This window comes from Petroclostridium xylanilyticum, assembly GCF_002252565.1.
GTDB classification, from domain to species: Bacteria; Bacillota; Clostridia; order SK-Y3; family SK-Y3; genus Petroclostridium; species Petroclostridium xylanilyticum.
Window position 1 is genome coordinate 173,014 of the sequence record NZ_NPML01000004.1, and the last position, 57,671, is coordinate 230,684.

General features: G+C 34.8%; 58 protein-coding genes (2 of these 58 only partly in view). 56 read left to right on the top strand and 2 right to left on the bottom strand.

Annotated features, from left to right (window positions below; genetic code table 11):
• Positions 1-728, bottom strand: the 5' portion of a protein-coding gene (locus tag CIB29_RS02785) for a DUF2225 domain-containing protein (protein ID WP_094546547.1). It extends 160 nt beyond the left edge of the window; 728 of the gene's 888 nt are visible here — the first part of the coding sequence; the start codon lies at positions 726-728; the stop codon falls past the left edge of the window.
• A gap of 561 nt (positions 729-1,289) precedes the next feature.
• Here CIB29_RS02785 and CIB29_RS02790 point away from each other — a divergent pair.
• The 3 genes from CIB29_RS02790 (at position 1,290) to CIB29_RS02800 (ending at position 3,945) form a co-directional block, all read left to right on the top strand.
• A complete protein-coding gene (locus CIB29_RS02790) occupies positions 1,290-2,453 on the top strand; it encodes a cysteine desulfurase family protein (protein ID WP_094546549.1) in 1,164 nt (387 codons plus the stop codon).
• 4 nt (positions 2,454-2,457) lie between these two features.
• Positions 2,458-3,636: a tRNA uracil 4-sulfurtransferase ThiI gene (gene thiI / locus CIB29_RS02795; RefSeq protein WP_094546551.1), complete on the top strand. Its 1,179-nt coding sequence runs from the start codon at positions 2,458-2,460 to the stop codon at positions 3,634-3,636.
• A 108-nt stretch (positions 3,637-3,744) separates the two neighbouring features.
• Entirely contained in the window at positions 3,745-3,945 is a 201-nt protein-coding gene (locus tag CIB29_RS02800) for a PspC domain-containing protein (protein WP_094546553.1), read from the top strand.
• 172 nt (positions 3,946-4,117) lie between these two features.
• On the opposite strand, the gene CIB29_RS02805 is transcribed toward CIB29_RS02800, so the two are convergent.
• Positions 4,118-5,068 (bottom strand): L-lactate dehydrogenase, encoded by a 951-nt coding sequence (locus CIB29_RS02805; protein ID WP_094546555.1) that lies wholly within the window; start codon positions 5,066-5,068, stop codon positions 4,118-4,120.
• A gap of 164 nt (positions 5,069-5,232) precedes the next feature.
• On the opposite strand from CIB29_RS02805, the gene CIB29_RS02810 reads away from it, so the two are divergent.
• The 53 genes from CIB29_RS02810 to CIB29_RS03070 all read left to right on the top strand — a co-directional run.
• The gene (locus CIB29_RS02810) at positions 5,233-6,477 is read left to right on the top strand and encodes a competence/damage-inducible protein A (RefSeq protein ID WP_094546557.1); all 1,245 of its coding nucleotides are present in this window, start codon (positions 5,233-5,235) and stop codon (positions 6,475-6,477) included.
• A 168-nt stretch (positions 6,478-6,645) separates the two neighbouring features.
• Positions 6,646-7,680 (top strand): recombinase RecA, encoded by a 1,035-nt coding sequence (recA, locus tag CIB29_RS02815; protein WP_094546559.1) that lies wholly within the window; start codon positions 6,646-6,648, stop codon positions 7,678-7,680.
• A gap of 178 nt (positions 7,681-7,858) precedes the next feature.
• Positions 7,859-8,476, top strand: a complete 618-nt coding sequence (locus CIB29_RS02820) for an IS607 family transposase (protein WP_094546561.1) — start codon at positions 7,859-7,861, stop codon at positions 8,474-8,476.
• Complete coding sequence (locus tag CIB29_RS02825) at positions 8,460-9,674, top strand: RNA-guided endonuclease InsQ/TnpB family protein (protein WP_094546563.1); 1,215 nt, start codon at positions 8,460-8,462, stop codon at positions 9,672-9,674. The genes CIB29_RS02820 and CIB29_RS02825 overlap by 17 nt, the downstream gene beginning before the upstream one ends.
• 292 nt (positions 9,675-9,966) lie before the next feature.
• Complete coding sequence (locus tag CIB29_RS02830) at positions 9,967-10,482, top strand: regulatory protein RecX (protein ID WP_198543720.1); 516 nt, start codon at positions 9,967-9,969, stop codon at positions 10,480-10,482.
• A gap of 16 nt (positions 10,483-10,498) precedes the next feature.
• Positions 10,499-11,845, top strand: a complete 1,347-nt coding sequence (rimO, locus tag CIB29_RS02835) for a 30S ribosomal protein S12 methylthiotransferase RimO (RefSeq protein WP_094546701.1) — start codon at positions 10,499-10,501, stop codon at positions 11,843-11,845.
• Positions 11,829-12,368, top strand: a complete 540-nt coding sequence (pgsA, locus tag CIB29_RS02840) for a CDP-diacylglycerol--glycerol-3-phosphate 3-phosphatidyltransferase (RefSeq protein ID WP_094546567.1) — start codon at positions 11,829-11,831, stop codon at positions 12,366-12,368. The genes rimO and pgsA overlap by 17 nt, the downstream gene beginning before the upstream one ends.
• A 257-nt stretch (positions 12,369-12,625) precedes the next feature.
• On the top strand, positions 12,626-13,201 hold the full coding sequence (fapR, locus tag CIB29_RS02845) for a transcription factor FapR (RefSeq protein WP_094546569.1): 576 nt from the start codon (positions 12,626-12,628) through the stop codon (positions 13,199-13,201).
• Between the two features lie 4 nt (positions 13,202-13,205).
• Positions 13,206-14,222, top strand: coding sequence for a phosphate acyltransferase PlsX (gene plsX / locus CIB29_RS02850; RefSeq protein ID WP_094546571.1), 1,017 nt, complete (start codon positions 13,206-13,208; stop codon positions 14,220-14,222).
• Positions 14,215-15,204 carry a beta-ketoacyl-ACP synthase III gene (locus CIB29_RS02855; protein WP_094546703.1) on the top strand — a complete coding sequence of 330 codons (990 nt, stop codon included), beginning with the start codon at positions 14,215-14,217 and terminating at the stop codon, positions 15,202-15,204. Before plsX ends, CIB29_RS02855 begins: the two co-directional genes overlap by 8 nt.
• Before the next feature lie 9 nt (positions 15,205-15,213).
• A complete protein-coding gene (gene fabK, locus CIB29_RS02860) occupies positions 15,214-16,167 on the top strand; it encodes an enoyl-[acyl-carrier-protein] reductase FabK (RefSeq protein ID WP_094546573.1) in 954 nt (317 codons plus the stop codon).
• Between the two features lies 1 nt (position 16,168).
• A complete protein-coding gene (gene fabD / locus CIB29_RS02865; RefSeq protein ID WP_094546574.1) occupies positions 16,169-17,110 on the top strand; it encodes an ACP S-malonyltransferase in 942 nt (313 codons plus the stop codon).
• A complete protein-coding gene (gene fabG, locus CIB29_RS02870) occupies positions 17,107-17,850 on the top strand; it encodes a 3-oxoacyl-[acyl-carrier-protein] reductase (protein WP_094546576.1) in 744 nt (247 codons plus the stop codon). Before fabD ends, fabG begins: the two co-directional genes overlap by 4 nt.
• Positions 17,851-17,914: 64 nt before the next feature.
• A complete protein-coding gene (acpP, locus tag CIB29_RS02875; RefSeq protein ID WP_094546578.1) occupies positions 17,915-18,142 on the top strand; it encodes an acyl carrier protein in 228 nt (75 codons plus the stop codon).
• A 173-nt stretch (positions 18,143-18,315) separates the two neighbouring features.
• Positions 18,316-19,551, top strand: a complete 1,236-nt coding sequence (gene fabF / locus CIB29_RS02880; RefSeq protein ID WP_094546580.1) for a beta-ketoacyl-ACP synthase II — start codon at positions 18,316-18,318, stop codon at positions 19,549-19,551.
• 145 nt (positions 19,552-19,696) lie between these two features.
• A complete protein-coding gene (gene rnc / locus CIB29_RS02885) occupies positions 19,697-20,413 on the top strand; it encodes a ribonuclease III (RefSeq protein WP_094546582.1) in 717 nt (238 codons plus the stop codon).
• 10 nt (positions 20,414-20,423) lie between these two features.
• Positions 20,424-21,524 (top strand): elongator complex protein 3, encoded by a 1,101-nt coding sequence (locus tag CIB29_RS02890; protein WP_094546583.1) that lies wholly within the window; start codon positions 20,424-20,426, stop codon positions 21,522-21,524.
• A 68-nt stretch (positions 21,525-21,592) separates the two neighbouring features.
• Positions 21,593-21,853 carry a stage V sporulation protein S gene (locus CIB29_RS02895; RefSeq protein ID WP_094546585.1) on the top strand — a complete coding sequence of 87 codons (261 nt, stop codon included), beginning with the start codon at positions 21,593-21,595 and terminating at the stop codon, positions 21,851-21,853.
• Positions 21,854-21,966: 113 nt separating this feature from the next.
• On the top strand, positions 21,967-25,533 hold the full coding sequence (gene smc, locus CIB29_RS02900; RefSeq protein WP_157910189.1) for a chromosome segregation protein SMC: 3,567 nt from the start codon (positions 21,967-21,969) through the stop codon (positions 25,531-25,533).
• A 33-nt stretch (positions 25,534-25,566) separates the two neighbouring features.
• Positions 25,567-26,478 carry a signal recognition particle-docking protein FtsY gene (gene ftsY, locus CIB29_RS02905; protein WP_094546705.1) on the top strand — a complete coding sequence of 304 codons (912 nt, stop codon included), beginning with the start codon at positions 25,567-25,569 and terminating at the stop codon, positions 26,476-26,478.
• Positions 26,479-26,487: 9 nt separating this feature from the next.
• Complete coding sequence (locus tag CIB29_RS02910) at positions 26,488-29,187, top strand: UPF0182 family membrane protein (RefSeq protein ID WP_094546589.1); 2,700 nt, start codon at positions 26,488-26,490, stop codon at positions 29,185-29,187.
• Between the two features lie 91 nt (positions 29,188-29,278).
• Positions 29,279-29,647 (top strand): YlxM family DNA-binding protein, encoded by a 369-nt coding sequence (gene ylxM, locus CIB29_RS02915; protein WP_094546591.1) that lies wholly within the window; start codon positions 29,279-29,281, stop codon positions 29,645-29,647.
• A gap of 24 nt (positions 29,648-29,671) precedes the next feature.
• Positions 29,672-31,009: a signal recognition particle protein gene (gene ffh, locus CIB29_RS02920; protein WP_094546593.1), complete on the top strand. Its 1,338-nt coding sequence runs from the start codon at positions 29,672-29,674 to the stop codon at positions 31,007-31,009.
• A 75-nt stretch (positions 31,010-31,084) separates the two neighbouring features.
• Positions 31,085-31,357 carry a 30S ribosomal protein S16 gene (gene rpsP / locus CIB29_RS02925; RefSeq protein ID WP_094546595.1) on the top strand — a complete coding sequence of 91 codons (273 nt, stop codon included), beginning with the start codon at positions 31,085-31,087 and terminating at the stop codon, positions 31,355-31,357.
• Positions 31,358-31,378: 21 nt separating this feature from the next.
• A complete protein-coding gene (locus tag CIB29_RS02930; protein ID WP_094546597.1) occupies positions 31,379-31,609 on the top strand; it encodes a KH domain-containing protein in 231 nt (76 codons plus the stop codon).
• Between the two features lie 85 nt (positions 31,610-31,694).
• Positions 31,695-32,207, top strand: a complete 513-nt coding sequence (gene rimM, locus CIB29_RS02935) for a ribosome maturation factor RimM (protein WP_094546707.1) — start codon at positions 31,695-31,697, stop codon at positions 32,205-32,207.
• The gene (trmD, locus tag CIB29_RS02940) at positions 32,207-32,938 is read left to right on the top strand and encodes a tRNA (guanosine(37)-N1)-methyltransferase TrmD (protein WP_094546599.1); all 732 of its coding nucleotides are present in this window, start codon (positions 32,207-32,209) and stop codon (positions 32,936-32,938) included. Before rimM ends, trmD begins: the two co-directional genes overlap by 1 nt.
• 108 nt (positions 32,939-33,046) lie before the next feature.
• The gene (rplS, locus tag CIB29_RS02945) at positions 33,047-33,391 is read left to right on the top strand and encodes a 50S ribosomal protein L19 (RefSeq protein WP_094546601.1); all 345 of its coding nucleotides are present in this window, start codon (positions 33,047-33,049) and stop codon (positions 33,389-33,391) included.
• 297 nt (positions 33,392-33,688) lie between these two features.
• Positions 33,689-34,300 carry a signal peptidase I gene (lepB, locus tag CIB29_RS02950; protein WP_423241283.1) on the top strand — a complete coding sequence of 204 codons (612 nt, stop codon included), beginning with the start codon at positions 33,689-33,691 and terminating at the stop codon, positions 34,298-34,300.
• Between the two features lie 84 nt (positions 34,301-34,384).
• Positions 34,385-35,242: a ribosome biogenesis GTPase YlqF gene (gene ylqF, locus CIB29_RS02955; RefSeq protein WP_094546603.1), complete on the top strand. Its 858-nt coding sequence runs from the start codon at positions 34,385-34,387 to the stop codon at positions 35,240-35,242.
• A gap of 156 nt (positions 35,243-35,398) precedes the next feature.
• Positions 35,399-36,163 carry a ribonuclease HII gene (locus CIB29_RS02960; RefSeq protein ID WP_242965035.1) on the top strand — a complete coding sequence of 255 codons (765 nt, stop codon included), beginning with the start codon at positions 35,399-35,401 and terminating at the stop codon, positions 36,161-36,163.
• An 11-nt stretch (positions 36,164-36,174) separates the two neighbouring features.
• Positions 36,175-37,593 carry a hypothetical protein gene (locus CIB29_RS02965; protein WP_094546606.1) on the top strand — a complete coding sequence of 473 codons (1,419 nt, stop codon included), beginning with the start codon at positions 36,175-36,177 and terminating at the stop codon, positions 37,591-37,593.
• Positions 37,594-37,596: 3 nt separating this feature from the next.
• The gene (locus CIB29_RS02970) at positions 37,597-37,893 is read left to right on the top strand and encodes an EscU/YscU/HrcU family type III secretion system export apparatus switch protein (protein WP_094546608.1); all 297 of its coding nucleotides are present in this window, start codon (positions 37,597-37,599) and stop codon (positions 37,891-37,893) included.
• A complete protein-coding gene (locus CIB29_RS02975) occupies positions 37,880-38,251 on the top strand; it encodes a YraN family protein (RefSeq protein WP_094546610.1) in 372 nt (123 codons plus the stop codon). The genes CIB29_RS02970 and CIB29_RS02975 overlap by 14 nt, the downstream gene beginning before the upstream one ends.
• A 137-nt stretch (positions 38,252-38,388) precedes the next feature.
• Complete coding sequence (locus tag CIB29_RS02980) at positions 38,389-39,333, top strand: dipeptidase (RefSeq protein WP_341444360.1); 945 nt, start codon at positions 38,389-38,391, stop codon at positions 39,331-39,333.
• 135 nt (positions 39,334-39,468) lie between these two features.
• On the top strand, positions 39,469-40,668 hold the full coding sequence (locus CIB29_RS02985; protein WP_094546612.1) for a pyridoxal phosphate-dependent aminotransferase: 1,200 nt from the start codon (positions 39,469-39,471) through the stop codon (positions 40,666-40,668).
• Positions 40,669-40,781: 113 nt separating this feature from the next.
• Entirely contained in the window at positions 40,782-42,212 is a 1,431-nt protein-coding gene (gene purB / locus CIB29_RS02990) for an adenylosuccinate lyase (protein ID WP_094546613.1), read from the top strand.
• A gap of 150 nt (positions 42,213-42,362) precedes the next feature.
• The gene (gene proC, locus CIB29_RS02995; protein WP_242965036.1) at positions 42,363-43,187 is read left to right on the top strand and encodes a pyrroline-5-carboxylate reductase; all 825 of its coding nucleotides are present in this window, start codon (positions 42,363-42,365) and stop codon (positions 43,185-43,187) included.
• A 31-nt stretch (positions 43,188-43,218) separates the two neighbouring features.
• Positions 43,219-44,286 carry a DUF3866 family protein gene (locus CIB29_RS03000; protein ID WP_094546615.1) on the top strand — a complete coding sequence of 356 codons (1,068 nt, stop codon included), beginning with the start codon at positions 43,219-43,221 and terminating at the stop codon, positions 44,284-44,286.
• Positions 44,287-44,430: 144 nt separating this feature from the next.
• Positions 44,431-45,048: a stage II sporulation protein M gene (spoIIM, locus tag CIB29_RS03005; protein ID WP_157910190.1), complete on the top strand. Its 618-nt coding sequence runs from the start codon at positions 44,431-44,433 to the stop codon at positions 45,046-45,048.
• 238 nt (positions 45,049-45,286) lie between these two features.
• Positions 45,287-46,171, top strand: a complete 885-nt coding sequence (gene xerD, locus CIB29_RS03010; RefSeq protein WP_094546618.1) for a site-specific tyrosine recombinase XerD — start codon at positions 45,287-45,289, stop codon at positions 46,169-46,171.
• A gap of 129 nt (positions 46,172-46,300) precedes the next feature.
• Positions 46,301-47,626: a pyrimidine-nucleoside phosphorylase gene (locus CIB29_RS03015; RefSeq protein WP_094546620.1), complete on the top strand. Its 1,326-nt coding sequence runs from the start codon at positions 46,301-46,303 to the stop codon at positions 47,624-47,626.
• 160 nt (positions 47,627-47,786) lie between these two features.
• Positions 47,787-48,944 carry a D-alanyl-D-alanine carboxypeptidase family protein gene (locus CIB29_RS03020; protein WP_242965037.1) on the top strand — a complete coding sequence of 386 codons (1,158 nt, stop codon included), beginning with the start codon at positions 47,787-47,789 and terminating at the stop codon, positions 48,942-48,944.
• 126 nt (positions 48,945-49,070) lie between these two features.
• Positions 49,071-50,375 (top strand): diaminopimelate decarboxylase, encoded by a 1,305-nt coding sequence (lysA, locus tag CIB29_RS03025; protein WP_094546623.1) that lies wholly within the window; start codon positions 49,071-49,073, stop codon positions 50,373-50,375.
• A 324-nt stretch (positions 50,376-50,699) separates the two neighbouring features.
• Positions 50,700-51,350, top strand: coding sequence for a site-2 protease family protein (locus CIB29_RS03030; protein ID WP_198543722.1), 651 nt, complete (start codon positions 50,700-50,702; stop codon positions 51,348-51,350).
• Between the two features lie 63 nt (positions 51,351-51,413).
• A complete protein-coding gene (locus tag CIB29_RS03035) occupies positions 51,414-52,157 on the top strand; it encodes a segregation and condensation protein A (protein WP_094546627.1) in 744 nt (247 codons plus the stop codon).
• Between the two features lie 5 nt (positions 52,158-52,162).
• Positions 52,163-52,702, top strand: a complete 540-nt coding sequence (gene scpB / locus CIB29_RS03040) for an SMC-Scp complex subunit ScpB (protein ID WP_094546629.1) — start codon at positions 52,163-52,165, stop codon at positions 52,700-52,702.
• Positions 52,703-52,795: 93 nt separating this feature from the next.
• Positions 52,796-53,461 (top strand): DUF2953 domain-containing protein, encoded by a 666-nt coding sequence (locus CIB29_RS03045; RefSeq protein WP_094546631.1) that lies wholly within the window; start codon positions 52,796-52,798, stop codon positions 53,459-53,461.
• Between the two features lie 321 nt (positions 53,462-53,782).
• A complete protein-coding gene (ytfJ, locus tag CIB29_RS03050) occupies positions 53,783-54,244 on the top strand; it encodes a GerW family sporulation protein (protein ID WP_094546633.1) in 462 nt (153 codons plus the stop codon).
• Positions 54,245-54,332: 88 nt separating this feature from the next.
• The gene (locus tag CIB29_RS03055; protein WP_094546635.1) at positions 54,333-55,496 is read left to right on the top strand and encodes a D-alanyl-D-alanine carboxypeptidase family protein; all 1,164 of its coding nucleotides are present in this window, start codon (positions 54,333-54,335) and stop codon (positions 55,494-55,496) included.
• Between the two features lie 68 nt (positions 55,497-55,564).
• Entirely contained in the window at positions 55,565-56,293 is a 729-nt protein-coding gene (locus tag CIB29_RS03060) for a pseudouridine synthase (protein ID WP_242965038.1), read from the top strand.
• A gap of 163 nt (positions 56,294-56,456) precedes the next feature.
• A complete protein-coding gene (speE, locus tag CIB29_RS03065) occupies positions 56,457-57,284 on the top strand; it encodes a polyamine aminopropyltransferase (protein ID WP_094546636.1) in 828 nt (275 codons plus the stop codon).
• A 345-nt stretch (positions 57,285-57,629) separates the two neighbouring features.
• Positions 57,630-57,671, top strand: the beginning of a protein-coding gene (locus CIB29_RS03070) for an acyl-CoA carboxylase subunit beta (RefSeq protein WP_094546638.1). Its footprint extends 1,509 nt past the window's final position; the window shows 42 of its 1,551 coding nt (coding positions 1-42); its start codon is at positions 57,630-57,632; its stop codon lies beyond the right edge, outside the window.

The window sequence follows — 57,671 nt, forward strand, 5'->3', positions numbered from 1 at the left end:
GTTCGGTTACAAAGCACCCTACTATACCATAATAAAGCGTTGGAATTATCATCTAATCTTCTGTACAATTCCCCTATAAGATAAGTTAGACTAGCTTCATCCATTCCCGCTATAGGGAAACGTTCTTTTTCAAAAGCATCTATAAATCCCTGGAGCGCCTGGTAAAGGAATTTTTTTTCATTTTCTAAATCTTTTTTCAATCTGTTTAACCAGCCAAGCTTAAGGCATATAAGTGCTCTTTCACTGGTTTTTGCATTTTTGACAATCGCATTAAGCAGCACAAGTTTATAGCGCTCAATAGCAACATCTACGTCATATACGGGACCATAATTTTTTGGCTTCCATTTGGAACATATTTTTTCACGTATCGCTTTAATTTGCTGGACAGAAACACTATGAAATTGAGAGGAAATAGCAGCATAGCCACATTGTATACATACCCATGCATCATAAAGCATTGGGTTTGGACCCTTATAATAAACCATAAAATCGCTATCCCGGGATAGTATCCTTACGCTTGATGATCTAACTGCACGTACAGAAATGTTTGAACCACAAACGGGACATTGTATTTTGCGGTCAAACAGATAATCTTCTTCATTCTTGTCCATGGCCTTCTTTTGTTCGGTCTTTTCATCTTCTTTTTTATATATTGAAATATCATCCAGGTTATCAAATCCGAGACTTTTTAGTCCTTCAAATAATTCACTGTCAAAATTTGTCCCCACTTTTTGTCCCCCTTTATCAAAATATATATAAGTATTACTAAGTACTTTACATTGTCTATTTTAGTTCAGAGTTCACAGTTCACGGTTCACAGGATTTTCTTGGCTAATTTCTGTGAACTGAGAACTGTGAACCGTGAACTGTGACCTTATTGACTTTATCTGCCATGTAAAAACATTATTTTACATTGGTTATCGATATATCGTCTGCAATTTTTCGAGCACAACATAGTAATATTATATCAGAACAACTGGTAGGACTAAAGTCTTACTTACTATTTTTTGATATTTTCAATTACTTTATATGTACAAAATATGATAACTTTACACTTTCAAAACTGGGTGCATTTAATTTAGTTGATGAATATTATGGAAAGAATGTTGCGAAAAGGCTTAGAGCCTGTTAACGCAACGGAGGAAAAGCCGCATCACCTAAAAAATATACACCTTCGAAACTTTATTTGGTTTGCAAAATTTATGTAATTAATATACAATAATAAAATGGAAAATTTAAACGTGTTTAGGGTAATAATATTATTATGATTTTCAATGAGGTGGTAGCTTATGCAAAAAGAAATTTATCTAGATAACAGTGCAACAACTAAACCTTACATAGAAGTGGTAGATGCAATGGTAGAGACGCTAACGGATAATTACGGGAATCCATCTTCGTTGCATATAAAGGGTATTAATGCAGAAAGGGCAATCAAGAAGTCCAGGGAAATCATTGCCAGAGCTTTAGACGTAAAGAGCAGTGAGCTTTTTTTTACTTCCGGCGGCACAGAATCCAATAATATAGCAATTAGAGGGATAGCTGCAGCAAATAAGAAGAGAGGCAACCATCTTATTACATCTGTCATAGAACATCCTTCAGTATTAAATACTTTTAAATATCTTGAAGAAGAAGGTTTCAGAGTATCGTATATACAAGTAGATAAAAACGGAATAATAGATTTAGGACAGTTGGAAAAAGCCATATGTAACGATACCATCCTGGTAAGTATAATGCATGTAAATAATGAAGTTGGAACTATCCAGCCTATTAAAGAAGTTAGGGACATATTGGATTTAAAACAATCAAAAGCTATATTCCATGTTGATGCAATACAATCTTTTGGAAAGATTTCATTTACACCAAAACAATTTGGAATCGACTTATTATCTGTTAGTGCACATAAGATTCATGGACCAAAAGGCGTGGGGGCACTATTTATAAAAAAAGGCGTATTAATAAAACCTATTGTCTATGGAGGAAATCAGGAACTTAATATGCGTTCAGGAACTGAAAACGTCCCTGGAATTATAGGATTTGGAAAGTCAGTTGAACTAACTTTTCAAAATCTAAATAATGCAATCTCAACCATGAATGAGCTCAAAGAAACTTTGAAGAAAAAGATAATAGAAAAAATAGATAAAATAATTATAAATGGACAAGTTGCCGGTAAAAATGCACCTCATATATTAAATGTTTCTTTTCCGGGAATTAGAGCAGAGGTTCTTCTTCATGCATTGGAAGATAAGGGGATATTTGTTTCTACCGGGTCAGCCTGTTCTTCAAACAAACCTTCTCCCAGTCACGTTTTAACTGCAATGGGTGTTGAACGTGAATGTATTGAAGGGGCAATAAGATTCAGTGTATCTGCATTTAATACTTTAGAAGATATAGAATATTGTGTAGAACAGTTAAGTACCATCATTCAACAGTTGAGAAAATATACACGGAGGTAAAAAAATGAACGAATTGGTATTAGTGAAATATGGAGAAATAATATTAAAGGGTTTAAATAGACCGCTATTTGAAGATAAACTTGTTAGAAATATTAAAGCAGTTTTACATGATCTTGGAAAGATTAAAATTACCCGGGCACAGGCTACTATTTATATTGAACCAGTTACTGATAATATTGAAATTTCAAAAATAATAGAGAGACTAAAAAAGGTTTTTGGAATTGTCTCTATAAGTCGTGTGGCAAAAGTAGAAAAAAACATAGATTCAATCAAGAAAAAAGCTGCTGAATACTTGCTGCCTGTATTAGCCAACCATAAGACTTTTAAAGTGGAAACGAAGCGGGCGGACAAACGGTTTCCTTTAAAATCTCCCGAAATCAGCAGGGAAGTAGGTGGATATATTTTAAGCCAGGTTACCCATCTAAAGGTGGATGTTAATAATCCTGACATAGTTGTGAATGTTGAGGTTAGGGATACCTCAGCATATGTATATACTGAGAAAATTTCCGGAGTAGGTGGTATGCCAATCGGTACTAACGGAAAAGCGACATTGCTCTTGTCCGGTGGTATTGACAGTCCAGTTGCAGGATGGATGATTGCCAAAAGAGGTGTTGAAATTGAAGCGGTCCATTTCTTCAGCTATCCCTATACCAGTGAGCGGGCTAAGGATAAGGTGATTGAACTCACGAAAATATTAGCTTCTTACTGTGGAAAGATCAAATTGCATATAGTACCTTTTACTGATATACAATTGAAAATCCATGAAAAGTGCCCTGATGAACAACTTACTCTAATAATGAGAAGATTTATGATGAAAATAGCTGAAAAAATTGCTTTAAAAAATAATTCTAATGCACTCATTACGGGAGAAAGCCTGGGACAGGTTGCCAGTCAAACCATACAAAGCCTTGGAGTAACAAATGCCGCAGTAGACTTACCGGTATTCCGTCCTTTGATTGGGATGGATAAGGACGAAATTGTCGCCATAGCAAGAAAAATCGAAACCTTTGAAATATCCATCTTACCCTATGAAGATTGCTGTACAGTTTTTGTTCCTAAACATCCAAAAACAAAACCTCAATTGAGTAAGCTGCTGGAATCGGAATCTCACCTTGATGTAGAAGGAATGGTCGATACGGCTGTAAATGAAACAGAAGTGTTGGAAATAGTTATTGAAAGGTAGAGGAATAGTTCATAGTAAGCTGTAAACTTTAAACGGATTATCATACTTTCCAGATTTATTTCCGTACAATCTTATAGAATATTTCAAAATCGCACTGGAGGCGTAAAAATGGAAAAGAAATTATATCTTTCTAATACCGATAAAAAATGGGCAGGAGTATGTGGTGGAATTGGCGAATATTTTGGGGTAGATTCGACCCTTATTAGGTTACTATGGGTAGTAGCTACTATTTTTTCTGTGGGTTTAGGCGGACTTATCGCCTATCTGGTTGCCTGGGCTATCATACCGCCTAAGCCTGACGGGATTTAGTATAAAAATAGCTTCTCTGAGCAATCAAGCATATTTTCATCATTATTTGTGCCGGGTGCGCCCGGCATGGGCGTTAGTATGAAAATCGTTCATGGTTCGCAGTTCTTGGTTAATGGGCATAAAAATATTCATTTTACTATGAACTACGAACCATGAACTTTTTATTCATATCTTAATCAATCGGTATTTGTTTTATAACATCTTTTAATGCTGATGCAGATTTTCTTAATAACTGTACTTCTTCATCAGCTAAAGGCACTTCTAAAATTCTATCAATACCTTTTTCATTAACAATTGTAGGCAAACTTAAACATACATCATTAATACCATACTGTCCGGTCATTAGACTGGATACGGTTAAGATTGAACGTTCATCCCTTAATATACATTCTACAATTCTTCTTACCGCCAGGGCAACAGCATAATAGGTTGCGCCTTTCTTTTCAATGATTTTGTATGCGGCATTTTTTACATTTTCATAGGTTTCCTGTTTAGAATATCCTTCACATTTTGCGCAATAATTGCAGAATTCTTCCATAGTCATTCCGGCAATATTTGTCAGACTCCAGGCTGCAACTTCTGTATCCCCATGTTCACCTAGTATATATGCATGAATATTTCTTGCATCAACTCCTGTATGCTGGCTAAGCAAAAATTTAAATCTTGATGTATCCAGAACTGTCCCAGAGCCAATTACTTTTTTTGGTGAAAGTCCGGAAATCCTTAAAGTTACATATGTAAGAATGTCTATGGGATTGGTTACAATTAGCAATATAGAATCCTCACAATACTTTATGATTTCAGGAACAATTGATTTGAAAATTTCAGTATTCTTTTTTACTAAATCGATCCGGGTTTCCCCAGGCTTTTGATTAGCTCCGGCAGTGATAATTACAATATCGGAGCCGTGGCAATCTTTAAAATCTCCAGCCGTAATCTGTACCGGGCGCACAAAAGGCATACCATGATTCATATCCATGACATCACCTTCGGCCTTGTCTTTGTTAATATCTACAATGACAATTTCCGATACCAGTCCGCTAAGCATCAATGTATACGCTGTTGTAGATCCTACAAATCCAGCACCAACTACTGATATTTTACCTGTAATCTTGTGAAGCATATGATAACCTCCTCGATATAATATAAAAACAGTTTTTCTTTATAAAAGTATACCCAGTACAATAAAGAATTAACAAAAATAGCATGATAAATTTAATAAATTGTGCTAAAATTATACAGTAGTACTCTTTATATTAGTCAAAAATATTGAAGGAGGCTGGTTTTATGAACGCGGAAATCATTGCTGTAGGAACTGAATTACTCTTGGGTCAAATATTAAATACTAATGCACAATTTTTATCCGTTGAGCTTTCAAATCTGGGAATTGATGTATATTTTCAAACGGTAGTAGGAGATAATCAGAAACGTTTGGAAGAAACACTGCAAACCGCACTAAAAAGGGCGGATATTGTTATTCTAACAGGCGGCCTTGGCCCTACCAAAGATGATTTAACAAAGGAAACAATTGCTCAGGTGCTAAATCTTCAGTTAAAACTTCATCAGGAAAGCTTGGATAAAATAAAAGAATTTTTTGCCAAAATGCACCGGGTGATGGCTTCCAATAATGAAAAGCAGGCTTTTCTGCCTGAGGGAAGTATAATACTGCCTAATAATAATGGAACAGCACCAGGATGTATCATCGAAAAAGACAATAACATCGTAATTATGCTTCCAGGACCACCTAAAGAAATGCAGCCCATGTTTAAGGAATACGTATACCCTTACTTACTCAAAAAATCACCATATACGATATATTCAAAGGTATTAAGAATATTTGGCATTGGAGAATCTTCTTTAGAGGAAAAATTGATTGATATTTTTGAAAATCAAAGTAATCCTACTATAGCTCCCTATGCAAAACAGGGTGAAGTAACTTTGAGAATCACTGCTAAATGTGAAAGCGAAGAGGTTGCAAAAGGTCTTATCGCGCCTGTTGAAGAACAAATAAGAAACCGGCTTGGGATAATGGTTTATGGGATAGAAGAAGAAAGTTTAGAAGAGGTAACTTGTAAACTTCTTATGGAGAAAAATTTAACCCTTGCAACTGCCGAATCGTGTACAGGAGGATTACTTGCTGAAAAAATTACAAGTACACCAGGTATATCCAAATGTTTTCATACAGGTGTAGTAACGTACAGTAATGAATCGAAAGTAAATCTATTAGGAGTATCACAGGATACTTTACAACAGTACGGAGCAGTTAGCTGCCAAACTGCGCTGGAAATGGCTAAAGGTATAAGGGAACGATCTAAAGCAGATATAGGAATTTCCATTACCGGTATTGCCGGTCCTGGGGGCGGAACCCCGCAAAAACCGGTAGGGCTTGTATATGTTGGAATGGCTACTCAACAAAAGTGCTGGTATAATGAACTGAGGCTTGTTGGGAATAGAGAAAGAATCAGAAACATAACCGTTATGAATGCTTTAGATATGTTAAGAAAATACCTTCTCACCGGTGAAACAAAGTAAGAATTTAAGGCTCTAAGCCTTTTCATAACGTTCTTTTCACAACATTCATCAACTAAAAAATATATACCCATATTTTACAAAATTAGTTGACCTTTACGTGTAAATAGGATATAATGAATAAGAACATTTGTTCTTGTGATATTAATTAATGATAAAGGCGGGAAAATGATGATAGAAAAGAAAAAAGCACTAGAAATGGCTCTTAGTCAAATTGAAAAGCAATTTGGTAAAGGAGCAATCATGAAATTGGGAGAAACCACTCATCTGAATATTGAAGCTATATCTACCGGAGCCCTCAGCCTTGACATTGCTCTTGGCGTTGGCGGAGTTCCCAGGGGAAGGATTGTAGAAGTCTTTGGCCCCGAATCCTCAGGTAAAACTACTGTCGCTTTACATGTTATAGCTGAAGCACAAAAAGCCGGAGGGGAAGCAGCTTTTATAGATGCTGAACATGCCCTTGACCCTGTTTATGCTCAAAAGTTAGGTGTTGACATAGAAAATCTTATTGTAGCACAACCGGATACCGGAGAACAAGCGTTAGAAATTGCTGAAGCTCTTGTAAGAAGCGGTGCTATTGATGTTATTGTCATTGACTCTGTAGCTGCGTTGGTTCCAAAAGCTGAAATTGATGGGGAAATGGGAGATGCTCATGTAGGTCTGCAGGCAAGACTTATGTCTCAAGCGCTTAGAAAGCTTGCAGGAGTTATTAGCAAGTCAAAGACAACAGCTATTTTTATTAACCAATTAAGAGAAAAAGTTGGGGTAATGTTTGGTAATCCTGAGACTACTCCCGGTGGTAGGGCTCTTAAGTTCTATGCTTCTGTCCGCCTGGATGTTAGAAAGGTGGAAACCTTGAAACAAGGAAATGATATGATAGGAAACAGGACAAAAGTAAAAGTCGTAAAAAATAAAGTTGCTCCTCCCTTTAAAGAAGCAGAATTTGATATTATATATGGGCAGGGAATTTCCAGAGAAGGAAATATTCTGGATACTGGAGTAAATATTGATATCATTAATAAAAGTGGAGCTTGGTTTTCTTATGGTGATATCAGATTGGGGCAAGGAAGAGAAAATGCAAAGCAGTATTTAAAAGAAAACCCGGAAATAGCGCAAGAAATTGAAAATAAAATTCGTGAGAATTTCAACCTGGCATTTTTAAAAAGTCTGCCATCTCCCGATAATATTATTGAAGAAGCTGAATAACACATGTATAATAATGATAGCCTCTCTATAACGTAGGGAGGCTATCATTATTAAAGAAAATATTTAATCTTATGATGCTCTGGAGGTTGACAACAGTTAATAAAAAGTTATAAAAAGTCATAAATTAATGTTGACATTTATAATTTAGTATAGTCTAATACAATTAGAGGTGGTTAATGTGAAGTATTATACTATACATGAGTTTTCTAAATTAGTTGGAAAAACTCCTCAAACATTAAGAAACTGGGACAAAAAAGGATTACTTATTCCACATCATACAGGTGCTAATGGATATAGATATTATTCGCATGACCAATTAAAACAAGTATTAAATATTAAAGAAGATAAAAAATCAAAAGTTATTATAGGATATTGCCGAGTATCTTCGTATAAACAAAAAGACGATTTACAACGACAAGTTGAAAACATGAAATTATATTTAGACAAACAAAATAAAAATTATGAAATAATTGAAGATATAGGCAGTGGGATTAATTATACTAAAAAAGGATTAAGAACATTATTAAGAAAAATAGTCAACAATGAAGTTGAAAAAGTCGTTGTTCTTTATAAAGATAGATTGTTAAGATTTGGTTTTGAATTGGTGGAATATATATCTAATCTGTATGGATGTGAAATTGAAGTAATAGATAGTACAGAAAAAACTGAACAACAAGAACTTGTTGAAGATTTAGTGCAAATAATAACTGTATTTTCTTGTAAACTTCAAGGTAAAAGAGCAAACAAAGCACGTAAAATGATTGAGGAGTTGACCGAAGATGATAAAGACAATTAGAGTACAATTATTACCTAACAATAAACAAAAGACTTTATTAAAGAAATGTGCAGATGTAGCACGATGGGCTTATAATTGGGCTTTATCTAAGCAATTAGAAAATTTTAAAAACGGTGGCAAGTTTATAAACGATGAAGAGTTAAGAAAGGAACTAACACAACTAAAGAAAAATCCTGAATATAATTGGTTAAATGAAGTTTCAGCACAAATACCAAAACAAGCAATAAAGGATTTATGCATAGCTTATAAAAACTTTTTCAGAATAGAAAATAAACATTATTCTGAAAAAACTAAGAAAAAAGCATTAAGACAAGGTAGACAATTGACAGTTTATGATTTAGAAGGACATCCAAAATTTAAAAGCAAAAAAGATGTACAACAAGGGTTTTATCACAGAGAAGATTTAGGACATTTAAAATTTAAAGGTGATAAAGTAAAACTTGAAAAGATAGGATGGATTAAACTATCTGAAAATAGAATCGAATTACAAACAGCGGAAAAATTTTATAATCCAAGAATAAAATTTGATGGTTTTAATTGGTTTATAACCGTAAGTATTGATTATAAACCTACCAACAACCAAAAGTATTCAGATGGAATAGGCATTGACTTAGGAGTTAAAGATTTAGCAGTAATTAATGATGGTAGAAAAATACCTAATATTAATAAGAGTCAAGAAATAAGAAGATTAAATAAAAAATTAAAAAGACTCCAACGTAAATTATCAAGAAAATATGAAAAACAAAAAGAAGGAGGTGTAAACCGTTATAAGAAAACTAAAAACATTATTAAGTTGGAGTGCCTTATTCGTAAAGTCCATAAAAAAATAAAAGACATTCGTACAAATTATTTACATCAAGAAACTGCTAAACTGGTGAAAGCCAAGCCAGAGTTTGTGTGTATGGAAAATTTAAATATTAAAGGTATGGTTAAAAACCATAAATTAGCAAAATCCGTACAAGAACAAATGTTTAGCGAGTTTCGTAGAATAATGGAATATAAATGTAAATGGAATCATATTAGGTTTATAGTAGCAGACAGGTATTATCCATCAAGCAAGACATGTAGTGAATGTGGATATATTTTAGATAAGATGTCTTTATCAACAAGAAAATGGGTGTGTCCTGAATGTGGAATAATGCATGACAGAGATATAAATGCAGCTATAAATCTAATGAAATATGGAAAATCAGCATAATTCACTTAACGAATTATGTTGGTATGTACGGTGTCGTTACATCGGAATTTAAGCCTTTGGAGAGTCATACCAAACGCAAGTAGGATTCCGAAAGCGGACTCTATGAATAAGGAAAAGAACATAAAAGTTATAAATTTTATAACTTTTTATAAGTTTCTTATAACGGTTCAGGTAAATGATTATTACTTCAGCCGAGACACAAAAAAACAATTCAAATAGGATATCGGTGTATGTTGATGGAAAATATCATTTTAGTATTGATGAAGAGGATTGGTTTAGGTTAAACTTATATGTGGGAAAAGAAATCAGTGAAAAAGAAATAAAAGAGATAAATGAAACTCGCAGCTTTTCAAGGGCAAAAAAGATAGCAATTAAATTTAGTATATTTAAGAAACGTACTGAATTTGAAGTCAAAACCAAATTGAAACAGTCGGGATTTGATGGATCTACTATTGAAAAGGTAATACGTGAACTTAAGGTATTGCAATATATTGACGACACAACGTATACTGAAAAATATATTAAAGATGCACTAAATTTAAAAAAAATTGGTATTCATAGAATAAATGTTGAATTGCAAAGAAAGGGTGTTGATGAAGCCATCATCCAAAACCAGTTATCTAAATTGGAAGTTAATGAAACACAGAGATTAAAACCTCTTTTGCAAAAAAAATTAACTTCTGTTAAAACAATAGATGAAAAGTCTTTAAACAAAATAAAAAATTATTTTATAGGAAAAGGATATGATTTAAATGTTATCAATCAAAGTATAAAAGACATACTTAGTGCAACTGAAGAAAAAATTTAGGCAGAAAGAAGGGATGATGTTGAAATATAAGATTGGTGTTGTATCTCTCGGTTGTGCAAAAAATCTTGTTGATACGGAAGTAATGCTGGGATTATTGTCTAAAGAAGGGTTTGGCATTACCAACGATCCTGCAGCAGCCGATATATTAATCGTTAATACCTGTGGTTTTATAGAGTCTGCTAAACAGGAATCAATTGAAAATATCTTAGAGTTGGCAAGATATAAAGAAGTCGGTTCCTGTAAGTTATTAATTGTCACTGGATGTCTGGCAGAACGCTATAAAGATGAAGTCGTCAAAGAAATTCCTGAAGTGGATGCTGTAGTAGGGACAGGCAACTATCACGAAATTGCAGAAGTAATAGGTGAGGCATTTAAGGGCAGCAAAGTATTAAAATATGGAAATCCAGACTATACGCCTGAAGAAGGGTTACCCCGGTTCCAAAGTACTCCTTCCTACACTGCATATTTAAAGATATCCGATGGGTGTGATAACCATTGCACATATTGCATTATTCCAAAACTAAGAGGAAAGTATCGGAGTAGAACCATTGAAGATGTAGCAACTGAAGCCAGACAGCTTTCTGAGCAGGGGGTCAAAGAATTAATTATTATTGCACAGGATACTACCCGCTATGGGATGGATATATATGGTGAGCACAAGCTTCATGAGCTGTTAAATGAACTGTGCAGAATTGAGAATATAAAATGGCTCCGGTTGCATTACTGCTATCCGGAAGATATCACTGAAGAACTTATTGAGACAATTGCTGCACAGGAGAAGGTTTGCAATTACCTTGACATTCCTATTCAACACAGCAGTAATTATATCTTAAAAAAAATGGGAAGAAGAGGTACACGGGAAAAGTTAATTGATTTGCTGAGCAGGATTAGGAGCAGGATTCCTGATGTGGCAATAAGGACCTCTATTATCGTCGGTTTTCCCGGGGAATCAGAACAGCATTTTAAAGAACTTGAGGAATTTATTCAGGATATTAAATTCGATAGAATGGGAGTTTTTAAATATTCCCAGGAAGAAGATACACCGGCTGCCGAATTTGAAGGACAAGTCAGTGAAGAAGTCAAACAGCAAAGATATGAAAGGCTTATGTACTTGCAAAGCAAAATTTCAAAAGAAATTAACCAAAACAAAATTAACAAACTCTATGAAGTACTGGTAGAGGGATATGATGGTAAAACCAATTGCTATTATGGACGTACCTATGCCGATTCCATAGATATAGACGGTAAGGTATTTTTTAATAGTAAAACAACTTTAAAACCTGGTGATTTCGTGAAGGTTTTAGTAAAAAAAGCCGTTAATTATGACTTAATAGGGGAGATCTCAAATGAATCTTGCAAATAAAATAACGATGCTCAGGATATTTCTTGTTCCTATTTTTATGTTTTTTTTACTTACAAAGTTTCCTTACGGAGCTTATATTGCAGTAGGAATATTTATTATTGCTGCTGTTACCGATGGTCTGGATGGCTATGTTGCAAGAAAATGGAAGCTGGTCACCAATTTTGGCAAATTTGTTGACCCTCTTGCAGATAAGCTGCTTGTAACAGCAGCACTTATCTCTTTAGTAGAGTTAAATAAATTGTCTTCCTGGGTGGCAATGATCATTATTACCCGGGAGTTTGTCGTGACGAGCTTACGAGTTGTCGCCGTTTCGGAAGGTATCATCATTGCAGCCAGCATGTGGGGAAAAATTAAAACCGTTACCCAGATTATTGCGATTGTTGCTATACTCATCGATAATTTTTCATTCAGGTTGTTCGGGTTTTCCTTTGGGCAAATTACGATGCTTATTGCGGTGATATTTACTGTCTTTTCGGGTATAGATTATTTAGCTAAAAACTGGAAGGTTATTGATATAAATTAAGAATAAGATTGAGATTAAGACTAAGACTTAAGACATTTGTGGCGTTAAAAGCGCCACTATATTTATAATCTCAATCTAAATCTCATTTTGTATGTATATTTTATATAGTTTTTATTAAAAATACATCTTGTTGTAAAAAGATGTATTTTTTTAATTTTAATTATTGATATTTTTAAAAATTTGTATTATACTGATTATGATTAATAATTATAACCAGGTAATAATACTATATTATAAACCAATTTGAGGTGTGTTGGATGGGGAGAATATCTTCTAAGAAGGAGAGGCAGAATCATTTACTGGAACAGTTGCAAGAAGATCCTTTTTTAACTGATGAAGAGCTGGCGGAGATATTTAATGTTAGTGTACCTACGATACGCCTTGATAGATTGGAATTAGGAATACCTGAACTTAGAGAAAGAATTAAAAATGTGGCTGAAAACAGTTATAATAAGGTTAAATCAATACAGAGCAAAGAAATTGTAGGCGAACTGGTGGATATTAATCTTGGAAAAAGCGGAATATCCATATTTGAAACAGATGAGAGTATGGTGTTTGAAAAGACAAAAATTGTTCGTGGGCATTTTATATATTCGCTTGCAGAAACCTTGGCAATTGCAGTAATTGATGCACAAGTTGCATTAATAGGCGTAGCAAACATCAAATATAAAAGCCCGGTATACGCCGGAACCAAATTGATTGCGAAGGCGGAAGTAATTAGAATCCGTGAAAATAAATACATCGTTTGGGTAAAAATTAAAGAAAAACAAATTGAAGTGTTTAGGGGTAAATTTATTCTTGTTTCTCTGAATGGAGAAATCAAGAGGAGGTAAATGAATGAGGATAGCCATTGATGCAATGGGTGGAGACCATGCACCTAAAGAAGTTATTAAAGGAAGTATACAAGCCGTAAAGGACTTTGATATTAACATCGTTTTGATTGGGAAGGAAAGTATTATCAAAGAGGAATTGCAAGCTTATAAATTTCCTGTTGAAAAGGTACATATAAAAAATGCTGATGAAATTATTACGAATGAGGATACTCCCACAAAAGCCATAAAAAATAAAAAAGACTCCTCTTTGGTTGTAGGTTTAAAGATGTTAAAAACCGGGGAAGCAGATGCGTTTGTTTCTGCCGGTAACACAGGAGCATTGTTAACCGGGGCTCTGTTACTCGTTGGTAGAATAAAAGGAGTAGACAGACCAGCATTGACTCCCATACTCCCTACTGATAATGGATGTGCGCTACTTGTCGACGCAGGAGCAAATACTAGTTGTAAGCCAGAAAATTTTTTGCAGTTTGGTATAATGGGATCCGCTTATATGAAAAAAGTTCTGGGAATTGATACACCTAGAGTAGGGTTGGTAAATGTAGGAACAGAGGAAGGAAAAGGAAACGACTTAACTAAAACTGCCTATAATTTATTAAAAAATGCTCCTATAAACTTTCTAGGGAATATTGAAGCAAGAGAAATTCCCGGCGGTATTGCCGATGTTATCGTTTGTGACGGGTTTGTTGGAAATGTTATGTTAAAGTTAATGGAAGGTATGGGGCTGACATTCTATTCAAATATTAAGAAAATTTTTACCAAAAATATTTTGACTTACTTCTCTGCTTTGCTGGTAAAAAGCGGACTAAAAGAATTTAAGAAAAAAATGGATTACACTGAGTATGGAGGCGCACCATTGCTGGGAATCGACGGAGTCGTCATTAAAGCACACGGAAGTTCAAATGCCAAAGCTTTTTACTCTGCAATTAGACAGACGAAAAAGTTTGTGGAGACAGGGGTTATTGATGAAATAAAGCAATATATTTGTGTGACGGGAGAGGATAACTTTGATTCAAATGAATAAAAATGCAGGGATCGTAGGACTGGGAGTTTGTGTTCCTGAAAAGATACTTACAAATTTTGATCTGGAAAAAATGGTCGATACGTCAGATGAGTGGATAAAAACCAGGACAGGAATTGAACAAAGGCACATAGCAGATGAAAATACATTCACTTCTGACCTGGCATCAAAGGCTGCGATAAATGCGCTGGAAGACGCCGGCATAAAACCTGAAGAGGTGGAGTTGATCATTGTAGCGACGATTACGCCTGATATGTTCAGCCCTTCAACAGCATGTATTGTGCAGCATAAAATAGGTGCTGTTAATGCAGCAGCTTTTGATTTGAATGCCGCATGTTCCGGTTTTACCTATGGGCTTACTGTAGCAAGCCAGTTTATTACCAGCGGATATTATAAAAATGCACTGGTAATTGGTGCCGAGTGTCTATCAAAGATTACAGATTGGAAAGACAGAAATACATGTGTACTTTTTGGTGATGGTGCCGGTGCAGTAGTATTAAAGCCTGTAGATGAAGGACGGGGTATTTTGTCTACTCATCTTGGTGCTGACGGTTCCATAGGCAAACATCTTACCGTTCCAAGTCTGGCCCTTGAACCTCAGGAATTGGAAAAAAGAGACCCTGAAAACCCCAGGACAATTTGGATGAATGGGTCGGAGGTATTCAAATTTGCTGTAAAAATAATAGCCGATGCAACTTTAGCTGTTTTGGAAAAAATTAATTTGAATATTCATGATGTAGATGCAATTGTCCCGCATCAGGCAAATTTAAGAATTGTTGATGGAGCTGCAAAACGGTTAAAGTTTGATAATAATAAAATTTTTACTAACCTTCAAAAGTATGGTAATACTTCTGCTGCATCCATACCTATTGCATTATATGAAGCTGTGAAAAGCAGATTTATTAAAAATGATGACCTAATTGTGTTAGTAGGTTTTGGCGGAGGATTAACGTGGAGCTCGGCAGTGGTGAAGTGGTATAAGTAAAAAAGGAGGATGGCTATGAAAACGAGAATATGCGACATATTAGGAATACAATATCCTATTCTTCAAGGAGGGATGGCGTGGGTGTCCACTGCGGAATTAGCATCGGCGGTATCTAATGCGGGCGGGCTTGGTATTATTGCAGCCGGTAATGCTCCTGCAGACTGGGTGAGAAATCAGATTATAAAAGCCAAGGAGATGACGGATAAGCCTTTTGGTGTTAATGTAATGCTGCTTTCTCCCTTTGTAGAAGAGGTAATGGAAGTTATCTATAAGGAAAAGGTTCCTGTCATAACCACAGGAGCAGGAAATCCCGGTAAATATGTTGAAAAACTTAAATCGATTGGTACTAAAGTCATTCCGGTTATTCCTTCAGTAGCTCTTGCCAAAAGAATGGAAAAGGAAGGGGCAGATGCTGTAATAGCTGAGGGAACTGAATCAGGAGGCCATATTGGAGAATTAACCACAATGGTGTTGGTACCACAGGTAGCAGATGCTGTTGATATACCTGTAATTGCAGCGGGAGGTATTGCTGACAGCAGAGCTGTTGTTGCAGCTTTTGCCCTAGGTGCCGAAGGAGTACAGATAGGAACCCGTTTTATATGCTCCACAGAATGTGCAGTCCATGAAAATTATAAAAAAGCAGTGTTAGATGCCAAGGACAGGGATGCTGTTGTAACAGGACGTTCGACAGGACATCCTGTCAGATCTCTTAAAAACAAACTTACAAAAGAGTTTGACAAGCTGGAAGAAAGCAGAGCTTCCATAGAGGAGTTGGAAAACCTGGGGAGAGGAAAACTTCAAGCAGCCGTATGTAATGGGGATGTCGTTAATGGTTCTGTTATGGCAGGGCAAATTGCAGGGCTAATTGATGATATCAAACCATGTAAAGATATTATAGATGATTTAATCGGTAATACCTATGGTGTAATTGAAAGGATAAAATCTTTTTGTGGAGGGAATTAATATGGGTAAAGTTGCTTTCATTTTTCCCGGCCAAGGTTCCCAATCTGTAGGAATGGGAAAAGACCTTGTGGAAAACTTTGAAAAAGCAAATGAAATTTATGAAAAAGCATCCGGTGCACTGGGCTTTGATATTAAGGCCATGATTTTTGAAGGTGATGAAGAAACGTTAAAAATCACCGAAAATACCCAGCCGGCAATATTAACTACCAGCGTAGCATGTCTTGAAGTGTTAAAGGAAAAAGGAATAAAACCCGATGTAGTTGCAGGACTTAGTTTGGGTGAATATACTGCTCATGTAGCTGCGGGATCTATTGATTTTGCCGATGCCGTAAAGCTTGTACGAAAACGGGGGAAATTTATGCAGGAAGCTGTCCCGTTAGGTGTGGGTACAATGGCAGCCATTATGGGATTAGAAAGCGAAGATGTCATTGCATGCTGCGAACAGGCAAAAGATCAAGGAATTGTAGAGCCGGCAAATTTTAATTGCCCCGGACAAATTGTTATTGCCGGTGAAGTTAAAGCTGTCGAAAAGGCATGTGAAGTTGCGAAGGGAAAAGGAGCAAAAAGGGCAATGATTTTACCGGTTAGCGCTCCATTCCACTGCAGCATGCTTAAACCGGCAGGAGATAAGTTAGCTGAAGAATTAGAAAAAGTAGAAATTAAGGATTTGAATATTCCTCTTATTTCAAATGTAAATGCAGAATATGTAAAAAGTAAAGATGAAATAAAAGAATTACTCATAAAACAGGTTAGTACTTCTGTAAAATGGGAAGAAAGTATTAAAAAAATGCTGAAGGATGGAGTAGATACTTTTATTGAGGTGGGTCCCGGCAAAGTTCTTGGCGGCTTTGTAAAAAAAATAGATAAAACGGCAATAATACATAACGTTGAAGACTTAGCCTCGTTAGAAAAAACAATAAGTGAGATGGGGGTGCAAAAATGAGTCTGCAAGGGAAAACAGCAATTATTACTGGTGCAGGCCGAGGTATCGGCAAGGCAATTGCCATGAAATTAGCGCAAATGGGTGCAAATATTGTAATTAATGATATTCCGTCTTCTATAGATGCAGATAAAACTGCTGAAGAAATAAATAGCAATGGGGGAAATGCAATTGTATGCAAAGGAGATGTAAGAAATCCACAGGATGTTGAAGCAGTTGTCCAGCAAGCTGTAGAAAAATTCGGTTCAGTTGACATCTTGATTAATAACGCCGGTATTACCAGGGATACATTAATCATGAAGATGAGTGAAAAAGATTGGGATGATGTTTTAGATATTAATTTAAAGGGTGCATTCAATTGTATTAAAGCTGTAACAAGAATTATGATGAAACAACGCTCAGGTAAAATTGTAAATGTGGCTTCGGTAGTAGGTGTAATGGGAAATGCAGGCCAGGCAAACTATTCTGCTTCCAAAGCAGGCCTGATAGGATTAACAAAATCAACTGCCAAAGAACTGGCACCAAGAGGAATTAACTGTAATGCAATCGCACCGGGTTTTATTCAATCAGATATGACAGATAAATTATCTGAAACCGTAAAAGAAGAATATATGAAAAACATTCCGCTCAAAAGGTTTGGGACGCCGGATGATGTGGCAAATGTTGTTGCTTTTTTGGTTTCAGATGATGCAAATTATATTACAGGTCAAGTTTTACATATTGACGGTGGACTGGTAATGTAATATTATCTTTATATAGCCAATATTCACTTTACAAAATTTTCTACTTCGGAAGGAGGTGAATGCTGTGGTATTTGAAAAGGTAAGAGAGATCGTTGTTGATCAACTAGGAGTTGAAGAAGATGATGTAACAATGGAAGCTTCCTTCATTGACGATTTAGGCGCAGATTCATTGGATATCGTTGAACTTATAATGGCTCTTGAAGAAGAATTCGATTTGGAAATTCCAGATGAAGAAGCGGAAAAAATTTCAACTGTTGGTGATGTAGTAGAGTATATCAAAGCCAATAGCTAACAAAAAGTCCCGTCTATCGGGACTTTTTGTCTATATTCTTCCGTTTATCCAAAGAAAAGGTTTGCATTGGTGTTAATAATCAAAAAAGTTGATGACTTTTTGTTTTAATATATATTATTTATTAAGTTCTTAGCATATGAAATTTAAAGCTAAACAGATTGGGGGTAAATAAAGTGAAAAGAAGAGTAGTAGTAACGGGCGTAGGTGCTGTAACACCTATTGGACATGGGAAGATCAATTTTTGGAATGCAATTAAAGAAGGAAAATGCGGGATAGATTATGTAACACGTTTTGATGCAAGCGAATATACTTGTAAAATTGCTGCAGAGGTAAAAGATTTTGATGTTACCCAATATATAGATAAAAAAGAAGCAAAAAGAATGGATAGATATACCCACTATGCCATAGCAGCATGTATGATGGCCATTGAAGACGCCAAAATCAATATGAAAGAGTTAAATGGAGAGAGAGTAGGAGTAATTCTGGGGTCTGGTGTTGGGGGAATTGAGACTTTGGAAGATCAACATAATACAATGTTATCCAAAGGGCCTGGAAGAGTAAGTCCGTTTTTTATTCCAATGATGATTTCTAATATGGCAGCAGGGCACATCGCAATAATGACCGGAGCTAAAGGAGTAAATGAAACAATTGTATCAGCCTGCGCTTCAGGTACCAACGCTATTGGAGATGCCTTTAGAGCCATTCGTAATGGTGATGTGGACGTAGTAATCACAGGAGGTGCAGAGGCTCCTATCACTTCATTATCTTTTGCCGGTTTTTGTTCTATGAAAGCAATGTCTACAAGGAATGAAGATCCTAAATGCGCATGCAGTCCGTTTGATGCTGAAAGAGACGGGTTTGTAATGGGTGAGGGGGCAGGTATTCTTATACTCGAAGAATTGGAACATGCTAGAAGCAGAGGGGCAGAAATAATTGCAGAAGTTGTTGGATACGGCTCTACCGATGATGCATATCATATCACAGCTCCGGCGCCTAACGGAGAAGGCGGAGCCAGAGCTATGAAACTTGCTATTGAAGATGCAGGTATTGCACCTGATGAAGTAGATTATATCAATGCCCATGGAACCTCAACACCTTACAATGATAAATATGAAACTGCCGCAATCAAAACAGTGTTTGGAGAACATGCCTACAAATTAGCAGTAAGTTCTACAAAATCCATGACCGGGCATTTACTAGGGGCAGCCGGAGCTGTTGAAGCTATTATCAGTGCATTAGCTTTGAAAGATAATTATATTCCGGCCACTATAAACTACAAAAACCCAGATGCAGAATGTGACCTGGATTATGTAATAAACCAGGGAAGAAATAAAGAAATAAAGTATGCGCTTTCAAACTCTTTAGGATTCGGCGGGCATAACGCAACCATTTTGTTAAAGAAATATTGATTTAGTGGGTGGTGGGTAGTGAAACTCGCCACCCTTCTCTAAATTTTTAAAAATGTTAATCTAAAAAGTACCAATAGCTTTTGACGAGCAGTTAGGTATGTAGTTTTAACTGTTGGTCAAGGGTTGTTGAATAGTGGAGGAAATTATGAATGTTGATAAACAGCTAAGTGAAAATTTAGAGTTTTTTCAAAGAACAATTCACTATAGGTTTAAGAATATTAATACGTTAGTCATAGCTTTTACACATAGTTCTTATGCAAACGAAAATAGACACAGTGATATCATCAGCAATGAACGTCTTGAATTTCTGGGTGATGCTGTACTAAATATTATTATCAGCGATTACATCTATAGAAATTATCCTGACCTGCCTGAAGGTGAACTTACCAGGATAAGAGCCAGTGTTGTATGTGAACCCTCTTTAGCCCAATGTGCAAAAAAACTTAATATCGGCAAGTTCCTTCTGTTGGGAAAAGGTGAAGAAATGACAGGCGGCAGAGAAAGGATTTCAATTCTTTCAGATGCTTTTGAAGCTATTTTAGCTGCGATATTCTTAGATGGCGATTTAGAAGCAGCAAGACAATGGGCTTTAAGCCAATTGGAGCCTACTATCAAAGCAGCTGCTCAAGGAACTGTATTTAGAGATTATAAGACTCTTCTTCAAGAATATATCCAAAGAAATGGTGAAGAAAGAATTGAGTATGAAATAGTAAAAGAATGCGGTCCTGATCATAATAAAGAATTTTATGTAGAAGTAAGGCATAGCAATAAAGTAATTGGTACAGGAAGTGGCAAAAGTAAAAAAGAGGCCGAACAAAATGCAGCAAAATATGCCCTGGAACAGTTGCGTCTGACTATATAAGGAGTATATCATGTCTAAAAATCACTATATCATTCCCATTTTTGTACCGCATAAAGGATGTCCATTTGATTGTATTTTCTGCAATCAGAAAAAAATAACCGGAGTACAGGGCGATATATCTGCCAGTCAGGTTGTAAAAACAATTGAGGAATATATAAAAACAATCTCCAATAAAGATGCTGATATCGAAGTTGCTTTTTATGGCGGAAGCTTTACCGGAATCCCTATCCAACTTCAAAAAAAATTATTAGAAGCCGTACAACCCTTTAAAAATAGAAACATAATTCATCACATACGGCTTTCAACGTGTCCAGACTATATAGACATAAATATTTTAAAATTTTTAAAAGAATTTAATGTAACCATCATAGAGTTGGGTGTCCAATCGATGGATGACGAAGTATTAACTTTAAGTTGCCGGGGGCATAACCGTGAAGATGTTATTAAGGCAGCATCAATGATAAGGGAGTCTGGGTTTACTTTAGGATTACAAATGATGATTGGACTTCCGGGGGATACAGTAAAAAAAATGTATTATACTGCAAATGAAATTATCAAGTTAAAACCTGATATGGTTAGAATATACCCTGCCCTGGTTATAAAAGATACAGAGTTAGAATATTTATATAGAATGGATAGGTATAAACCTCTAGAATTAAAAGCTGCAGTCCAAATATGTAAAAAATTACTTATTCTATTTGAAACAAACAGCATTCAAGTCATCCGGATAGGATTACAAGCTACTGAAACCATCACACAAGGAAAAGATGTTATTGCAGGTCCTTTTCATCCGGCATTTAGAGAATTAGTTGAATCAGAAATAAAGCTAGATATGCTGGAGTGGGGGATAAGGCAGTTTTCAGAAATTCCACATGAACTTGAAATACACGTAAACCCTAAAGCTGTATCGGAAGTTGTAGCTGTAAAGAAAAAAAATATAAAGTATTTAAAAAACAAGTTTAAATTTTCTAAAATTACTATTATTCAGGATATGGAACTGAAGAGGGATGAAATGATAGTGAAACATGGTATAGAGAGTTGCAATATTTCTAAAAAAAATTTTTTTAACACTATTAAAAATAGAAGGAATTTTATTGCAAATATAGAATAATATTAATATTATTTATTTTGGATCTAAAAATTACATAGTCACTCAATCATTAAGGGAGGTTTTTCAAAGTGGAAGTACTAAAAGTGTCAGCTCAATCTCAACCTAAAGCTGTAGCGGGTGCACTGGCTGCCGTTTTAAGAGATCATAATGTCGCTGAAATCCAGGCTGTTGGTGCAGGAGCAGTAAATCAGGCAGTAAAAGCGATCGCAATCACCAGAGGTTTTGTAGCTCCTAATGGTATTGATTTGGTTTCAATTCCAGCTTTTTCCGAAGTAAACATCGATGGTGAAGAAAGAACTGCTATTAAATTCATTGTTGAAGCTCGATAAAAATACCTCCAGTGACGATGGAACAGCCATCGTCTTATTTATTTTATTCTTGTTGCTATTTTAGAATTTTATGTTAAAATGATAGTAGTTTAAAAATTACGGGGTGTTTTGATGTGTATCTTAAAACATTGGAAATCCAAGGGTTCAAATCTTTTCCGGATAAGGTGGTACTGGAATTTGGACATGGAATAACGTCTATTGTCGGTCCTAACGGCAGCGGAAAAAGTAATATTTCAGACGCAGTACGCTGGGTGTTAGGAGAACAAAGCGTTAAAATTTTACGGGGAAATAAAATGGAAGATGTAATTTTTGCAGGGACTGAACTAAGAAAGCCCGTTGGTTTTGCAGAAGTATCTTTAACACTTGATAACTCAAGTAAAATACTGCCCATAGATTTTAATGAAGTTACTGTTACCCGAAGAGTTTATCGTTCTGGTGAAAGTGAATATTACATCAATAAATCTGCCTGCCGTTTAAAAGATATTCATGAATTATTTATGGATACGGGTTTGGGAAAAGACGGATATTCTATTATAGGTCAAGGTAGAATAGATGAGATTCTCAGTGCAAAATCAGAAGATAGAAGACAGGTCTTTGAAGAAGCTGCAGGTATATCTAAATATAAGTTCAGGAAACAGGAAGCAGAAAAAAAATTGGAATTAACCCGTCAAAATTTATTACGGCTTAAAGATATTATTAATGAACTGGAATTGCAAATTGACCCGTTATGGGAACAGGCTGAAAAGGCAAAAAAGTTTTTAGAATTAAGGCAGGAGTTAAAGGTATTAGAGATAAATGTCTATTTAGATACTATTGAAAAATTGAAAAAAAGCTTAAATGAAATCAATAAAGATTATGATATAATATCTTCTCAATTAACAGACAATCAATCGGATTTAAAAAAATTAGAAAATCAATTAGAAGAACTTTATGCTCACGTTAAAGTGCAAGACAAAGAAATAGAAGAAATGCGAAATAACTTACATAACGCTCAGTCCGGTATTGAGAGATACCAAAATGAAATTAACATATTAAACAATAATATTGAAAATAATGAAATTAACATAAAAAAAATTGAATCGGATATGAAAAATATTAACAGTAAAATAACTAATTTAAAGCAAGAATTGGCGGATAAGGAATCATTACTGCAAAATTTGACCAACAGTCAAAAAGAAATGCAAAGTACTATTCAACATTTAGAAATGGAGAATCAGAAAATAATTCAATCCATTGAGATTGAAAATTTAACGATAGATTCTTTAAAAAGTGAAATAATTGAGAAAATGAATGAGATTTCTGAAATCAAAGCTAGGATAAATAGTCTTAAGGTTTTGGAAAACAATTTTATGGATCGAAAAAAGGCCATTAATAAAGAAGTGGTTGAAAAAACCGGGTATATTGAAAACTTAAGTGAGCTAATAAAAAAACTGGAAGCGGATTATGAATTGACAACCTCTGAAATTATTAATAAGAAAGAAACAATAAAGAAGTGCAATATTGAACTCGTAAACAGCCGGCAGCAGTACAGCAGCCTTATCAATAAATATAACCAATTGGTGTCATCAAGCAAAGAAAAAATATCCAAAAAGACATTGCTTGAAGAAATGGAAAGGGATTTTGAGGGATACAGCAAAAGTGTTAAACAGGTGCTGGTTGAATGGAAAAAAGGAAAGTTAAAAAATCTAAAAATTCACGGTGTTTTATCACAATTAATAAGCGTTCCCAGGCAATTTATTACGGCTATTGAAGTTGCTTTAGGTCCAGCAATGCAAAATATCGTAGTTGAAAATGAGCAGGATGCTAAAATGGCGATCCGGTTTTTAAAATCAAATCAGCTGGGGAGAGCGACTTTTTTACCTATCTCTTCTGTTGGAGGTAATGTCCTGGACGATAGGGGAGGAAAGATTTCAAGCTTTCCCGGCTATCTGGGTATTGCTTCACAAGTTGTTAGTTTTGATAGCAGGTATCAGGGAATTGTTAATAGTTTACTTGGAAGAGTCGTTATCGTTGATAATATTGATTCCGGCATTAGAATGGCCAGGGAATTTGGATATAAATTCAGAGTCGTAACAATTGAAGGAGAGGTTTTAAACCCGGGAGGTTCTTTAACCGGGGGCAGTGTAAATAAGATAAACAGCTTTTTGAGTCGTGCAAAGGAAATTGAGACATTAAACGAAGAAATTACGGATATTCAGCGTGTCATAACCGATATAAGCAAAGAAATGGATGAAAAGGCCGCTGCGATTAAACAACTTGAGGACTATATACAAGAAGTTGAAAAAAGCTTGAAGGAATTTGAATCCCGGCATATAACTCTGGAAGCTGATATAAAACATAATACCTCTTCACATCATAGCCTGCTGGAAAACATTAAAGCACTGCAAAAAGAAAATGAACAGTTAAATGAGCAGATTGATAATACAATGAATGAAATACTTAAGTTTTCGGATAATATAAAAGTACTTCAAGACGAAATAAGGCAAACCGAAACAATCATTACCCAAAAACAAGTTGACAATAAAGCTGAAATTGAAGCGAAAGAAAATTTAAATCAGGCTATATTGGATAAAAAGATTACTTTGGGTTCAATTAATAAAGATATAGATGTTACATATGAGCGAATAAAAGTGCTTCAGTATGAAATGGATGACTATGAGAATAATAAAAAAGAAAAAAAACTTGAATATACGGCTCTACATAAACAGAATGAAATTTTAAGGGGGCAAATAATAGATAAAAACAAAGAAATTGAGGGCCTGGAAAATTCCATAAAAACATTGCAAAATAGAATAGAACAGTTTTTAAAAGAAAGAAATAATGCTGAACAAAACATAAGTGCCTATCAATCAGCCATCAAGGCAAAACGGGAAAATATTTCCCTGCTTCAAGAGGAGTTCCATAGATTGGAAAACAAAAAAATGAGAACTGAAATAGAATTAGAGAATTATGTAAATAAACTTTGGGATGACTATGGACAAACCTTTACAACAGCACTGGAATATAGAAAAGACATTGGAAGTGTCAGTCAGGCGCAAAAGCAAATAAATACTTTAAAAAATGAAATTAAAGACCTTGGCAATGTGAATGTTAATGCTATTGAAGAATACAAACATGTAAAAGAGAGATATGAATTTTTAAGCAAGCAAAAGAATGACCTTGAAGAAGCGGAGGCCGGGCTGGTAAAAGTCATAAATGATATGCTTCACCTAATGAAAAAGCAGTTTTCTGACCAGTTTAAAGTAATCAATGAAAATTTTAATATAGTTTTCAGCCAGTTATTCGGGGGTGGCAGAGCAGAACTTAGACTTTCCGATCCGGATGATGTACTGGAGAGCGGCATAGAAATTGAAGTCCAACCTCCAGGTAAAAAATTACAAAATTTAATGCTCTTGTCCGGGGGCGAAAAAGCGTTTACTGCTATCGCATTGTTATTTGCTATTCTTAAGGTTAGGCCTACACCTTTCTGTATTTTAGATGAAATTGAAGCAGCCTTAGATGATGTAAATGTATATAGGTTTGCCCAGTATTTAAAGCAGTACAGCCAGCAGACGCAGTTTATTGTTGTAACGCATCGAAGAGGAACGATGGAGGTTGCCGACATATTATATGGCGTTACCATGCAAGAACGTGGGATATCAAAACTAATATCACTTCAAATGGATGAAGTAGCAAGCTAGAAACGGAGGATTATTATGGCAGAGGAAAAAAAGGTGGGTTTTTTTGCCCGATTAAAAGAAGGATTAACTAAGACACGTAATTCTATTACTGAGAAAGTTGACCAGGTTTTAAAAACATTTAAGAAAGTAGATGAAGAATTATTTGAAGAGTTAGAAGAAGCATTAATTACGGCAGATATCGGGGTTAATACCTCCATGGAGATCATTGATAAGCTGAGAAAGTTAACCAAGGAAAAAAAGATATCTGACAGTTCCGAGGTTAAAGGGTTGTTAAAGCAGATTATTGCCGAGATGCTATCATCAGAGGAAAGCCATTTAAATGTTTCAGGTAATCCGGCAGTAATTATGGTTATCGGAGTAAATGGAGTTGGTAAAACTACATCTATCGCAAAAATTGCTAACAAACTAAAAAATTCCGGTAAAAAAGTACTTCTTGCAGCGGGAGATACCTTCAGGGCAGCTGCAATAGATCAATTAGAAGTATGGGGAGACAGGATTGGGGTAGATGTAATTAAACACCAGGAAGGTGCAGACCCGGCAGCTGTAATATATGACGCCATTCAAGCAGCAAGGTCCAGAAAGATGGACGTAGTTATCTGCGATACTGCAGGAAGACTACATACAAAAAAGAATTTAATGGAAGAACTTAGAAAAGTTTTTAAAGTTATTGATAGAGAATTGCCTGATGCTGACAGGGAGGTGTTATTAGTACTGGATGCTACTACCGGACAAAATGCTGTTAACCAGGCGAAACTATTCAGCGAGGTAGCAGAAATTACCGGAATTGTCCTTACCAAACTGGACGGAACTGCAAAAGGCGGTATTGTTATTGCTATTAAATCTGAACAAAACATACCTGTCAAGTTAATTGGCGTAGGTGAAAAAATAGATGATTTACAGGAGTTTAATCCAACTGAATTTGTAGAGGCAATTTTTGCAGAGTGAGGTGATAGTATGATATACGATTATTACAAAGAACAAAACAAAAGAAACTATATACGCCGGCTGGTTGTTATACTTACACTTGTATCACTGTTTATGGTTTTAGGGTTGTTCTTTAGCATATTTACTGAATATATCCAGATTTATGAGATTGGCAAAAGATTTACCAGTGTATTTTGGATTAATTTTAACGTAAAATTAGTAGTACAGTTATCCAGTTTTTTGATTGTGTTTTTTATATTTTTTATATCTACAATCATTATAAGGGCGAATATGCTTGCCAGGGACCCTTCACATGAGATTTTAAAAAGAATTATGCCTATTTTGCTTCTGAGTTTTATTATTTCATTTGTGGCAAGCACCTTCATAAGGGATACTGTTTATAACCGTTTTTTATTATTTGCAAATGCACTGCCTTTTAATAAGACCGACCCCATTTTCAACCAGGATATAGGATACTATATATTTCAGAGACCTTTTTTAATTTCCTTGGTAGAAAGCATATTGGGAGTATGGATATTTCAAACTTTATATACTTTTATACTATATATTATTTTTTACAGCGGCATAGGTTTTAGGTCTACCAGTGATATAATTCATGAAAAGGGCATTGTACTGCATAACTTGATTAATATTATCGTCCTTTTCCTCATTAAAGCTTCTACCTATAGATTTGAATCGGAAAGTATCCTATATTCAACGATTGGTGAGGTAGTGGGAGCGGGATATACCGATATTAATGTATGGCTGAGATATTATAGAATTGCTCCCATTCTTTTAATCGCAATTGTTATTACAACAATTATCCTTTTATTCAGGGCAAAAATTAAATATTCTATTTTAACCATAGCAATTTTTCCCGTCGCCTGGATTATTGTACTTTTTATTGCTGGCATGGTTCAAACCTTGATTGTATCTCCCAATGAGGTTGCCGTTGAGCAGCCCTATTTAAAACACAATATTGATTATACAAGAGCTGCTTATAATCTCGAAAATATCATTGAAAAAGAATTTCCGCTAAAGAATGATTTAACCATGCAAGATATCGCTCAAAACAGAGTTACAATAGATAACATAAGAATTACTGATTTTCCTGCTACACTAACAGTATTAAATCAATTGCAGGGAATAAGAAACTATTATCGTTTTACTGATACGGATATTGCCACCTATAACATTAATGGTTCTCCAACGGCCGTATTTATTGGTGCCCGCGAACTATATAAAGAGAATCTGGATGAGTCTGCTAAAACCTATATAAATAAAAAATTCCGCTTTACACATGGATTCGGGGTGGTTATGAATCCCATCAATAAAATTACTGAACAGGGACATCCGGATTTTATAATAAAGAATATCCCTCCTAAATCTGCAGATGGTGTCCCTCAGGTAGCACAGCCCAGGATTTATTTCGGCGAACTGACCAACGATTATGTGATTGTAAATGCAAAAAACCAGAAAGAATTAGATTATTCAGAAGGTCAGGATGATGTAGAGTTTGTGTATGATGGGAAAGCAGGGATTAAATTAAATTTTATTAACAGGATGATTTTTTCTTTAAAATATGGCGATTTAAGAATGTTAGTCTCCGGTTATATTACTCCTGAGAGCAAAATATTATTGAATAGGAATATTCTAAAACGTGTCCAAAGAGTGGCCCCGTTTTTAGAATATGATGATGACCCATATATTGTTATTACAGAAGATGGAAAATTAAAGTGGATTATAGATATCTACACAACATCCAATTATTACCCTTATTCACAACCCATCGGAAACATCAATTACATACGTAATTCGGCAAAGGCTGTGGTAGATGCCTATGACGGTACTGTAGAATTTTATATTACCGACAGGTCTGACCCAATCATAAATGTATATAATAATATTTATCCGGACCTATTTAACAAAGATAAATTACCCGAAGACATGGCTCAACATATTCGATATCCTGAACAGCTGTTTAAAATTCAGGCACAAATATTTAGAAAATATCATATGACCAACCCGGTAGCATTTTATAATAAGGCTGACCTATGGGAAATTTCACAGGAAAAATATAGAGGGCAAAGCAAAAATGTAGATCCCTATTATAACTTAATGAAACTTCCGGATATCAGCACCAGGGAAGAACTGATTTTAATGATTCCATATACACTTGTTAAAAAGGAAAATATGGTTTCATGGTTAGCGGTAAGGTCGGAGGGAGATAGCTATGGTCAGATGGTGCTTTATAAATTCCCCAAAGGAATTAATGTCTATGGCACAATGCAAATAGAAAATAGAATTGATTCCAATCCTGACATTTCCCGTGAATTATCCTTATGGGACCAGGGGGGATCGTCGGTTATCCGGGGAAACCTGCTTGTTATACCTATAAATAATTCCCTGCTTTATGTGGAACCAATATACATTACAGCTGCTAATGAATCTTCTTTGCCTGAAGTAAAAAGAATTGTTGTGGCGTATGGCGACCAAATCGTTATGGAACCCACCCTGGAGAGGGCACTAAATGTATTGTTCGGCGGCGCACAGCCTGTTGTCCCAAGCAAAGGTGAAAGCGTAAAAGATATCATTGAGAAGGCATTAAAAACCTTTCAGGATGTGAAAGCTTATACGCGGGAAAATGACTGGGAGAATTTTGGCAAGGCCTTTAAGCAATTGGATGACATTATGGATATTTTACAAGAGAGAAAAACAGAAATTCAATAAAATGTTCTTGACAAAACTATTGAAATCGTTTAAAATTCTTGTGTAAAGGTTAAGACCTTTACACAAGAATTTTAATTTAAAGCGTGGTAAAATGAGTAAGAATTTAGAAATTAGTATGCTTTTTGATTTTTATAAAGAGCTTCTTACTGAAAAACAGGCTGATGTGATTGATTTGTATTATAACCAGGATTTATCTCTAGGTGAAATAAGTGAACATTTGAATATTACCCGGCAAGGTGTAAGGGACAGCATCAAAAGAGGTGAAAAACTTCTTTTTGAATTAGAAGAGAGATTAGGTTTAGTAGAACGATTCCTGCTTATACAAGATAAAATTCAACTAGTAAACAGCACGATACAAGAAATTGAATTGATAAATAACAAAAGATTATTTTCCAGTGAATTAAAAGATAGGATTAATACAATAAAAAACATATTGAATGATATCATTGAAAAAGTATAGTGTTCTTAGATTGGAGATGTTTGGATGGCTTTTGAAAGTTTGGCATCAAAATTACAGGAAACTTTTAAAAAGTTAAAAGGTAGAGGAAAACTTACAGAAAAAGATGTAAAAGAAGCCATGCGGGAAGTTAAGTTAGCTTTGCTTGAAGCTGATGTTAACTTTAAAGTTGTAAAGGATTTTGTCAATAAGGTTTCTGAAAGGGCAGTAGGTTCAGAAGTCTTAGAAAGCCTGACACCCGGACAGCATGTTATAAAAATTGTTAAAGATGAACTTACTGATTTAATGGGAAGTACCCAAAGCAAAATTGTTTTTGCCCCCAAACCGCCAACGGTATTGATGCTTGTAGGGCTTCAAGGTGCGGGTAAAACAACTACTTGCGGTAAACTGGCAGCAGTATTAAGAAAACAAGGGAAGAAGCCTTTATTGGTTGCAGGAGATATATATAGGGCAGCTGCTATTAAACAGCTGCAAGTTGTCGGTAATCAACTGGATATACCTGTTTTTACCATGGGAGATAAAAAAAGTCCTGTTGATATTGCTAAAGCAGCAATTCAATATGCCGGCTCAAATGGTAATGATCTGGTAATTATTGATACTGCCGGCAGACTCCATATCAATGAAGAATTGATGGAAGAACTGGTCAATATAAAACAAGCCATAAAACCGACTGAAATACTTTTAGTTGTTGATGCCATGACAGGACAGGATGCTGTTAATGTCGCCGAGAATTTCAACCAGAAATTGGGGATCGATGGAGTAATACTTACCAAGTTTGATGGTGATACCAGGGGTGGAGCTGCTCTGTCTGTCAGGGCAGTAACCGGCAAGCCCATCAAGTTTGTAGGAATGGGCGAAAAGTTAAGCGATTTGGAACCTTTTTACCCTGATAGGATAGCATCCAGGATCCTTGGAATGGGGGATATATTAAGTCTCATTGATAAAGCACAAGAGGCTTTTGACCAGAAGAAAGCACTTGAGTTGGAGAAGAAAATCCGGGCACAACAATTTACTTTTGATGATTTTTTAAACCAATTAGAGCAAATGAAAAATATGGGCCCTTTAGATCAAGTTTTGGGAATGATCCCTGGCATGAACCAAAAAATGTTAAAGAATGTTGAAATAGACGATAAGCAGTTAGCGCATGTTGAGGCTATTATAAAATCTATGACAAAAAAAGAAAGAGAAAATCCTTCAATTATAAATTCAAGCCGGAAAAAAAGGATTGCAAACGGTAGTGGAACAAAGATACAGGATGTCAATAATCTATTAAAGCAGTTCGAACAGATGCAGAAATTGATGAAACAATTTGGTGATCCTAAAAAACTGAAAAAAGGTAAAATGAGGTTCCCGTTTTTCGGGTAGCTATATCACTATATAAATAACATTAGATATATTATATACTATGAATTTCCTATACTGTGAAGGAGGTGAGAAACAATGGCAGTAAAAATAAGATTAAGAAGAATGGGTGCAAAAAAGGCTCCTTTTTATAGAGTAGTCGTTGCTGACTCTAGATATCCCAGAGACGGAAGATTTATTGAAGAAATAGGTACTTATAATCCTTTAACTAATCCTGCAGATGTAAATATTGATGTAGATAAAGCAGTAAAATGGTTAAAGAATGGTGCACAGCCTACTGATACTGTAAAATCCTTATTAAAAAACAATGGAATCATGGCAAAATTTGAAGAGGCTAAAAAGAATGCTTAAACCCTTTGGAGGTGTATTTAGTTGAAGGAATTATTAGAGACTATTGCAAAATCGTTGGTAGACCATCCATCAGACGTATTTGTTAATGAAGTAGAAGGAGAACAATCTATCATCCTGGAACTCAGGGTAGCCCAGGAAGATATGGGAAAAGTAATAGGAAAACAGGGTAGAATTGCTAAAGCGATTAGAACTGTAGTGAAAGCTGCTGCCACTAGAGAGAATAAAAGAGTAATAGTCGAGATTCTTCAATAAAAAAGTGGGGAGTGGGGAGTGAGGAATGGGAAGTAAATCTTTCTGGGTCCGAAGTTCTTCACTCCTGATTTTATGCGGAGGAAATATGAAGTGCGAACAGCTTGAAATAGGAAAAATAATTAATACTCATGGTATAAAAGGAGAGGTAAAGGTATTACCCTTGACAGATGACCCTACCCGCTATGAGGAATTGGATTGGGTTTATATAAAAAAAGATGATAAATTGGAAAAATTAATCATTGAAAATATCAAATATCAAAAAAATAATGTTATTATCAAGTTTGAAGGCATTAATTCAATGAATGATGCAGAAAAGCTGAAAAATCTGATGTTGATAATAGACCGGGATATGGCGGTAGAATTACCTGAAAATACTTATTTTATTTGTGATTTGATAGGAATGGAAGTTAAAACACATGAGGGAGAATTGCTTGGTAAAATACAGGATGTATTCCCTACCGGAAGTAATGATGTATATGTAATTAAGAATTCTTCAGGAAAAGAAATATTAATACCTGCGATTAAAGATGTTATACTAGAGGTAGATATTGATAATAATTTCATGATTGTTAAACCTCTTGAAGGGTTGATAGAATAATGCGGTTTGATGTACTTACGCTTTTTCCTGAAATGTTTGAAGCAGTTCTGGGAGAAAGTATAATAGGTCGTGCCAGAAGTAGAAACATTATTGAACTTAATTTTATAAACATCAGGGATTTTTCAGAAGATAAGCACCGTAGAGTAGATGATTACCCCTATGGCGGCGGAAGTGGAATGGTGATGCAGCCAATGCCGATATATAATGCTTATAAAAGTATTATTAAGGATTTATCTCATAAGCCAAAGGTTATATATCTCACTCCCCAGGGAAAGGTGTTTACGCAGTCATTTGCTAAGGAATTAGCAAATGAAAAACATTTAATTCTATTATGCGGGCATTATGAAGGGATAGATGAACGAATTATTGAAGAAATAGTAGATATTGAAATATCTATAGGTGATTTTGTATTAACCGGGGGAGAAATCCCGGCAATGGCTGTAATTGATGCAATATGCCGGTTAATTCCGGGAGTCTTGGGGCAGGAAGAATCCTTTAGAGATGAGTCGCATTTTTCAGGACTTCTTGAATATCCTCAATATACGAGACCGCCGGAATTTCTTGGTAAAAAAGTACCGGAGGTACTTTTGTCCGGTCATCATGCCAATATACAAAAGTGGCGCAGGGAACAATCAGTTATTAGAACTTATATGAAGAGACCTGATTTACTTGAAAAAGCACCATTAAGTGATGAAGATAGAAAACTACTTAATAACATAAAAAAGGATTAAAAAAGTATTGTATTCTTACTTGCAATATGATATACTAATTTAACGTGTAGAACGGACGGTCCGCTGTTGAGAATTTCGGCATGAACGTCTATGAAGGAAGGAGGGCTAATGATGGATATCATTAAGGCTTTACAGGCAGAACAGTTAAGAAATGATTTACCGGAACTTGTAATCGGTGATACTGTTAGAGTATATGTAAAAGTAAAAGAAGGAAATAGAGAAAGAATTCAGATGTTCGAAGGAACAATCATCCGTAAGAAACATGGTGGAATTCAAGAAACTTTTACCGTTAGACGTGTTTCCTATGGGGTAGGTGTAGAAAGAACTTTCCCTGTACATTCTCCTAAAATTGATAGAATAGAAATTGTACGTAAAGGTAAAGTTAGAAGAGCGAAGCTCTATTACTTACGCAAACGTGTTGGAAAATCAGCAAAAGTTAAAGAAAAAATATAGCAAAACAAAAAGGGACTATCAAGTCCCTTTTTGCTATTGAATAATTTTAAATGTTTAATATATTAACCCTGACTAGAAATAACGATATAGGGAATTTTAATAGTAAACAAAGTATATGATATTTACTATATAAGTATTACTAAGTACTTTACATTGTCTATTTTAGTTCACAGTTCACGGTTCACAGGATTTTCTTGGCTAATTTCTGTGAACTGTGAACCGTGAACAAAATAACAATAATGTAGCATACTTAGTGTTATTTATATAAGTTTAAAATTCAGCTACATGGAGGCAGATATGGATAAAGAATCCTTTGATATACAAGCCGATGAGAACAATGTTAACGATGAAGCACTGCACAGTTCAACTGCTAACCGGCAGTTCAACATAAAAAAAGAAATATTGGAATGGGTACAAGCCATTGTAATTGCACTAGTTATTGCACTGGTTATCCGGACTTTTGTATTTTCATTAATAAGAGTAGATGGACATTCGATGGTTCCTACTCTTCAACATAATGACCGGCTCATTGTAACCAAATTAATGTATAAACCTCAACAAGGAGACATCATTATTCTTAGACCGCCAATGCACAAAAATACGCCTTTTGTTAAAAGAATAATAGCATTGCCGGGACAGACCGTCGATATCGATTTTAAAAAACACAAAGTTTTGGTCGATGGTGTTGAACTGAAGGAACCTTATATTAATGAGCCTACAGTACAGCGGGGAGATGTAAAATTTCCTGTTGTTGTACCTGAGAATACAGTATTTGTTTTAGGGGATAATAGAAATAATAGCCGGGATAGCCGGTACAGTGATGTTGGAATGGTTCCATACAAGTCAATCATTGGGAAAGCTGTATTCAGGATATGGCCGTTAAATAATTTTGGGTCAATATATAGATGAATGGGAGGTTAGTATGAAAATATTTCGAACTTTAATGTATTTTCATCGTTTTTTGTGCCGAGATTATCTGGCGTGGTGGCTAATATGAACATACAATGGTATCCGGGACATATGGCAAAGACACGGCGAATGATTCAGGAAAATTTAAAGCTAGTGGATATGGTCATTGAACTTGTTGATTCTCGTTTACCATTAAGCAGCCGTAATCCGGACATAGATAATATTTTGGGCTCTAAGCCCAGACTGCTTATAATGAATAAATGTGACCTTGCGGACCCTGCAGTAAATGCTGCCTGGGTACAATGGTTTCATGATAATGGTATTAATATCCTTTTAGTAGACTCTATCACAGGAAAAGGGTTTAATGATATACATAATGTTTCAAGACAAATTCTAAAGGAAAAAATCGAAAAGGAAAAAAGCAAGGGAATCGTAAACAGGGCAATTAAACTAATGGTAGTAGGTATTCCTAATGTAGGAAAATCTTCATTTATCAATAAATTTGCCGGAAAGGCCAGTGCAAAAACAGGAGACAGGCCGGGAGTAACCAGAGGCAAACAATGGATTAGATTAAAAAATGGCTATGAATTATTGGACACACCAGGTATACTATGGCCTAAATTTGAAGACCCCGAAGTTGGAAAGAAACTGGCTTATACAGGAGCAATTAAGGATGAAATTATAGATATTGAAGAATTAACATGCAGCTTACTTGAATTTTTAAGAGACTACTACCCGGAAAAATTGAAAGCAAGATACAAGTTAGATAATATTGCAGAATTAAAAGGATTTGAATTGTTACAAAATATCGGTAAAAATAGGGGATGTATCGTAGCCGGGGGAGATGTGGATACTTTTCGTACTGCAGGAATTATTCTTGATGAATTCAGAGGTGCAAAAATTGGTAACATCTCTCTGGAAAAACCTGAAGGCCTATGTTAAAAATTTAAACCGTCTGAAACAAAAGCTGCTTAGAAAACTGAGCAGCTTTATTGCATCTTTAATTTTAAAAAATTGCAGGAATTTTCTTTATTAATATCGAATCAATAATATTAATCAAAAATTGGTGGAAGGAATATACACATGAACTATTCAAATATGAAAGCTAAAGAAATTAACACTTATCTTAATAATTTACCTATAGATGAATTAGAAAGGGAAATAAATATTTTAAAAAATGATATGCGCCCTTCGGTTATAAAGCTTGTTACTAAGTATAGCAAGACTTTAGACAGGCATTTCAAGGAAGTAGAACGCATTCATCAGCTTTCCCGGTATGAGAATGAACTTTATGAAAAGGGAATAAGATATATTGCCGGTGTAGATGAAGCCGGAAGAGGTCCGCTGGCAGGTCCGGTTTTTGCGGCAGCAGTAGTATTGCCACCAAATACTTACATTGAGGGTATTAATGATTCAAAAAAGTTGAGTGAACGCAAAAGGGAAGAGTTATATGAAATAATTATTAGCAAAGCCCTTGCCTATAATATTACAAGTGTTACGGAGAAAGAAATAGATGAAATAAATATTAGAAATGCAGCTCACAAAGCGATGCTTGAAGCAATTAATAGTCTTAAAGTTCGTCCTGATCACGCATTAATAGACGGTGATGAAATTAAGGGTATGTTTTTACCTTGTACTGCAATTGTAAAAGGCGATAGTTTAAGTATCTCTATTGCGGCAGCGTCTATCCTTGCCAAAGTAACAAGAGACCGGTATATTAAAAAATTTGACAGCATCTATCCTCAATATGGTTTTGGGAAACATAAAGGTTATGGAACAAAAGAACATATTCAAGCAATAAAAACTTATGGTTTATGTCCTATACACAGGAAAAGCTTTACATCAAAATTTGTAAGTATTTAGTGGTGATAAATATGAGAATTGATGGTTTTAAGGAATTTCAACAACTAAATATTTCAACCCTAAATCATTTAATAACCAGGTTAGACATTGGAGAAACGGTAAGGGTTCAAATCACAGGTGTATCGCCCAGGCTTTTAAGCTTGCGTCTGCCTGATGGAAGCAATATAAATGCTGCCGGCATGATCCCTATTGATGTAAATATAGGTGATTTTTTAGATTTAATCATAAAAGCAAAAACAGACTCTCAGATTTTTGTAGAAATTTTAAAAGAAACTCCAATTTCTAATGAAATTAAAACTGCAGACTTAAAAGATACCCTCATGTCTCTCAATATTTTTCCTGAACATAAAAATATTGAAATTGCCAAAGGAATAGTAAAAAACAATATACCTTTTACCAAAGAAAATTTCAATTCCATGCTAACTTTATTGAACAAATTCAGCCATATAGAACCGGATAAATTATTATTTTTATTTAGTAATAATATTCCTGTCAATGAAAAAAACATAGCAATGTTTAATAAATATATTGAACATAAACAGCTACTTGGCGGAAGCCTTGAAAAATTGACACAACAATTAACACAATTGGAAGATGCAACGACTCCAACCGGGCATGTTAATATAAAAGATCCTTTAACCGCAAGCAGTATAGATGATAAGAACGGGCTAAAGCACGAAAATAATGGTATTAAATTTGTAGAGGGCGACACAGCACAAATAAAAGGAGAACAAGTTGAAAATTTTACTAAGCCATACCTAAACAGTGAAAATGATCAACTACTATCAAACATAATTGATAATAAAGAAATAAATCATTTAAAAGAGCTTATTGCATCATTAATTAAAACGGTAGACAAATCTAAGGCTGACAACCTTCCGGAAGAAATTAATGCATCAAAAGTTATTAGAAAAACAATGGATGTTTTGGAAACTATTAAAACAAAAATAGCAGGCTTAAATGCAAGTGAGAAAAATGATATCCTGGATACCGTTAATGATATAGAGGAAAGCATTCATTTTCTCCATCAGTTGAACAAATTTACTGCTTTTGTTCAAATACCTGTAAATATCAATGATTATAACACTACAGCAGAATTATATGTATTTAAAGATACCCGGGGCAAAAAGAAAATTGATCCGTCCAACGCGACCATATTTCTTTCCCTTGCTACAGCGAATCTTGGACAGATAGAGGCATTCATTAGTATTATCAATAAAAATGTAGAATGCAACTTTCAAATGAAAGAAAAGGAAACCTTAAGCTTTATAAAAAATAATATTACCCCATTATACAGTCTTTTGGAAGGCCATGGCTATAAGCTAATTAAAGTAACCTACAAGGAAGTTACCGAAAAGACAAACATTATGAGTGCACAGCAATACGGTAAACAGGCAGGCAAGAGATATTCTTTTGATATAAGGGTGTAGGCTATGGATAAAGAAAAAGGAAAAATAAAAGAAGCAGCAGCCATAAAATATGAGCCGGGAGACCGTGCTCCAAAAATATTGGCTTTAGGCAAAGGTAAAGTGGCTGAAAATATTATTAAAACGGCAGAAGAAAATAAAATACCGGTTCATTATAACCCGGAAGTGGCACACATGTTAAATTTACTTCAAATTGGAGATGAAATTCCTCCAGAATTATATGAAGTGGTTGCCCAAATACTTATTTTTGTTAGTGATTTGGATAAACTTAAAGGAGAGATTCACAAGGTTGGAAAACTATAAGAAGGTCATTGGCAACTTTGGAGAAGAGCAAGCTGTAAAATTCTTACTGAAAAATAAATATGAGATTTTAGAAAGAAACTTCCGCTGTAAGTTTGGGGAAATAGATGTCATTGCAAAGGATGGAGAATATATTGTATTCATTGAGGTAAAAACCCGTAAGAATACCGAATACGGCATACCGGCAGAGGCCGTAAACTATTATAAACAGAAAAAAATTATTCAAGTTGCCCGATACTATCTTATGAATAAAAAGTATACTTCAGGCATACGCTTTGATGTGGTTGAAATCATAGCGAAAATACAAAATGATAAACCCGTAATGCAATCTATACGGGTAATCAAAAATGCATTTCAGTAATAATAGAGTGTATTTAATATTCTCCAAAAATAAAATAACCCTCAGAATTAAGGGGTGCATTTAATTTAGTTGATGAATATTATGGAAAGAACGTTGCGGAAAGGCTTAGAGCCTGTTAACGAAGCGGAGGAGATAATGTGAAAGACATCATTTTATTTGATGCCCATTGTGATACCATTACAAAAATCATGGAGAAGAAGCAGGGACTTTATAGAAATGACTGCCATTTAGACATTACCCGCATGAGAAAATTCAAGGGGTTTATTCAAATATTTGCCGCCTGGATTGATCCTAAATATTGTCCCCACAGCGCACTTAAGAGAAGTTTACAAATTATAGATGAATTCTTTTTTCAAATTGAACAGAATAAGGAGTACATATCCTTCGTAACAAATTATCAACAAATGATGGAGGCAATCGATAACAATAAAATAGCAGCTTTTCTTTCTATTGAGGGAGGCGAAGCGCTTCAAGGGGATCTTAGTGTTCTAAGAATGTTATATAAATTGGGAGTCCGAAGTATTTGTCTGACATGGAACGGGAGAAATGAGATAGCGGATGGTGTAGGTGAAGAGTGTACAAAAGGAGGGTTAACTGTCTTTGGTAGAGAAGTGATAAGAGAGATGAACAAACTGGGCATGCTGATTGATGTATCCCACCTTGCACCTGAAGGTTTTTGGAATGTGGTTTCTACCAGTGCTCAACCAATTATGGTGTCCCATTCTAATTCAAAAAAGATATGTAACCATAAAAGGAATCTAACAGATGAGCAATTTAAAGCTGTAATAAAAAGTAGAGGTGTTGTAGGAATCAATTTGTATTCAGATTTTCTTAATGAAAACGGCCAAGCTGGCGTCCATGATGTCGTAAGACATATTGAACATTTTATGAGCCTGGGGGGAGAAAATAATATTGGCTTAGGAACAGATTTTGATGGAATTGGCAAAACTCCATATGATATAAACGATGTGAGGGACCTTGAAAGTATATTTGATGCTCTTTTACAATTAAATTATAAACAAGAGCAGGTAGAAAAAATTGCAGGGAAAAATTTCATGAGATTAATTAGTGAAATCCTGTAATTTTGAATAAATTTAATAAAAAACTTGCATTTTTAGAGCATATATAATAATATAATACTGTGAATTAAAGCATTAAATGAATTTCAATTAATATAATAATTCAATAGTTAAAATTATATCAATGGAGGTATAAAAATGAGCTTATTTTTATCAAAAAAAGCTTTGTCAATCAGTCCGTCTTCCACCCTGGCAATCGATGCAAAATTTAAGAGTATGAAGGCTAAAGGAATAGATGTGGTTGGATTTGGCGCCGGAGAGCCTGATTTTGATACTCCTGCCCACATCAAGGAGGCTGCAATTAAAGCCATAAACGAAGGTTTTACCAAATACACTCCGGCCTCCGGTATGCCTCAGCTTAGAGAAGCGGTTTGCAGAAAATTTAAAAGAGATAACGGTTTGGATTATTCACCTGAACAAATTGTGGTTAGCAATGGTGCTAAACATTCGCTGGTGAATGCATTCATGGCAATTTGTGACCCTGGCGATGAAGTTATAATTCCCGCTCCTTTTTGGGTCAGCTATCCTGAAATGGTAAAGATGGCAGATGGGGTGCCTGTATTCCTCAATACTAGCGAAGAAAATAACTTTAAATTTACGGTTGAAGATTTAAAAAAAGCAATTACTGCAAAAACCAGGGCTCTGGTATTGAACAGCCCGAGCAACCCTACAGGAATGGTATATTCCAGGGAGGAATTAAAGGAAATTGCTGAAGTAGCTGTACAAAATAACATCTATATTATTTCTGATGAAATATACGAAAAGCTTATATATGATGGTATGGAGCATACAAGTATCGCCACATTTGGGGATGAAATCAAGGACCTTACAATTATCATTAATGGAGTGTCCAAAACTTATGCCATGACCGGATGGAGAATTGGTTATACTGCATCCAATGCAAAAATAGCAAAGGTTATGGGTAGCATTCAGAGCCATGCAACTTCAAACCCTAATTCAATAGCCCAGGTTGCTGCCATCGCAGCACTGGATGGTCCTCAGGACGATATTGAAGTGATGAGAAAAGCATTTATTGAACGAAGAGACTATATGGTGGACAGGATCAATTCTATCGAAGGATTATCATGTTCCAAGCCGCAGGGAGCTTTTTACGTCATGATGAATATTAAAAGTATACTAGGAAAAGAATTTTATGGAAGAGTTATAACAAATTCTGACGAATTTGCAGATGTTCTTTTGGAAAAAGCCAATGTAGCCTTAGTACCCGGGTCTGGTTTTGGCGCAGAAGAATATGTCCGATGGTCTTATGCAACATCCATGCAAAATATTGTTGAAGGGTTAAATAGAATTGAAAAATTTATAAAAAAAGAGTTATAATAGAAAAGTAATCAGTTAGGAGTGGGGAGAGTATTTTTATTCTTAACCCACTCTATTTTGATAGATAATATAAAATAACTTTTTCAAAAATTATAACTGAAAGGAAGATGATTTTGAAAAATACCTATGAAAGTCCTTTTAATTCCCGGTATGCCAGCAAAGAGATGCAAGAACTTTTTTCTCCCGATATGAAATTTAAAACATGGAGAAAACTCTGGATAGCTTTGGCAGAAGCAGAAAAAGAATTAGGACTTAATATAACGGATGAACAGATAGAAGAACTAAAAAAATTCCAGGATGATATCAATTATGATGTTGCTGCCAAACGCGAGGCTGAAGTCAGACATGATGTAATGGCCCACGTATTCGCTTACGGTGAGCAGTGTCCAAAAGCGAAACCTATTATACATCTTGGCGCTACATCCTGTTATGTAGGAGACAACACCGATATCATTATTATGACTGAAGCTTTAAAACTGGTGAAAAAGAAGATTATTAATGTCATGAACCTCCTTGCAAATTTTGCAATGGAATATAAGGATTTACCTACCCTTGCATTCACTCATTTTCAACCGGCCCAATTGACAACTGTCGGTAAGCGTGCATGTTTATGGCTTCAAGATTTAATGATGGACTTGGAGGACATTGATTTTCAACTTTCAAAAGCAAAATTATTGGGGTCAAAAGGTACCACCGGAACTCAAGCCAGCTTCCTGGAATTATTTGATGGGAATCATGAAAAAGTAAAGAAGCTTGATGAACTCATTGCCAGGAAAATGGGATATGATAGCGTCTTTCCGGTATCCGGACAAACTTACCCCAGAAAATTAGACAGCCAAATTCTTAGCGTACTTAGCGGTATTGCACAAAGTGCTTATAAATTCAGTAATGATATTAGACTGCTTCAACACCTGAAGGAAATAGAAGAGCCTTTTGAGAAAAATCAGATAGGCTCTTCGGCAATGGCTTATAAGAGAAATCCGATGAGAACTGAAAGAATCTGTGCTTTAGCAAGATATGTAATCATCGATGCCATGAATCCTGCCATTACAGCATCTACTCAATGGTTTGAAAGGACCCTGGATGATTCTGCAAACAAACGTATAAGTATTCCTGAAGCATTCCTTGCAGTGGATGCTATTTTGAATATTTACATTAATGTTGTTGACGGCTTGGTTGTCTATCCTAAAGTAATTGAACAACATATCAACAATGAACTGCCTTTTATGGCTACAGAGAATATTATGATGAATGCCGTGAAAAAGGGCGGCGACCGTCAAGAACTGCATGAAAGGATTAGGGTTCATTCCATGGAGGCTGCAAAGCAGGTAAAGGTTGAAGGTAAGGAAAACGATTTGATTGAAAGAATCGCAAAAGATGAAATGTTTAATCTTAATTTAGAAGAATTAAAAGAAATTCTAAATCCGCATAATTTTGTAGGAAGAGCTCCACAGCAGGTAAACGAGTTTATAAAGGAATATATAGAACCGGTATTAAAAGCAAATCATGATTTGCTTGGAGTGACGGTAGAATTAAAAGTTTAATAATCACTTTTATACACCGGATTTTTTTCGGTGTTTTCTTTTTTTTGTATGATATTGCTAAATCGTAGATAAAATAGTAATATAGTGGATAGTGGACTCTGGGTTGCTATTATCACCGGTCTTACTATAAAAATTAGGGGGGCTTTACGAATGGAATTAAGTAAAATGAAAATAGGATTTATTGGAGCCGGCAATATGGCCACCGCAATCATCAAGGGGTTGGTTAAGGCTGCAATCGTGGATAAAAAAAATGTACTTGTCAGCGATTTGAATTGTAATAAATTAAAGGCAATGGAAGATATGGGCATACAAGCTGCCAGTAACAATATTGCTCTTGTTGAAAACAGTGATATTATTATCCTTGCAGTAAAACCGAATATTTACAATGTTGTATTAAAAGAAATTTCGAGCATTGCAAATATAACAAATAAAATTTTTGTTTCAATCGCTGCAGGAATTTCAATAAAATACATCAAGAGCTTTTTTAAAGAGGATGTAAAAGTAATTAGGACCATGCCTAATACTCCTGCTTTAATAGGAGAAGGAATGACGGTAACTTGCTATGAACCACCGGTTACCGAATATGAATTTGCATTAGTAAACGAGATATTCAAAAGTATTGGTAAAGTTGAATCAATCAATGAAAATTATATGAATGAAGTAGTTGCAGTAAATGGCAGCAGTCCGGCTTATGTTTATATGATGATTGAAGCTATGGCAGATGCTGCCGTTATTAGAGGAATTCCAAGGGATATGGCATACAGGCTTGTTTCTCAATCTATCATGGGAGCAGCAAAAATGGTGCTGGAAACCGGCAAACACCCGGGAGAGTTAAAAGATGCAGTCTGTTCCCCTGGCGGTACAACTATTCAGGCAGTATATCAGCTGGAAAAAAGCGGATTCCGTTCTTCATTGATGGACGCAATGGAAAAATGTACCGAAAAGGCTATTGAGTTGAGCAAAAAATATATCTAAAAATATTTTAAATCTGGTTAGGGAGATTATATTGATTAGAAAAAGGTTGGCTATTGTCCGTGAAATACTGGATGTTGACAATGATATCACTGAACTGCTGGTTGAAGTGGAAAATGACTTTCAGAAAGCATTAAACTATAATAAGATTACTGGGAATGCCAAAGTTGGTGATAAAGTCTTACTGAATACAAATGCGGTTTATTTAAACCTTGGCACCGGAGGACATCATTTTGTAATTTGCAATTATAGCAATACCAATGGTGAGTTTACTACAGCCTCAGGGCATATCATTAAGCTGAGATATACTCCAATACAGTTGAAATGCTTAACTGTTGAGGAACCTCAAAGTCCTTATCATCAAATCATCCAGGGTAAGGATAATATAGAAGGAATGAAAGTTTTAATTGCACCTTTACACAGTATGCTATCTCCGGCTGTCCATGTTCTTAAACACTACCGCAAAGACTTAAAAATCTCTTATATCATGACGGACAGCGCATGTTTGCCTATTGCTTACAGCAAGACAGTTAAAGCGTTAAAGAACCAACAGTTGCTGGATTATACGATTACTTGCGGACAGGCATTCGGCGGAGATTTTGAGTCTGTAAATGTTTATACAGCACTTATAGCAGCCAGATATATATGCAAAAGTAATATGGCTGTTATTGCGCCCGGACCGGGGGTAGTTGGTACAGGTACCATGTTAGGATTTTCAGGTATTGAAGAAGGTCATATTATCGATGCAGTAAATACATTGAAAGGTGTTCCTATTATTATTCCAAGAATAAGCTTTGCTGACAGCAGAGAACGTCATAAGGGCATCAGCCATCATACTCTAACCATTTTAAGTAAAATATCGTATTCTTCTGCCTTTATAGGTATTCCGATTTTACAAGAAGAAAAAAGGAATATCATCACCAGGCAAATAATAGATAATGGTATAGATAAAAAGCACCGGATTAAGTATGTCAAGGAACAAACGCTGGATATCCTTGAACGAAGGAATGTTTCTGTCAAAACGATGGGAAAAGGAATAAACCAGGACCCTGATTTTTTTAAAGCGGTTGGTGCAGCAGCTACTCTTGCATTAAATATTTAAATTAATTTATTGTGCAAGACAAATATGATGGAAAGAACGTTGTACCTATTTTATTTAAAATTATGTAATTTTTCTCCTCCTCTACGCATAGAATTTCTATGAAAGCACTGGAGGGGATAGAGCTTGACGAGGACTCTGAATGATGTGATAAAAAACCACTTTATGAAAAATTTAATGTTATATATTATTACAATTTTATCATTTACAATTGGTATAGCTACAGGAGCTTTTACTGTTAATGCACTGAGTAATTCACAGGTAGAAGAACTCTTTTCATATATCCAGGAATTTTTTTATATTGTTAATACACAGAACGTTAATGCTTCAGAGCTGTTTAAACTGTCCATTTTCAACAATATTAAAACATTAGCATTGTTGTGGATACTGGGTATTACTGTAATTGGAATTCCCCTTATTTTAATTATAATAGGTATAAAAGGGTTCATGATAGGCTTTACAGTTGGTTTCTTAATTAAATGTCTCAGTTTTAAAGGCGTACTGTTTACATTCCTTGGTATATTGCCTCAAAGTTTGATTATAATTCCGTGTTATATTGTTTTGGGAATTATTTGCATCAATTTTTCTCTTTCTATGATAAGAAACAAAACAAAAATAAAATATAGAAGAGAAGATATCAAAACACAATTTTTATCGTATAGTACACTTGTCCTATTAATATTTTTACTTTTAACAATCGGTAGTATTATTGAAGCATATATAACGCCTGTTTTTATTAAATCAATTACAGTAACTTTTATATGATTTTGGAATTAATTGTATAAGCTTAATAAACTATGTCAATAATAATTTAACGAAAGTAATTAAAATATTTTAAAATACTTATTGGATTAATACTTTATCGCTTATGTTAAAAAAATGTAATTTTATGCAGGAATTTAGAAAAATTTGAAGAATACTATGTACAAATGTTAAATTTTTCTGTAAAATATATTTAATTGAAACATCGCTATCAACTAAATTGTGAAGGAGATCGTTGAAAATGGAAGTTCTTGTTCAAAAATTTGTTGATTTTCTTGAGAATGAGAAAGGGTTATCGGACAATACCCTACAATCTTATCGGAGAGATGTACAACAGTACATATCCTACTTAAAAGAAATGAATATCTCAAACATTGCAGGTGTAAATAAAACTGCGGTTATTACATACCTTTTGTATCTGCAAAAAAAGGGAAGAGCTACTTCTACAATTTCAAGAAATCTTGCTTCAATTCGTTCTTTTTACCAGTATTTAAATAAAATTAATATCGTTGAACAAGACCCAACACAAAACCTTGAATCTCCTAAAGTTGAAAAAAAACTTCCTCAAATTTTATCTACACAAGAAGTTGAACTACTGTTAGAACAACCTAAATGTGTTGATCTTAAAGGTTATAGAGATAAAGCAATGTTGGAACTGTTATATGCTACTGGTATCCGTGTTTCTGAATTAATATATCTGGATCTGGAAGATATTAATCTTGAAATGGGATTTATTAAATGTAACAAGGGAAATAAAGAGAGAATTATCCCATTAGGTACTATTGCAGTTAGTGCTCTGGAAGATTACATAAATAAAGCAAGACCCATGATGATACAGAATCCCAATGAAAAAGCTCTTTTTGTAAACTGCAATGGTCGAAGATTAACGCGTCAGGGATTCTGGAAAATTATAAAGCTATATAAGAATCAAGCAAAAATAAATAAAGAAATCACTCCCCATACACTTCGGCATTCTTTTGCTGCACATCTTTTAGAAAATGGGGCAGATTTGAAATCAATACAAGAAATGTTAGGGCATTCAGATATATCTTCAACACAAATTTATGCCCAGCTAACAAAAAATAAAATAAAAGAGGTATATAAGAAAACACATCCAAGGGCTTAATAGGGCCCTTTTTGTATTAATAATATGAAAATAGTGGGGGGTGGATAGTGGGGAGTGGGGAGTAAAACCGAAACCACAAAAAAGTCCGTTTTAGCAGGAAATTTTTTGAATTACAGGAGGGTAACCGGGATGAGAATGTACGATATTATTGCTAAAAAAAGAGATGGGATGGAACTTACCGGTGACGAGATTGAATTTTGGGTAAAAGGCTACACAAATGGGACTATTCCTGATTATCAAATATCAGCTTTGCTCATGGCAATTTTTTTGAAAGGAATGAGTAAAAGAGAAATAGTAGATTTAACAATGTCTATGGTTGAATCAGGGGAAATATTGGATTTATCCAATATTTCTGGTATAAAGGTAGATAAGCACAGTACAGGGGGAGTAGGAGATAAAACTACCCTTGTTTTAGGTCCATTGGTTGCTTCTGCTGGTGTTCCCGTGGCCAAAATGTCGGGAAGAGGATTGGGACATACAGGTGGTACGATAGATAAATTAGAATCAATTCCCGGTTTTAATACTCAAATAGACCAGAAAAAGTTTATAGATTGTGTGAACAAAGTGGGTATTGCGATAGTTGGCCAAACGGGAAATCTGGTACCTGCAGATAAAAAAATTTACGCATTAAGGGATGTAACTGCAACAGTAAATAATATACCCCTTATTGCCAGCAGTATAATGAGCAAAAAAATTGCTGCAGGCTCGGATGCAATCCTGCTAGATGTTAAAACCGGCAGCGGAGCTTTTATGAAAGATGTTGACACGGCTTTTGAATTGGCCCGGGAAATGGTTGAAATAGGTATGGGAGTTGGCAAAGATGTTATTGCAGTGATTAGTGACATGGACCAGCCACTAGGTTATGCTGCAGGCAATTCCCTTGAAGTAATGGAAGCCATAGATACACTCAAAGGCGCAGGTCCACAGGATCTTACAGACTTGTGCCTTACCCTGGGGGCTTATATGTTGATATTAAGCAAAAAAGTACATTCCGTAGAAGAAGGTAAAGTAATTTTAAATGAAAAACTTCAATCCGGGGAGGCACTTCAAAAATTATCACAATTGATAGAAAGCCAGGGGGGAGAAAAAGCTGTAATAAATAATTACAATCTATTTCCTCAAGCAAAATATATAGTTGATGTTCATTCTGCAACTGAAGGTTATATATCCCATATTGACAGCGAAAAAATAGGAATTGCAAGTTTGGTTAGTGGCGCCGGACGAGTTACCAAAGAGAGTTCTATAGATTTAAGTGCAGGAATCGTCTTAAACAAAAAATTGGGAGATAATGTTGCGAAAAATGAAACACTGGCAACTATTTATACAAATAATGAATCAAAAATAAACGAGATAGCCGGTTTGATTTTAACTGCCTATCGCATTACCGGTGAACCTGTACAGGCAAATAATTTAATTTACGGCGTTGTAGATAAAAATGGAATGCAAAAATTTTAAATTAGCTTAGTTCTTGGAATCATATTTAAGTTAGCACAACGCGTTAAATTAATAAAATAAAGATGGCAGCTTATCTTTTAAAAGATTAATCCAAGTTTGCGAATAAGATGAAATATTACTGCATAACATAAACTAAGGAAAAAACCAGGAGGTTATGATTATGAAAAGATTATTTAAACTAATTTCTTTGGTTTGTGTTATATTATTACTTTTTAACTATTCAGCATTTGCAAAAGCTGAACCTGCCAATGACCTGAACATACAGGCCAAATCAGCAGTTTTAATGGAGGCATCTACCGGAAAAATCTTATATGAACAAAATAGTCATGAAAAATTACCGCCAGCTAGTGTTACTAAAGTAATGACAATGCTTCTTATCATGGAAGCTATTGATAATGGAAAGATTTCCTTTGATGATATGGTTGCATCCAGTGAGTATGCAGCTAGTATGGGAGGTTCCCAGATCTACCTTGAACCAGGGGAGCAAATGTCTGTTCATGATATGTTGAAAGCTATTGCAGTAGCTTCGGGAAATGATGCTTCAGTTGCAATGGCTGAACATATTTATGGAAGTGAAGAAGCTTTTGTGAAAGCCATGAATGACAAGGCCAAAGAGTTGGGAATGAATGATACTAATTTTGTCAATTGTAATGGACTTGATGCGGATAATCATTATACCAGTGCATATGACATAGCGCTGATGTCAAGAGAACTTTTAAAGCATCCCAAAATTCATGATTACTTGACCATATGGATAGATTCACTAAGAGATGGAAAATTTGGTTTGGCTAATACAAATAAACTTATAAGATTTTATCCAGGAGCAAACGGAATCAAAACCGGTTCCACCGGTAAGGCGTTATATTGTCTGTCTGCCTCTGCCAAAAGAGATGGTATGCAATTAATCGCTGTAATTATGGCAGCTCCAAATACCAAAGAAAGGTTTAACGCTGCTACCAAGCTTCTTGATTATGGTTTTGCAAACTATTCTATTGTTAGTGGTGCAAAAAAAGGAGAACTTGTTGGTGAATTGGATGTATTGAAGGGAATAACAAATAAGGTAAATCTAGTTGCTGCTTCGGACTTTAATGCACTAATCAAAAAAGGCCAGCAAGGTAATATTGATAAAAAGGTAAATATTGCTGATAACTTACATGCTCCCGTTGAAAAAGGCCAGAAGGTAGGAGAGATTGTATTTTCTGCAGGTGGAGAAGAGGTTGGGAAAGTTGACGTCATTACTTCGGAAGCAGTTGAAAAAGTATCAGTTGACAAGGTTTTTATTAAATTAGTAAAACATTGGTTAAATGCAAGAAAATAATCGTTAAAATTCAGAAAGGCTTCCTTAAGGTTTATCTTGAGGGAGCCTTTCTGCAGTTAGCAAACTTGACACTTGCAAAAAAGTATGTTAAAATTTCATAAATATTTCCTATAAGGCGGTGTAAACATGTTTGTATCTGAATGTTTAAAAGTAAATAAATTGAATCATCTTGAAATTGGAGGCTGTGATGCAGTTGAACTTGCAAAGGAATATGGTACTCCATTATATATCATGGACGAGGGATTAATCAGAAAATATTGCAAAATATACAAAAATTCGATGGATAAATATTATGATGGAAACGGACTTGTGCTGTATGCAAGCAAAGCATTTTGTACCCTCTACATGTGCAAGATTGCAGAACAAGAGGGTTTGGGACTGGATGTCGTCTCTGGCGGAGAACTATATACCGCATTGAAAGCTAAATTTCCTGTCGAAAAAATTTATTTCCACGGGAATAACAAAACCTATGATGAATTGCAGTTGGCAGTTGAAAATAACGTTGGCAGAATTGTTGTAGACAATACGTTTGAGCTGGAAATTTTAAATGAAATAGCAGCAAAAATGAATAAGAAAGTAAAAATTCTATTTAGAATCAAACCTGGTATCGATGCACATACGCATGATTTTATTCGGACAGGACAGATTGATTCTAAATTTGGTGTTGCCCTTGAAACAGGTGAGGCATTAGACATAGTGGAACATGCTCTTCGCCTTGCTAATGTTGAAGTAATAGGACTGCATTGCCACATCGGCTCACAGATATTTGATCTTGCACCCTTTGAACTGGCTGCTAAGGTTATGATGAATTTTATTGGAGACTTAAAAGATAAGTTTGGGTTGGAGATTAAAGAATTAAACCTTGGTGGGGGGTATGGCATCAAATATATTCCCGAACATGACCCTATTGAATATGATAGTTATATTGAAGCGGTTTCCAAGGTGGTAAAACAAGTCGCCCGGGAAAGAGGCGTACAATTACCTTTTATTCTCATGGAACCCGGAAGATCCATTGTAGGCCCGGCAGGAATTACTGTGTACACGGTAGGTGCAGTTAAACGGATACCTAACGTTAGAAAATATGTTTCTGTTGATGGCGGTATGGCAGATAATCCAAGATATATACTTTATCAATCCCCATATGATGCTGTACTGGCAAATAATCCTACTGCAGAAAAAGTTGAACCGGTAACGATTGCTGGAAAATGTTGCGAATCAGGAGATTTATTAATCAAAGATATCATGATGCCCCCAATAAAACCGGGAGATTATTTGGCAGTACTGGCAACGGGAGCCTATAACTACTCAATGGCAAGCAATTATAATAGAATCCCCCGTCCTCCTGTTGTCATGGTTCATGATGGTAAAGCGAAATTGATTGTAAAAAGGGAAACCTATGAAGATATCGTTCAAAATGATATACTAGATTAAGCGTATTTATAAAAAGCACGGAGTACCGTGCTTTTTTACTATTTTTACTATATATATAACACTAAGTATGTTACATTATTGTTATTTTGTTCACGGTTCACAGTTCTCAGTTCACAGAAATTAGCCAAGAAAATCCTGTGAACCGTGAACTGTGAACTAAAATAGACAATGTAAAGTACGTGGAACAATGCACCTTTGTCCAACATAATTTTGTTTTTTAATAACAAAATATGGACACAATAGTTTATAAATACTATAATATACATAGATTTAAAATTATCTGTAAATTAAATGTAATCTATGAAAAAGACAGGATGTGATTTTTTGATCAGAGGAATTGACCCGCTAGAGTTATTGTTAAGTATTCCGGCTTTATTATTAGCAATTACTTTTCATGAATTTGCTCATGGATACATGGCAGATAGATTAGGTGATCCTACTCCCAGATATTATGGGAGACTGACGTTAAATCCTTTAAAGCATCTGGATCCTTTGGGAACAATAGCACTGCTGTTTCTTAGGTATGGGTGGGCCAAACCCGTTCCTATAAACCCAGCATATTTTGATAATAAGAAAAATGGTACTGCACTTGTGGGGTTGGCAGGGCCATTAGCAAATATGATTCTGGCATTTTTGGCGCTGGTTATAAGTAAAATACTGAATCTAAATATATTGGCATATTCATATTATTCTGGTTACACCAGTTATTTTGGGCAAATTCTATTTTATATTCTGGTATATAATATAGGCTTGGCCATTTTTAACCTGATACCCATTCCACCACTGGATGGTTCAAAAATATTTATTTCACTTTTACCGCCAAAATGGTATTATAATATATTACAGTATGAAAGCTATGGACAAGTTATATTGCTGTTATTGTTATTTTCAGGCATGTTAAGTCCTGTTTTAAGCTTCTTATTTAAAATAGTACTAAGCATTATGCTGAGTATTATAAAGATATTACCGATTTAGAAAATATCAAAATCTTCGGTTTTGCTCGTTATAACATACCAATAAACAACGAAGGATAATATTATGAACAAGTTATCTTTTAAGTTAGAAATGTTTGAAGGACCTCTGGATTTACTTATGCATTTAATAGAAAAGAATAAGGTAAGCATATACGATATTCCTATTGCTGAAATTACTGATCAGTATTTAGAGTATTTAAATCATATGTCAGGAATTGACCTTGAAGTATCCAGTGAATTTCTTGTATTAGCTGCACAATTGCTGTATATCAAATCAAAAATGCTTTTACCGCAATATAAAGATACCGAAGAAGAGGATGGTGACCCACGACAGGAGCTAATAGAGAAATTGGTGGAATATAAGAGATATAAGGAATTATCTGTATTTCTTGAAGAAAGGGAAAATAAGTATAAGAATATTTTTTTTAAAAATGCTGATGAAATTGAAATTTCCGAGGAAAATTATAATCTCATTCATTTATCTGTCAATGATTTGGTAGCAGCCTTTAACAAGATCCTTTTAAGGAATAATAGGATTAACCCTCCTTCTCAAAAAACTTTTGAAAAAATTGTTGGCAGGGAAAAAGTATCTGTAAGTGCAAAAGTAAAAGAAATATTAAACTTGCTATCTAAAAAAAAAGAAATACGCTTTCTGGATATCTTTAAAAATCTGCGGTCCAGAGCAGAAATTGTAGCAAGTTTTCTTGCAGTACTTGAATTAATCAAATTAAATAAGATAATTGCAGAACAAAGAAAAATTGGGGAAAACACTTGCATTTATATTTATCATTCAAACAAAGAACGGTGAGGTAGATGGATATTAAAGAAATAGAATCAATCATCGAAGGTATCCTTTTTGCTTCCGGAGATGCCGTACATATAGAGAAGCTTTCCGATATTTTGCAGATAGATAAAAATACTTTACGTTCCATCATGAATAGGATGATGGATTATTATAGTTATGAGAGACGTGGAATTCAAATTATTGAGATAGATAATTGCTACCAATTATGCACCAGACCGGAATATTATGAATATATCCGAAAACTTGTCGAACCAAAGCATAAACAGGGTTTATCCAACGCTGCTTTAGAAACACTTGCGATAATTGCATATAATCAACCTGTCACCAGGAGTGATATTGAACAAATCCGGGGCGTAAATTGTGACAGTGCTTTAAATCGATTACTGGATAGAGGATTAATAGAAGAAAAAGGAAGGCTGGATGCACCTGGAAAACCTATTTTATATAGAACCACCCGGGAATTTCTTCGCTGTTTTGGATTAAGGTCATTGGAAGAGCTGCCGCAAATGCATGGTTTGGATGAGCTTACAATACTGGAAAAAGAATGAAATTTTACACATTTAGCTAGCACTGCAAATAAATTTCATTCACTGGTATTTTATACTTATTTGTGGTAATAATACCTAGATGAGGTGCTTTCTATGATTTTCCTTGTAATTATCTGTATTTTACTTATTATTTTATTGTTTATTAAAATAAATATTAGTATTGAGTATTTACGAACGGGCGATAATGATAGAGCTATTTTAACCTTTTCAATTATTAAAAATTTAATAAAACTTGATATGCCTTTTATTGATATCAGTGAAAAAAAAGGTTTTTTAGGAATGAAGTTTTCAAAAAAATATAAGGTAAAGGATGATAAAACTGTTTACGAAAAAGAAAAATCTTTTATCAGTTTTTCAAAACTAAAGGATATGCTTGAGAAAACATATACAACCTATTATACATATAAAGATATTTTAACTTCAGTTCGTAATTACTTAAGAAAAAGAATAGTATGCAACGATTTTATATTTCATTTGGAATTTGGATTAGGTGATGCAGCATTAACCGGGATTGCAAGTGGGCTGATCTGGGGAGCAAGTTACAGTATTCTGTCAATAGTTGGAAACCATTCAATATTAAAAAATACTGATATAAAAATAAGCCCTGTTTTTAATGAAATTAAATTTCATGTAAAGTTCTATTGTATATTTACTATAAGAGTTGTACATATTATTATTGTATTTCTTATATTTTTATTTTCTCTTTTTAAAGTATGCCTGGTTAAGAAAGCATCTTCCAGTGAATTAAGTGTAAGCTAAAACTAAAGTATTAAATTTTTTAATTAAAATATCGATAACCAATATTAAAATTATAAATAATAAATAAATTAATGTAGTTATCGATGAATTAACCAACTTTAAAACTATATAGTTCATAGTTCACAGTTTATAGTTCACAGTTCACAGTTCACAGTAGCAAACGATTTAATAGCCTTTACTGTGAACCGTGAACTGTGAACCGTGAACTGTAAACTTATTGACTTTATCTGCCATGTAAAATCATTATCAGTAAATATATAAATATTTAACTTTAAAGTTGGTTAATTATAAAAATAAAATAATATTTAAGGCGGTGACAAAATGTCTGAACATCCAATACAAGGGTTAATGGCAACAGCAATGCAAAGCATCAAGGATATGGTAGACGTAAATACGATAGTAGGAGATGCAGTAGAAGCTCCTGATGGAACAGTCATAATACCCATTTCAAGAGTATCCTTTGGTTTTGCTGCTGGTGGTTCTGAGTTCGGGAGGGTATCAAGAGAAAAAAGTGATGAAAAAGAAACCTCTCCTAAACTTGCTTTTGGTGGAGGTAGTGGAGCAGGTGTTACAATTCAACCTGTCGCTTTTATGGTAGTAGGGCAGGGACAGATAAAATTACTCCCTGTAAATACTAATTCCTCAGTGGATAAGATACTTGACCTTGTTCCTGAGTTGATTGAAAAAATCAATGAAACTGTTAGAAAAAAAGTAAGCATTAAAAAGAAAATTGAAAAAGCTGATGGAGAAAAAAACATTACTACTGAAGTTGAAAATGAATAAATATTGGATAAAATACGCATAAAATGGTCACCTGCTCATATACATTATATATGTATGGTAAACTACATAAATGGGCAGGTGATTTTTTTTGAAAAAAATAATTGCGCTATTTATAATAATTTTAATGATTACACCATGGACTTGTTATCCTGTTTTTGCTGGAACGATTGATGTATCTGCTGCTTCAGCGGTTGTTATGGATACTGTAACCGGAAGAGTAATATATGAGAAAAATGCTCACCAAAAGCGTTCGATGGCCAGCACTACAAAAATAATGACTGCTATTGTTGCCTTGGAAAAGGGCAATTTGGACGATATCGTTAAAACAAGCGCTAAAGCAGCTCATGTAGAAGGTTCTTCTATTTGGTTGGAAGAGGGAGAAAAACAAAGGCTTGAAGATTTAATATATGGCTTAATGTTAAGTTCGGGAAACGATGCTGCAATCGCGATAGCTGAGCATATTGGGGGCTCGGTGGAAGAATTTGCAAAGATGATGACCCAAAAAGCAAAAGATATCGGGGCTATTCATACAAGTTTTAAAAACCCCAATGGCTTGGATGAAGATGGTCACTACACTACTGCCTATGACCTTGCGTTGATAACCAGGTACGCTTTGAAAAATAAAAAGTTTGCCGAAATAGTAAAAACTGAAAAAAAGAAAATTCCCTGGGAAGGCCATAAATGGGATAGGTTATTGGAAAATCACAATAAATTATTAAAAACGTATGAAGGTTGTGATGGTGTTAAAACGGGATACACAAAAAAAACCGGCAGGTGTCTTGTTTCTTCTGCCACGAGAAATGGGTGGCAGGTTGTTGCAGTAACGCTAAATGCACCAAATGATTGGGAAGACCACAAGAAAATGCTGGATTATGCATTTAACAAATATAAATTACAGACAATTTGTGAAGAAGGAGATTTGATGAAAACTCTCCCCGTGTTAGGCGGAAAAAAAGATAAGATTTCTCTTGTTGCCTCATCGACAGTATCTCTCCCGCTAATAGAAGGAGAAAAGGATAAGATTGAAATAAAATATGAAGTTCCTGACTCCGTAACTGCTCCGGTAAACTATGGACAAAAAGTGGGGAAAATTGATATTTATTTAGAAGAAACCAAATGTGCAAGTATTCCCTTAATATCCATTGATAATGTAGAACGAAGAGATTGGAAGCTGTCTTTTGAAAAAATAGCAAAAAACTGGATGATGATGTTTGCTAACAAGGATCTAATATTAAAAAATTTATTTGATTAAACCTGAAAACAGTCGGATGTTCCGGCTGTTTTTTTGTTATAATATACTAATGAAAGTGAGGGAGTAATATGGAAGAAGATAATGTGATGCGGCTGCAAAAATTCATAGCCCTTTCGGGTTTTGCTTCACGTAGAAAGGCAGAAGAAATCATTCTTGAGGGCAGGGTAAAAGTCAACAATCAAATTATACAGACATTAGGCGAGAAGATAAATATAAAAACTGATATCGTTGAAATAGATGGAAAACGCATAGAAATTTCGGCAAATCATATTTATATTATGCTTAATAAACCTGTGGGTTATGTAACCACTGTTTCAGATCAGTTTAATAGGCCTACTGTTATGGATTTAATAAAAAATGATATTAAAATGAGATTATATCCGGTAGGTAGATTGGATTATGATACTGAAGGACTGTTATTACTGACGAATGATGGGGAACTTACCTACAAGCTCACACATCCCAAGCACAATATTGAAAAAGTTTATATTGCAACGGTAAAAGGAATACCTGCTAAAGATGAATTACAAAGATTCAGGGAAGGGTTATATATTGATGATTATCTCACCGCTCCGGCAAAGATTGAAATTATTAAAATTATGAAAGGAAGTTGTGAATTAAAAATAGTCATTCATGAGGGAAAAAACCGCCAGGTAAGAAAGATGTGCGAAAAAATTGGACATCCTGTTATAAAACTAAAAAGAATTGCAATTGGAAACCTCCATTTAGGGAATTTACCCCTAGGGAAATGGAGACATTTAAAAGATGTTGAAGTAAATTTTTTAAAAAAGATTTGATATATTTTAGGTTAAATAACGTATAAAAAAAAGAATGTCAAAAAAATAATATACTGAATGAAACACTAAAATTTCAGAGAGTTTCTTGGGTTAAAATGTTCCATTTTTCGAGTTTATCTGATATAATCACTAACGGATAAAATTTTAAAGGAGTGACAATAAAATGGAGTTATGGTACACAGAAAAACAAACTCCCAATGTGGGGATTACCTGTAAGGTTAGCAAAACTTATCATACTGAAAAGACAGACTACCAGGATTTAGCACTAATTGAAACTGAACAATTTGGAAGAATGCTTGTTTTAGATGGGACTGTTCAGACTACAATAAAAGATGAATTTGTTTACCATGAAATGATTACCCATATACCTCTTTTTACCCATCCAAATCCTAAGAAGGTTCTGGTAGTAGGTGGAGGCGATGGAGGAGCAATAAGAGAGATTTTAAAGCATCCAACTATAGAAAAGGCTGTACTTGTAGAAATTGACGGTTCAGTGGTAGAAGTAAGTAAAAAATATCTTCCTGAGATAAGCTGTGCTTTAGAAGATAGCAGAGTAGAAGTTGTCATTACTGATGGCATAAAATACGTGCAGGAACATAAAAATGAATTTGATCTAATTACTGTTGATTCAACAGATCCTGTAGGACCTGCGGTAGGACTTTTCGCCTTGGATTTTTATAAGAGTATCTTTGAAGCTTTAAAAGAAGATGGAATTTTTGTTGCACAAACGGAATCTCCATTTTATAATAATGACTTAATTTCGAGAGTCTTTAAAGATATAAAATCAGTCTTTCCAATAACACGTTTATATCTCTGTTCCATTCCTACCTATCCAAGTGGGTTATGGAGTTTTACTCTCGGTTCTAAAAAATATGATCCATTAGAAGTTGATACAGGTAAAATACCTGAGTTAGATACTAAATATTATTCTGGTAGAATACATAAATCTGTATTTGCTCTTCCAAAATTTGTTGAGGACCTTGTGAAATAATACAGAGCCCAGGTTTAACATCCTGGGCTATATTCTTAGAAAAATATATTTAAAATTTTTTTATTTTTTAGCAGGAAAAAAAGATATTTATGTCGAATACAAGAAAATGGGGAAATTTGTTATGTTTTTCTGTTTGTTTATTTTGTAACAATGTTGTATTATACTATTATGTATATACAGCTTAACAGTGCTCAGAATTTAATTAAAGTACAAGCCTATGATTCGCAGTTACTATTAAATAGCTGTGAAACATGAACAAAATATATTGTTCATTTATATAAAAATCCATATAAATATTTTGAGCACAAATACATAGCAATAATTTTACAGTCTGGAGGGTTAGTAATGAGTACAATTGACAAACTTAACGACTTGCAGCACCGCAGA

What these genes read in the sequence shown, in the direction of transcription:
- fabD (WP_094546574.1), top strand. Translation starts at nt 16,169, where the DNA reads ATGGGTAAAGTTGCTTTCATTTTTCCCGGCCAAGGTTCCCAATCTGTA.
- fapR (WP_094546569.1), top strand. Translation starts at nt 12,626, where the DNA reads ATGGGGAGAATATCTTCTAAGAAGGAGAGGCAGAATCATTTACTGGAA.
- CIB29_RS03060 (WP_242965038.1), top strand. Translation starts at nt 55,565, where the DNA reads ATGGAAGAAGATAATGTGATGCGGCTGCAAAAATTCATAGCCCTTTCG.
- CIB29_RS03015 (WP_094546620.1), top strand. Translation starts at nt 46,301, where the DNA reads ATGAGAATGTACGATATTATTGCTAAAAAAAGAGATGGGATGGAACTT.
- lepB (WP_423241283.1), top strand. Translation starts at nt 33,689, where the DNA reads ATGGATAAAGAATCCTTTGATATACAAGCCGATGAGAACAATGTTAAC.
- proC (WP_242965036.1), top strand. Translation starts at nt 42,363, where the DNA reads ATGGAATTAAGTAAAATGAAAATAGGATTTATTGGAGCCGGCAATATG.
- rpsP (WP_094546595.1), top strand. Translation starts at nt 31,085, where the DNA reads ATGGCAGTAAAAATAAGATTAAGAAGAATGGGTGCAAAAAAGGCTCCT.
- CIB29_RS02965 (WP_094546606.1), top strand. Translation starts at nt 36,175, where the DNA reads ATGAGAATTGATGGTTTTAAGGAATTTCAACAACTAAATATTTCAACC.
- plsX (WP_094546571.1), top strand. Translation starts at nt 13,206, where the DNA reads ATGAGGATAGCCATTGATGCAATGGGTGGAGACCATGCACCTAAAGAA.
- CIB29_RS02970 (WP_094546608.1), top strand. Translation starts at nt 37,597, where the DNA reads ATGGATAAAGAAAAAGGAAAAATAAAAGAAGCAGCAGCCATAAAATAT.
- trmD (WP_094546599.1), top strand. Translation starts at nt 32,207, where the DNA reads ATGCGGTTTGATGTACTTACGCTTTTTCCTGAAATGTTTGAAGCAGTT.
- lysA (WP_094546623.1), top strand. Translation starts at nt 49,071, where the DNA reads ATGTTTGTATCTGAATGTTTAAAAGTAAATAAATTGAATCATCTTGAA.
- CIB29_RS02855 (WP_094546703.1), top strand. Translation starts at nt 14,215, where the DNA reads ATGAATAAAAATGCAGGGATCGTAGGACTGGGAGTTTGTGTTCCTGAA.
- CIB29_RS02825 (WP_094546563.1), top strand. Translation starts at nt 8,460, where the DNA reads ATGATAAAGACAATTAGAGTACAATTATTACCTAACAATAAACAAAAG.
- CIB29_RS02805 (WP_094546555.1), bottom strand. Translation starts at nt 5,068, where the DNA reads ATGCTTCACAAGATTACAGGTAAAATATCAGTAGTTGGTGCTGGATTT.
- scpB (WP_094546629.1), top strand. Translation starts at nt 52,163, where the DNA reads ATGGATATTAAAGAAATAGAATCAATCATCGAAGGTATCCTTTTTGCT.
- rplS (WP_094546601.1), top strand. Translation starts at nt 33,047, where the DNA reads ATGATGGATATCATTAAGGCTTTACAGGCAGAACAGTTAAGAAATGAT.
- pgsA (WP_094546567.1), top strand. Translation starts at nt 11,829, where the DNA reads ATGAATCTTGCAAATAAAATAACGATGCTCAGGATATTTCTTGTTCCT.
- CIB29_RS02960 (WP_242965035.1), top strand. Translation starts at nt 35,399, where the DNA reads ATGAAAGCTAAAGAAATTAACACTTATCTTAATAATTTACCTATAGAT.
- speE (WP_094546636.1), top strand. Translation starts at nt 56,457, where the DNA reads ATGGAGTTATGGTACACAGAAAAACAAACTCCCAATGTGGGGATTACC.
- CIB29_RS03045 (WP_094546631.1), top strand. Translation starts at nt 52,796, where the DNA reads ATGATTTTCCTTGTAATTATCTGTATTTTACTTATTATTTTATTGTTT.
- CIB29_RS02800 (WP_094546553.1), top strand. Translation starts at nt 3,745, where the DNA reads ATGGAAAAGAAATTATATCTTTCTAATACCGATAAAAAATGGGCAGGA.
- fabK (WP_094546573.1), top strand. Translation starts at nt 15,214, where the DNA reads ATGGCTATGAAAACGAGAATATGCGACATATTAGGAATACAATATCCT.
- CIB29_RS02810 (WP_094546557.1), top strand. Translation starts at nt 5,233, where the DNA reads ATGAACGCGGAAATCATTGCTGTAGGAACTGAATTACTCTTGGGTCAA.
- fabG (WP_094546576.1), top strand. Translation starts at nt 17,107, where the DNA reads ATGAGTCTGCAAGGGAAAACAGCAATTATTACTGGTGCAGGCCGAGGT.
- rimM (WP_094546707.1), top strand. Translation starts at nt 31,695, where the DNA reads ATGAAGTGCGAACAGCTTGAAATAGGAAAAATAATTAATACTCATGGT.
- ylqF (WP_094546603.1), top strand. Translation starts at nt 34,385, where the DNA reads ATGAACATACAATGGTATCCGGGACATATGGCAAAGACACGGCGAATG.
- CIB29_RS03035 (WP_094546627.1), top strand. Translation starts at nt 51,414, where the DNA reads ATGAACAAGTTATCTTTTAAGTTAGAAATGTTTGAAGGACCTCTGGAT.
- ffh (WP_094546593.1), top strand. Translation starts at nt 29,672, where the DNA reads ATGGCTTTTGAAAGTTTGGCATCAAAATTACAGGAAACTTTTAAAAAG.
- CIB29_RS02790 (WP_094546549.1), top strand. Translation starts at nt 1,290, where the DNA reads ATGCAAAAAGAAATTTATCTAGATAACAGTGCAACAACTAAACCTTAC.
- thiI (WP_094546551.1), top strand. Translation starts at nt 2,458, where the DNA reads ATGAACGAATTGGTATTAGTGAAATATGGAGAAATAATATTAAAGGGT.
- ylxM (WP_094546591.1), top strand. Translation starts at nt 29,279, where the DNA reads ATGAGTAAGAATTTAGAAATTAGTATGCTTTTTGATTTTTATAAAGAG.
- ytfJ (WP_094546633.1), top strand. Translation starts at nt 53,783, where the DNA reads ATGTCTGAACATCCAATACAAGGGTTAATGGCAACAGCAATGCAAAGC.
- xerD (WP_094546618.1), top strand. Translation starts at nt 45,287, where the DNA reads ATGGAAGTTCTTGTTCAAAAATTTGTTGATTTTCTTGAGAATGAGAAA.
- CIB29_RS02890 (WP_094546583.1), top strand. Translation starts at nt 20,424, where the DNA reads ATGTCTAAAAATCACTATATCATTCCCATTTTTGTACCGCATAAAGGA.
- CIB29_RS02985 (WP_094546612.1), top strand. Translation starts at nt 39,469, where the DNA reads ATGAGCTTATTTTTATCAAAAAAAGCTTTGTCAATCAGTCCGTCTTCC.
- rnc (WP_094546582.1), top strand. Translation starts at nt 19,697, where the DNA reads ATGAATGTTGATAAACAGCTAAGTGAAAATTTAGAGTTTTTTCAAAGA.
- CIB29_RS02910 (WP_094546589.1), top strand. Translation starts at nt 26,488, where the DNA reads ATGATATACGATTATTACAAAGAACAAAACAAAAGAAACTATATACGC.
- CIB29_RS03020 (WP_242965037.1), top strand. Translation starts at nt 47,787, where the DNA reads ATGAAAAGATTATTTAAACTAATTTCTTTGGTTTGTGTTATATTATTA.
- recA (WP_094546559.1), top strand. Translation starts at nt 6,646, where the DNA reads ATGATAGAAAAGAAAAAAGCACTAGAAATGGCTCTTAGTCAAATTGAA.
- rimO (WP_094546701.1), top strand. Translation starts at nt 10,499, where the DNA reads ATGTTGAAATATAAGATTGGTGTTGTATCTCTCGGTTGTGCAAAAAAT.